Genomic DNA, 57,671 nt, shown 5'->3' with positions numbered 1-57,671 from the left:
ACACAGGTGGCTGACGCAACACTACACGTGAATGGTGGCGAGCTGCACGCCACATCCGAAGCGGAAGATATGTATGCGGCCATTGACGGACTGATCGATAAGCTCACCCGTCAGCTGACCAAACACAAAGATAAACTGAAAAAACACTAACCTTCACGCTAGCGACGCGCGCCTGGCGCGCAGAGCCGACAGGATGGGGCGGATAATCCGCCCCGTTTTGTCATCTGAGCAGGCGCCGTTTGTCACACGCGTCAATACGCGCTGGCGGTGAATGGCCTGGTGAACACGCAAGTGAAACGATAATGAACAACGATCTCACACTGGAATTGAGCACAGTGCTTTCGCCAGACTGCACCCGCAGCGGCGTCCACTGCCAGAGCAAAAAACGTGCGCTGGAAATTATCAGCGAACTGGCCGCTAAGCAGCTCAACCTGCCGCACCAGACGCTTTTCGAAGCGATCCTGACCCGCGAACGCATGGGCAGTACCGGTATTGGAAACGGGATAGCCATCCCGCACGGCAAGCTGGAAGAGGATACGCTGCGCGCGGTTGGGGTCTTTATCAGCCTCGAACAGCCGATTGCGTTTGATGCCGTCGACAACCAGCCGGTCGATCTGTTGTTTGCCTTACTGGTCCCGGCTGACCAGTGCAAAACACATCTCCACACCCTGTCACTGGTGGCAAAGCGTCTGGCAGATAAAACGGTTTGCCGTCGTCTGCGCGCAGCGCAGAGTGATGAAGAGCTCTATGCCATTATTACGGAAGTCCAGTCGGAGCAGTAACGCGTCTTTACCGGCCGGGTGCCGGTTTTAAAACGGGAGAGAAGGTCATGGTGCTGATGATCGTTAGCGGTCGTTCAGGCTCGGGGAAGTCAGTGGCGCTCCGTGCGCTGGAAGATATGGGGTTCTACTGCGTTGATAACCTGCCGGTCGTGCTGCTGCCTGAGTTAGCTAACTCGCTGGCAGAGCGCAATATTTCGGCGGCGGTCAGCATCGACGTGCGTAATATGCCTGAATCCCCGGAAATTTTTGAAACCGCACTGAATAATCTGCCTGACACATTTTCCCCTCAGCTGCTGTTTCTCGACGCCGATCGCAACACCCTGATACGTCGTTACAGCGATACGCGCCGTCTGCATCCCCTCTCCAGCAAAAACCTCTCACTGGAGAGTGCGATTGATGAAGAGAGCGATCTGCTGGAGCCACTTCGTTCGCGTGCCGATCTGATCATCGACACCTCAGAGATGTCGGTGCATGAGCTGGCCGAGATGCTGCGTACCCGCCTGCTGGGCAAGCGTGAACGTGAGCTGACCATGGTGTTTGAGTCGTTTGGCTTCAAGCATGGCATCCCGATTGACGCTGACTATGTATTTGACGTGCGCTTTCTGCCCAACCCCCACTGGGATCCCAAACTGCGCCCGATGACCGGCCTCGATCGCCCTGTGGCGGCCTTCCTTGATCGCCACACTGAAGTGCATAATTTTATCTACCAGACGCGCAGCTACCTTGAACTCTGGCTGCCGATGCTGGAGACCAATAACCGTAGCTATCTTACCGTGGCGATTGGCTGCACCGGCGGTAAACACCGCTCAGTCTATATTGCAGAACAGCTGGCAGATTACTTCCGTTCACGGGGTAAGAATGTGCAGTCACGCCATCGTACGCTGGAAAAGCGCAAATCATGACCGTCAGACAAACTGTAGAAATCAAAAATAAGCTGGGTATGCATGCACGTCCGGCGATGAAGTTATTTGAGCTGGTGCAGAGCTTTGATGCCGAAGTACTACTGCGCAATGAAGCGGGCACTGAAGCCGAAGCCAGCAGCGTGATTGCGCTGCTGATGCTCGACTCGGCAAAAGGCGGCCACATTGAGATTGAGGCCAGCGGCCCGGAGGAGATCCCGGCGCTGGCAGCGGTCATTGAGTTATTTGAAGCGGGTTTCGATGAAGATTAACGCTTAGTCGAGCTGATTACGCTGCAGGAAGCCTTCTCCGCCAAGCTGGCGCATCTGACGCAGTATCCACTGCTGCCGCTCTCTGACGTAGCCTGAGGGTGCAGCAGCACGATAACGTATCGGATTAGGCAGCACCGCTGCCAGTAAGGCAGCATCTGCTGCGGTCAGCCGGCTGGCAGGCTTATGGAAGTAGCGCTGAGAAGCCGCCTCAACGCCAAAGATGCCGGGCCCGAACTCCGCAATATTGAGATAGACGGTTAAAATACGCCGCTTCGTCCAGACCGTTTCAATTCCTACCGTCAGACCCGCTTCCAGACCTTTACGCACCCAGCTGCGGCCATCCCAGAGGAACAGATTCTTCGCCGTCTGTTGAGACAGCGTGGACGCCCCACGCATCCGACTATCGCTGTTATCCAGTACAGACTCAATCGCCGCCACATCGAAGCCCCAATGGGTGGGAAACTTTTGATCTTCTGAAGCGATAACGGCCAGCCCCATCCAGGGCGAAATCTCGTCATGGCCGACCCAGTCTGAATGGGCGACATAACTAAAATCTCCGCGTAACCAGGCTCCAATCTGTCGTTCAGCCATCACCGCTGAGAACGGTACGGGTAAGAACGAAAAGAGTAAAATGCCCGCCAGCCATATTCCCAGCCACACCAGTACGATACGACCAACAATACGTCTGATACGCTGCCCGACGCTTCCTTTATGCTTGTTCATGCAATCTTCCCACACTTGTTTCAGACGTTAATCAATCACTCATGTAATCACTGCTAAAAAAGCAGCTTTTTTACGATTATCGCTGAAAACTGACTGGCTGTTTCCAGACTTTATTCAATCATTTTGCATCAACATGCTGCAACAGTTCGAAATAGTTCAAGTACTTCCGCAAAAAAGGAATCGGTTCCATTCATTGCCACTGCTTAGCCTCTTTCCAGATAAACACTTAATAATGAGTAATAAGCACCCGCACAAATCATTTACCATGCTTAACTGTTATTTTTTTCTTAATCCTGCTGAGCCCAAAGGTTAATCAGAATTATCGTTATAACGTATAAATAAACAGCGCTTAATGGCGTCACAGGTTGCCAGAACGGCACTATTTCCTTTCGGCAATAACCCTGAAGGCAGAACGGCAGAAGCACAAAGTTTTAGATTCTTTTTTATCATTCCAAATCGTTTTGGATAATTCGTGTCATTTCAGGCAGCGCGCTTGCAATATCAGCGCGTTAGCCTCACTTAAAAGGCAAATGTTAACGCGGGCTCACTTTGGTGCTGTTCAGCCTCTGCTTCCCTGCCCGGCAGCGTTAAAACTACACGAAAAAGCGTAAAAATGATTAAAATAACAGCAACACCGCACAGAAATTAATTCCTTACTTGACTGTGTTGCCAAATTAATGTTTTCTGTATTTAAACGCTGCTCAATATCACAAATTTTAATGAATCTTGTCGCATGAGAAGATGAATTTGCTAAGGTGATGACAGTGTTAACCAATACCCTGCGGCTGCATTAATTATTCAAATCATAGCGGCCGCAATGATTTCCCTGGTGTTGGCGCAGTATTTCGCGCACCCCGGCCTCGGCTGGGGTCATTTTTTCCGGGGTATCACTTATCCTGCTCTGCCACCCAGTCGCGTAATACCTGCACATCGTGTCGCCATTCATGCTTCAGCTCATCAATCCATTCACCCACATTGTCCCACCACGCCGGTAACTCCGGACTCTGGATCTGTTTCGCCAGCATCTGCAAACGCTGCAGCCCGACCGAACCCGCCGCCCCTTTGATTTTGTGCCCCTCTTCAGCAATGCCTTTCTGATCGCGCGCCATCAGATTCGATTCCAGCACCGCAAGGTAGTCCGGCATCATCTTTTCAAACATCGTCAGGCTTTGGGTAATCAGGCTGGGGCCAACCAGCTCGATATACTGTTCGAGCATCGCGACATCTAGTAGCATCCGGGTTTTGTCATCGCTGACATCAGCGATCTCCTCTTCCGGTTCTGCCTGATAATCCCAGTACTTTTTAATCATCGCAGTGAGTGCCGGCACTGCCAGCGGTTTGCTAAGCACGTCATCCATTCCCGCATCGAAGTACTCTTTTTTGTCTTTGAGGACATTGGCGGTAAGAGCAACCAGCGGGGGCAGATGCGTACCCTGGTACTGCTGGCGAATCGCACGTGAGACATCCAGCCCGGTCATATCGGGCAGCTGAATGTCCAGCAGCACCAGGTCAAACTCCAGCGGGTCAAACATCGCCAGCGCCTCGCTGCCGGTCATGGCGACCTCCACACTGCAGCCCAGCTTCTCCAGTACCGAGCGCGCCACGATCACATTAAGCTCAATATCTTCAACCAGCAGCACGTGCAGCGCAGGCAGTGGCAGGCTGTCGTCCACGCCTTCATCCTCCACCTCTTCAGCAATGCGTGGCGCTTTGATCTCTACGGTGAAGCATGCCCCCTGTCCCGGCGCACTGTGCACGCGGATATCACCGCCCATCGCCTGCGCCAGGCGGCGTGATACTGCCAGCCCGATGCCGGTACCGGTTGCGGGTTTACCGCCATGCTGATCTTTGACCTGATAGTACATAGCGAAGATCTTGTCCTGCTCCTCCTGACGGATACCCATGCCGGAGTCCTGCACCTCAAAGCGCAGCGTCTCGTCCTGCTCATAGGTTACCCGCACCACGATCTCGCCCTGCTGGGTGAACTTCACGGCGTTACCAATCAGGTTCCACAGAATCTGGCGCAGACGCGTTCCATCGGTCGAGATCATATGCGGCAGCGGCAGTTGCGGCGCGAGCACAAACTTCAGCCCTTTCGGCTGTGCCAGCAGACCGGAGAGGTTTTCTAAATCGGCCAGGAAACCGGTGAAGTCGAGCGGCTGATTATCCAGTTGCACTTTACGGCGCTCGATTTTGTCCACCTCAATCACATCATTGAAGATGTTGCCCAGCGTGATAGCGGAGACGTGGATAGTTTTCAGGTATTTCAGCTGTTCCTGATTAAGGTCGGTGTCAAGCAGGATGCGGCTCAGGCCGACAATGCCATTAAGCGGCGTACGAAGCTCGTGGCTGATCGTAGAGATAAAGGTGGTCTTCTCCCGGCTGGCGTTCTCTAACGCGTCCTGATAGCGCTTACGTTCGGTTATATCGCGGCCAAAGCCCATCAATCCGCTGCGCTTACCCACACGGTCGTAGTAAGGCACTTTACGGATCTCGAAGCAGGCTTTGCGTCCGTCGGGATATTGCAGCCACTGTTCATAGGTCAGCGAGACGTTGTGGCGGAACACCTTCTCGTCCGTTTCCAGCACCTTAGTGGCCGCTTCGTCATCATAGATATCGCGCGGCGTCAGGCCAATCAGCTGCTTTTCGCTTTTGCCGGTCAGCAGCTCCATCGCGCGGTTGCAGCCGGAGAACTGTTTATCGATGTTGCGATAGAACACCAGGTCAGGCGAGGCATCCAGGAAGGAGCGCAGGAAGGAGGATTGCTGTTCCAGCTCAATCTGTGCCTGCTCACGACGCGTTACCTCTTCACGCAGCTTATCCATCACCTGTTCGCGTGCCAGCTCCGCCTTTTTACGATCGCTGATCTCCTGATTCAGCTGCGTAATGGTCTCTTTCATCTGCTGATTGAGTTCCAGATCGCGGGTACGCATCTCTTCCAGCTTATCCACCAGCCGTGCCAGTCGTTGCCGTGACTCCTCCAGCTGATCGACCACCACCGAGAGAAAATAGACCGCCCAGGGCGTGATCAACAGCCCGAAGAAGACCGAACGCACCACGTCAATACTCTCGACATGGCCCCGCAGTACCATCGTGACCGCCATCTGGACAATCATCGCCAGCACCACCAGCGCAGACGCCAGCAGCAGCGAGAACCTCACCAGTCCAAGCTTCACCATTAAATCAACGTAGTACTGCGCCAACAGACGAATTTGTTTCATAACAACTCCCTGGAAGAGAAACAGCCTCATAATAGCGCAGTTACCCCACTGCCGTCGCAGCACGTCGCGTGGAGATAAGGGATCAAATGCGCTTTTATGGTGCAGCAGCCTCGCCGATCGGCGACGTTAAGGACAAAGCGGTTAAAACCCTTGACTGACTGTGCCAAATGAATAATCTGTAAGGCCGCCAGCGAATCATCGATTCCTCTGTACGGCCTTTTTTCAATATCCTGGCAGCGTCCTGTTGCGCAGGCACACCCTTTTATATGCATACCCATTCATCTTTAATGCTGTTTTAAGCATGCCCATGCTGATTAATTTTTCTTATAACCAACCGTGGTTTCATTCAAATAGCCGGACATAAGAAAAACAGATACATGCTATGCATCATGGGTGCTGAACAGCATTTAATGCTGCCAAAGACCCTGTCACCAGCATGGTGCAGAGATCTGACGCCTGCACTACAGTGAGTCAGTTCACATTTATCGGCCTGTCTCCTGGCACCAGAGTGATACATTTTAAACCATAAAAATAATTAAATTCATAGCCTTAAGCAGATAAAACGCCTGATAATCCCGTCTGACCACCCTATTTGACCTGATTACGCTTTCCCGATAAGTTGGAAATCCGCTGAAAGCTTTCCAGACGGGCCATTGTCTCGGCATATCTATGCAACAAGAAGACTCCCGCGTGGTTTAAGTCATCTCCTTTAAGAGACCGGAAATCAAAGAGCAGCTCAATTAAGGACGTTTTACCGATGTCTGGAGAGAAATGCTCAGGGCTATGACGCGCGCTCGACAGAGCATGGCGATGAAAATGATAGCGCCCCCGTTGCGCTCAGACCCTGAAACAGTGCAGGTAATGTCAAAGCAGTTTAAGGAGACCCTCAATGTCCACTAAAAAACCTCAATCCTATGGCTTGTATGATCCGACAGCAGGCAGTGACAGCTGTGGTGTAGGTTTCATTACGCGTAAGGACGGCGAGCAGACCCACGAGATTCTGCAGATGGCGCACAGCGCCCTGTGTACGGTGCCTCACCGCGGCGGCATGTCAGCGGAAGGCGTTGGTGATGGCGCGGGGGTCAACGTTGATCTTTCGCTGCAATTCTTCCGCAAGATTACCGGCCAGCCGCTGGAAGCGGGACGCTTTGGTGTCGGTAACTTCTTTGTGCCGAAAGATGCTGAGCTGCGTGCGAATGCCGAACGTCTGGTGGATGAAACCCTCAGCAGCTTTGGTCTGCCGGTACTCATGAAACGTGACATGCCGCTCGACAGCAGCGTGACGCGTCCGGCAGCCGCGCAGTTCCAGTTACCGATTCTGCAGTGGATTTTCACTGCGCCACAGGATGTGGTGGATCAGAACGACTTCGAAAAACGCATCTACCGTGCCCTGTTAACCATTGAAGCCCGAGCTTTCACCGAAAGCGAATTTGGCGGCCTTTATCCGCTGTCGCTGTCGTCACGCACGCAGGTGTTCAAAGCCCGTCTGAATTCCAATGAAGTGATCCCTTACTTCAAAGATCTGACCGATCCTGATCATCAGGTGCGCGGGCTGTTTTTCCATACCCGCTTCTCCACTAACACCGATCCCCATACCACGATGGCGCAGCCGTTCCGCCTGATGGCGCACAACGGCGAACTGAACACTGACCGTAAAAACCGCATCGCTGAGTCCGCGCTGGCACTGGCCCGTGGCAAGACAATCGTGCGGCCTAAAGGCCAGTCCGACAGTTCGCGCCTGGATCAGAGCATCCACAGCCGTCTGATGGAAGATGACCTCGATCTGATCACCGCCGTGGTGTCGATGATGCCGCCCGCCTGGGAAAACGACAGCGCGCTGTCGCCAGAAGTGCGTGACATGCTGGAGTACTTCTCGCTGTATGAAGAGAAGAACGACGGCCCTGCTGCCTTAATCTTTGGTAATGGCGAAGTGATTGGCGCCCGTCTTGATCGTCTTGGTCTGCGTCCCCTGCGTTCAGTGGAAACCGCTGACTATATCGGTGCGATGTCAGAAGCGGGCCAGATCGCCTTCCCACCTGAAAGCGTGTTGCGTCGTGGGCGTATCGAAGCGGGCGGTATGCTCTATTTCGATCACCGTGAAAAACGCAGCTATACCACGCTGCAGGCGCTGGAAAAACTGGCCGCAGAGAAAGATTATCCGGCGTTGCTGCGTGAAGCGCGCGTCGGACTTGACGATCTGCCCGAGATCCCGGCAGAACAACAGGGTTCACCGCTGCGTTATCGTGGCGATCTGAAAACGTATCAGCGCTTTGTTGCCTACTACTACAACCAGGAAAGCTTCAAGTTCATGATGGATCCGATGCTGAATACCGGCGCAGAGAAGATCTCCGCGATGGGTTACGGCAACGCCATCAACGGCTTATCCGATCATGAAGGCGGCATGGCGCACTACTTCTCTCAGCGCTTTGCTCAGGTCACCAACCCGCCGCTGGACTCTATCCGCGAAGTGGATGGCATGACGCTGCGTGTCGCGCTGGGGGCGAAACCCCATCTGGGCCGCAGCAAAGGCCGTCAGATTGTGGTGCCGACCCCGATTCTCAGCCACCTTGATATGCTGCGTTTACGCGAGCAGACCATCGCACCTTATGCCCGCTTTGAGATGCTCTATGAGCCGGTGATCGGCAAAGATCTGCTGAGCACCACCGCGAACGCGAATGCCCTGGAAAAAGCGATTGATGACCTGGCGCAACAGGTGGTTGATTTTGCCCGTACCCAGGGTGGCATCGCCGTACTTACCGATCGCCATATCTCTTCAAAGCACGCCGCGATCCCGATGCTGCTGGTGGTTTCCGCCATCAACCAGCGCCTGATAAAGGAAGGGTTGCGTCTGGATGTTTCTCTGGTAGTTGAAAGCGGCCAGAGCATCTCCTCGCACCACATTGCCGCCACACTTGGCTTTGGGGCGTCGGCTATCTATCCGCTGGGCGTACAGATGCGCGCAGAGGAGAAATTTGGTGAAGGTGAAGAAGGTAATAAAGCCTTTAAGCGCTATGCCAAAGCGGCTGAAAAAGCACTGATGAAAACCATGGGCAAAGTGGGCCTCTGTACCGTTGAGAGCTACAGCAGCGGCGAGTTCTTTGAGCCTAACTTCCTCAACACCGATGACCCGGTGCTGAAAAAGTATTTCCCGAATATCAAAACGCCGGTGGGCGGCGCAGGCTTCGCGACCATCGCGCAGATGGCCGTTGACTGGCACCAGAGCGCACTGAAGATTCAGGGCGAATCTGAAGTTCCGTTGCTGGGTCTTTTCAAAGAGCGTGCAGAAGGCGCAGGTCACTCCTACGGCACCATCGCCGTGCGGACCTTTATCGATATGACCGAAGAGCCGATTCGCTTTGCTGACAAAGCGCGCGAAGAGGACAACTTCATCCGCCTGATGACGCTGGCTAAACTGGATAATGCGTTTGGCATCAAGCCAGAGACCTTTAAAGACAGCAGCTTTGAGCGCATCCCGGATGAGGTGATCAATAATTTCGCGATTACTGCTGATTACCGTCAGTTCTCAAGCCTGATGTATGAAGAGCGTAAACGTCGCCCGGCGGCCCTGCGCGACATCCTGACATTCCCGGCTGACCTGACCCACATCGACAGCGAAGCGGAGTTCCGTCGCAAGCTGGGACGCTACTCGCTGACCAACAACGGCTTTGCCATTCGTGGCATGGAGTGTGAAGCGGTAGATGGCAGCCTGAATCACTTTATGCTGCGTCTGACCGATGCGATTGAAGGACTGAAGCCTGAGAGCGAACGCCTGCAGAACCTGTCTCGCGCCCTGAAATCCCGCTTCGGTGACGATATTGAAAGCAGCGAAGTGGTGACTGGCGGTCTGAAAGTGACCGCTTACGGTAAAGCGGCCGATTATCTGTCACGTATCTTCACCACCCTGCCCTCACTGCCGCTGAGCGAAGTGCAGCCAGCCTGTGAAATTACCCGTACCTTTGCCTCCGGGGCGATGAGCCACGGTGCGCTGGTGGCTCCCGCTCATGAAGCGGTCGCGCACGGCACCAATATGGTCGGCGGCATGAGTAACTGTGGTGAAGGCGGCGAGCATTACTCCCGTCACGGCACCATCCGTGCCTCACGCATCAAACAGCTGGCTTCGGGCCGTTTTGGCGTCTGGGCTGCCTATCTGGCAGATCCGATGCTGGAAGAGCTGGAGATCAAAATTGGTCAGGGTGCGAAACCTGGCGAAGGCGGCCAGCTACCGGCGGCCAAAGTTACCGTCGAGATTGCTGCTGCGCGTGGCGGTACGCCTGGCGTCGAGCTGGTCTCACCGCCGCCGCACCACGACACCTATTCCATCGAAGATCTGGCGCAGCTGATCCACGACTGCAAAGCCGCGCGGGTGCGCGTTATCGTCAAGCTGGTCTCGTCTGAAGGGATCGGCACCATCGCGGTTGGCGTAGCCAAAGCCGGTGCAGACGTGATTAACGTTGCGGGTAACACCGGCGGTACCGGCGCTGCGTCGGTGACCAGCCTGAAATATACCGGACGCGTGGCCGAAATCGGCATCGCTGAAGTCCACCAGGCGCTGTGCGCTAATGGCCTGCGTGAGAAAGTGCTGCTGCGCTGTTCTGGCGCACAGCAGACCGGCAGCGACGTGGTGAAATCTGCGCTGCTGGGCGGCGACAGCTTTGAGTTCGGTACGACAGCGCTGATGATGCTGAAATGCGTGATGGCGAAGAACTGTAACGTTAAGTGCCCGGCTGGCTTAACCACGAATGCCGAAGCGTTTGATGGCGATCCGCGTCAGCTGGCGCAGTATTTCCTCAACGTGGCGCATGAAGTGCGTGAAATCCTGGCGCGTATGGGCCTGCGTTCCCTGCGTGAGGCACGCGGTCGCTCTGACCTGTTGCACCTGATGGATCACCCGCTGGAAGTGGGCAAGCTCGACTTACGCGCCATGCTTACCGTGGTGCCTGAGCTGAAAATCGACAAGCCGGTTTATCTGGAAAAAGATTTTGAGCTGGATGATGTCTGGATTGAGCAACTGAAGCTGTCGCTGGTGGATCAGGGAAATCCTGACGTCACTCTGGGCAACAACATCGTGCTGAATAACCGAAACAAAAGTGTCGGCGGCCAGCTGGCCATCGATATTGAGCGGATGCTGAACCATCAGCTGAGTTCTGAGCAGCTGCAGGCGATGCCTGCCGTAATGACCGACGATCGCGGTCGTCGCTATCTGGCCCCTGAGAGCGTAAAAATTTCCACCACCGGTTCTGCCGGTCAGTCGTTTGGCGCCTTCTGCAACGATGGCATGCAGCTGACTCACTACGGCACCTGTAACGACGGTGTCGGCAAAGGACAGTGTGGCGGCGAACTGATCGTGATGTCGCCTGGTGGCGGCGCGCAGGATGCCGATGGCAACGTGCTGATTGGTAACTTTGCACTGTTTGGCGCGACCGGCGGACGTCTGTTCGTGCAGGGCCAGGCCGGTGACCGTTTCGCGGTGCGTAACTCCGGTGCCACCGCTGTGGTTGAAGGCGTCGGTGACTTCTGCTGCGAATATATGACCAACGGCGCCATCCTTAACCTGGGCACCTTTGGTAAAGGATTTGGCAACGGCATGAGCGGCGGCTTCGCCTACCAGTACGACCCCTATGGATCGCTGGCCAGCCATGCTGCCGGTGATTCGGTGCAGTTCGGCTCGATTGCCGATCAGGATGAGATGGCCCAGGTGCACAAGCAGGCGGTACTGACCATGCTGAACTGGCATCTGGAGGCGACCAAATCACCGCGTGCCGCCTGGCTGCTGGAGAACTGGGAAACGGAGTGCCACCACTTTGTTTACGTGATGCCGCGTTCGCTGCTGCTCTATCAGGATGGCGGCGAGATTCTGAAAGCCAAGAGCCGCAAAGATCTGCTCGAAGAGCTGTCGACAGCGCTGGCAGGCCATCAGGTGGCGAAGTTTAAAGCCGCATGGCGTCAGGGTAAAACCATCGCCAACGGTGCCGTACCGGCTTATGGCGCGACCGATACGCTGGAAATGTTTGTCCTGCTCAACAACTACACCGTGCTGAGCTTTGCCCAGCAGCTGGCGCTGGGGAAATTACCGAAAGGCACCCCGGTTGAAGATGCGGCAGTTGAAAAAGCGGTCCGTAATCTGTTGATGACGGAAGACTTTTCGCTGATAAGCAAGCTGCAGCGTCATGCCCGTTCCGCCATCGAGAGCTATAGCGATGATGAACTGGCGAGTCTGATTGGTACCAAACGCATGTCAGATTACAAAGCGGCGCTGACGCAACGTAACATCCGCTCCATGGACAGTCTGGCAACCTACGGCTGGATCATGTATCAGGATGCCTGTAACCGGGAAGTGCTGGGTCACCTGCCTGACTTTGAAGAGCTGTTTGCACGTGCGGCATTGCCGGAAATCGCCGCTGCGGTGGGTAAACTCTCCTGACAGTGATACTGATCAGGCTGAACTGAATATTATTAATTGATCATTGCCCGGATTAATCGTTGTACCGGACAGATGCAGCACCGCTCTCCCCTGTCGCACACGCTGCGGCGCGGGAAAGCGGAACCGCTTTCACACCGGACAATGCCACTGATGACGGGCGAGAACGGGATTGAGTAAAAGTACCCATGAAAATTCCTTATATTCCAGAAGATGCACCTTTTAATGGCGATCAGAAGTACTGGCTGGCTGGCTTTCTTGCGGGTCTGCACTCCCGTTTGCTGGTATTAGAAGACAAGCAGCAACCCGCCGCGGGCACAGGCGCAGCCGCGACGACGCAACTGCACATTCTTTATGGCTCACAGACCGGCAATGCTGAAGCACTGGCGCAGACCGCAGCGAAGTCTGCGCGCGCTAAAGGTCTGGTGCCGGTGGTTCAGGCGCTGGGCGATGTCGATCTCGACGTGTTTGCCACCATGCGCCATGTACTGATCGTCACCTCGACCTATGGCGAAGGTGAAATGCCGGACAACGCGCAGCTGTTCTGGGACGCGATCTCTGCCAGTACCGCACCGCGTCTGGAGCAGATGCATTTCGCCGTGCTGGCGATTGGCGATACCGGCTACGATGGCTTCTGTCAGGCGGGTAAGTTCATTGATATGCGCCTTGAGCAGCTGGGCGCGAAACGCGTGGTTGATCGTATCGATTGTGATATCGATTTTGAGGAGCCTTCCAGCGAGTGGCTGAACAGCTCAATGCCACAGTTTGCCGCCAGCGCGGGCAGCAGCGGCACCGTGCTGGAAAGCGCGCCTGAAGCGCCAGTCATTCCAGGCAGCAACAAATCCAATCCATACGCCGCCGCGCTGATCACCAACAAGCGTTTGTCAGGCGAGCAGTCAGCCAAAGATATTCGTCATTTCGAGTTCGACCTGTCTGACAGCGGCCTGAAGTATGAAGCGGGCGATGCGCTGGGCGTGATTCCGGTCAACGAGCCGTCGCTGGTCAGCCTGCTGCTGACCCAGCTTAACGCAGACTACGAGACGCCGGTGCCCGGCTTTGATCGCAGCCTTGGCGACCTGCTGACCTATCAGTTTGAGATCTCAGAGCCGTCACGCAAGTTAATCGAATGGGTCGGGCAGAACACCACCAACCAGGAGCTGCGTCATGTGTTACAGCATGATGATAAAGATGCGCTGGGCGTGTGGCTGTGGGGCAAAGATACCCTTGACCTGCTGCAGCTTGAGCTGACGCTCACGCTGGCGGTACCCGAGTTTGTCGCGCTGCTGCGTCCGCTGCAGCATCGCGCTTACTCTATTTCATCCAGTTCTAAAGCCCATCCTGACCAGGTGCATCTGACCGTTGCCTCGGTGCGCTATCACAGTGGTGGCCGTAATCGCGGTGGCGTCTGCTCAACTTATCTGGCTGAGCGTGTGCGTCGCGGTGAGAAGCCCGCCATCTTTATCTCACCCAATAAATCGTTCCGCGTGCCTGCCAACAACAGCGCACCGCTGATCATGGTGGGACCGGGTACCGGCATCGCGCCATTCCGTGCCTTCCTGCAGGAGCGCCAGGCAACCGGCGCGCAGGGGAAAAACTGGCTGTTCTTCGGCGATCAGCATCAGGAACATGACTTTATCTATCAGGATGAATTACTTGCCTGGCGCGATAATGGCTTGCTGACGCGTCTGGATCTCGCCTTCTCACGCGATCAGGAGAAGAAGATCTACGTGCAGAGCCGGATGCTTGAACAGGGCGCTGAGCTGTATGCCTGGCTGCAGGAAGGGGCTTACTTCTATGTCTGTGGCGATGCATCGCGTATGGCGAAGGATGTAGATAATGCGCTGTATGAAGTGGTTCGCCAGTTTGGTGGCCTCTCCACCGAGCGTGCTGCTGACTATGTCGATCAGCTGAAGAAAGAGAAGCGCTACCTGCGCGACGTCTATTGATCGCGATGGTCTGCTGAAAAAATCCGGCTTGCGCAGGCAGCCGGATTTTTTTATGGCTGACAGGCAAAAAAATACCCGTCGGATGGACGGGTATTCACTGTTATGTCACTGCTATTTCACTACGCGCAGTGAAGGTCGTCCACCACGTGGCGGTGGATCGTCATCAGGCGGTGTCTCGTCATCGCTGGCATCGTCAGGACGATCACCATCAATCACCGACATCATGGTCTCTTCCTGACCCTCTGACGCCTCATGCGTGCCCAGCTCGTAAGCCGGTTCCGGTTCAAACATCGTCCCGGCACCGTTTTCACGCGCATAGATTGCCAGAATCGCCGCCATCGGCACGTTAACCTGGCGAGGAACGCCACCAAAGCGGGCGTTGAACGACACCTGATCGTTTGCCAGATCGAGGTTACCGACAGCACGTGGCGCAATGTTCAGGACAATCTGACCATCGCGCGCATACTCCAGCGGCACCTGCACACCCGGCAGATTAATGTCGACCACCAGATGCGGCGTCAGCTGGTTGTCGAGCAACCAGTCATAAAAGGCGCGCAGCAGATAGGGACGACGTGCAGTAAGTTGCGACATTTCCATACGTTAAGCCCGGGCTTGCAGCCGCATTTCACGTTCAGCTTCAGTTAATGAAGCGAGGAAGGAGTCACGCTCAAATACGCGATTCATGTAACCTTTCAGCTCTTTAGAACCTGAGCCGATCAAATCGATACCCATTGACGGCAGACGCCATAACAGCGGAGCCAGATAGCAATCAACCAGGCTGAACTCTTCGCTCATGAAATAAGGCGTACGGCCAAACAGTGGCGCGATAGCCAGCAGCTCTTCACGCAGTTGCTTGCGTGCCGCTTCCGCTTCCTGACCGCTGCTGTTCTCTACTTTCCTCATCAGGCTATACCAGTCCTGCTCGATGCGGTGCATCATCAGGCGGCTATCACCACGGGCAACCGGATAAACCGGCATCAGTGGCGGATGCGGGAAGCGCTCATCTAAATATTCCATGATGATGCGTGATTCATACAGCGTCAGCTCACGATCTACCAGCGTCGGTACCGTGCGATACGGATTGAGGTCAATCAGATCCTGCGGCAGGTTATCCATTTCGACCTGCTCGATCTCTACGCTGACACCCTTCTCCGCCAGGACGATACGTACCTGATGGCTGAAAATGTCAGTAGGACCAGAAAACAGCGTCATTACCGAACGTTTGTTGGCAGCGACAGCCATGAAAACCTCCAAGTTTGTTCACAAAAAGATACTGCGAATAGCCAACCACACGGCGACTCACTTGCTTATCGAACTCGCACGCAACCTGGTTAGCCGCGCCGTAGATACTGACGCCCCGACATTGGGGAGGCGCATAACGCACCGGCCTGCGGGCGCAAAGTGACACACAGTTTACCAGATTTTAGGCTGCTTGTGGGCGTGGAATGAATTTTTGCAGGTAAATTGAGCGCGGCGTTACGGTTTTCGCGGGGCGTTAATGGGAAGACAGAAAATAAAAAACCCGCCGAAGCGGGTTTTTTGAGCCAATTGCCGCAGCCGGAGCTGCAAACAATTAACGCTTGGAGAACTGAGGACGACGACGTGCTTTACGCAGGCCGACTTTCTTACGTTCAACCTGACGCGCATCACGCGTTACGAAGCCAGCTTTACGCAGCTCGCCACGCAGTGATTCGTCGTATTCCATCAGAGCGCGGGTGATACCGTGACGGATCGCACCAGCCTGACCAGAAATACCGCCACCTTTAACAGTGACATAGAGATCGAATTTACCAACCAGGTCCAGCAGCTCAAGCGGCTGACGAACTACCATGCGGGCAGTTTCGCGACCGAAGTACTGTTCCAGAGAACGTTGGTTAATTACGATATTACCGCTACCCGGCTTAATGAATACGCGAGCGGTAGAGCTTTTGCGGCGACCAGTGCCGTAGTTTTGAGTTTCAGCCATTGCCTTTAATCCCGATTAAATGTCAAGAACTTGCGGTTGCTGTGCCGCATGGGTGTGCTCGTTGCCTGCGTAAACTTTCAGTTTACGGTACATAGCACGACCCAGCGGGCCCTTCGGCAGCATGCCTTTAACCGCGATCTCAATCACACGCTCAGGACGGCGAGCAATCATCTCTTCAAAGGTCGCCTGTTTGATACCACCGATGTGGCCAGTGTGGTGATAGTAGATCTTGTCAGTACGCTTGTTGCCGGTTACAGCAACTTTTTCTGCGTTCAGAACGATGATGTAATCACCCGTATCAACGTGCGGAGTGTATTCCGCTTTATGCTTACCACGCAGACGGCGCGCCAGTTCAGTCGCCAGGCGACCCAAAGTTTTGCCCGTTGCGTCAACTACAAACCAGTCACGTTGGACGGTTTCTGGTTTAGCTGTAAAAGTTTTCATCGAAAAGCTTACCCAAATTAAGTTACACGTTGGTGAAATCCCAAACGCTTAAGTAAACGAATGAGGCTCACACGACCATTTTGACCAGCAAGCCACCCCTTCGGATAGAGTTACTGGAACACAGAGGATTTGGGAAAAAAATCCTTTGCTGTAACGTGGGGTCGCAAGATTATAGAGAAGTCGGTTACAAAAATCGAACCCTATTTCGGTATTTATCCCGATTATTCTCACGGCAGGTGCGGTAAGCGCAGATACTCTTCGCTCTGCATCTCCTGAAGTCGCGATAAACAGCGCTGGTATTCAAACTTCAGCCGCGTACCCTGATAAATCTCGGTCAGTGACGTTTCTGCCGCGACCACCAGCTTCACATGCCGTTCATAGAACTCATCGACCAGTGCCAGGAAACGCCGTGCCTGATCTTCGGTTTTGTAGATCATCACCGGCACGTCATACAGCAGCACACTGTGAAAACGGCGCGACAGCGCAATATAGTCATGCTGGCTGCGCCCTTCGCCACACAGGGTGGTGAAATTAATCGCCAGCACGCCCTCGCTGACGCCCAGCGTCGGCATCTGGCGGTGATTAATTTCCAGTACCGGCGCATCTTCAGGCTGGCTGCCCGACAGCGCTTTAAACATCCGCGCCATTTCAGCGTGCGTCTCTTTGTTCAGCGGAGAGTTCCACAGGTGCGCGGAGGTCAGCGTGCGTAACCGGTAGTCGATACCGGCATCCACATTCATCACATCACAATGACGTTTGATCTGCTCGATGGCAGGCAGGAAGCGCGCGCGCTGCAGACCATTGCGATAGAGATCATCAGGCGGAATGTTCGAGGTGGCCACCAGCGCAATACCGCGTTCAAACAGCGCTTCCATCAGCGTGCCCAGCAGCATCGCATCGGTGATATCGGAGACAAAAAATTCATCAAAACAGAGGATGTCCGTTTCCGCTTTGAATTTGTCCGCAATAATCAGTAACGGATCGCTCTGCCCCTGAAGCTGCGTCAGCTCTTCATGCACCCGCAGCATAAAGCGGTGGAAGTGCAGACGCAGTTTGCGATCGCCAGGAATAGACTGAAAAAAGAGATCCATGACCCAGGTTTTACCGCGACCGACACCGCCCCACATATAGAGTCCACGTACCGGTTGTGGCGTCTCGATTTTCTCTTTACCGATCAATTTTGACAGGCGACCCAGCAGGCCGGATGTGGCAGGCGCGGCGGATTGTTGCCGGGCAACCAGCGCCTGCTGCAGCGCGTCTAAACGGGTAATCGCTTCACGTTGTACGTCATCGGGCCTGAATTCGCCCTGCGACAGCGCCTGCTCATAGCGTGCAAGCGGAGTTGAGGTTTGCATTGTTGTTTCAAAGTCCCTGAATGGTGTCTGATTCATACCACGGTTGCTGAAAAAAAGGCCGTTCTACACTAAGCCATGCTGCTCCAGAGTTCCACATCCATTAGATTAACGGGTATAGTGACTATTATTGAAATGGTGCAATGCCCTACGGAACAATGGAAATAACACGGGAGTCATTATGACCTGGGAATACGGGCTAATTGGTTTAGTGGTAGGTATTATTGTCGGCGCAGTCGCCATGCGTTTTGGCAACAAAAAGCTGCGTGAGCAGCGCAGCATGCAGTACGAGCTGGAAAAATCGAAAGCGGAGCTGGCGGATTATCGCGAAGAGCTGACCAACCACTTCGCGCAGAGCGCGGAGCTGCTGGACAACATGGCGCGTGATTATCGTCAGCTCTATCAGCACATGGCAAAAGGCTCAAATGACCTGCTGCCGAATCTGCCTGGCCAGAAAAATCCGTTTGCCTATCAGCTGACTGAAGCCGAAGCGGACAACGATCAGGTGCCGGTGCAGATGCCGCGCGACTATTCTGAAGGCGCATCCGGTTTACTGCGTGGCGAGCGCCCTGCCCGCGACTAATCTTTTTGGGGCGCAGCCTGTCTGCGCCCGCTGTTTTTGCGAACCCTGACCGCAAACGACTGTCACACTTATTAATTCCTCCCACCTTTTGCAGCGAGAGCGTTGTAGCAATGAAAAAACAAGCACGCCTGTTTAGCGCATTAGCCCTGAGTATTGGGATGAGCCTTGCCGCCGCGCCAGACGCGATGGCAACGCTGCCAGCACAAATTGCGGGCCAGCCGCTGCCGAGTCTGGCACCGATGCTGGAGAAAGTGTTACCTGCCGTGGTCAGTGTGCATGTGGAAGGCACTGATTCGGGTGCACAGGCTCAGGATATTCCTGAACCGCTGAAGCGTTTTTTTGGTCAGATGCCTGGCGGAAATAGTCAGCCACAGCCGTTTGAAGGTTTAGGGTCTGGCGTGATCATCGATGCCGCGAAAGGCTACGTGCTCACCAACAATCACGTGGTCAACGGTGCGGATAAAATCAACGTACAGCTTGGCGACGGCAGTGAATATGAAGCCAAGCTGATTGGCCATGATGAGCAGACCGATATCGCGCTGATTCAGATTCAGGGCGCAAAAAACCTTACGCAGGTGAAAGTCGCGGACTCTGACCAGCTGAAAGTGGGTGATTTCGCGGTAGCTATCGGTAACCCGTTCGGTCTGGGACAGACGGCCACCTCCGGTATTATCTCCGCACTGGGCCGCAGCGGCCTGAACCTGGAAGGGCTGGAAAACTTTATTCAGACCGATGCCGCGATCAACCGTGGCAACTCAGGCGGTGCGCTGGTCAACCTTAACGGCGAACTCATCGGTATCAACACCGCGATTCTCGCCTCCAGCGGCGGTAACATCGGTATCGGCTTTGCTATCCCGAGTGATATGGCGATGAACCTCGCGCAGCAGCTGATTAAATTTGGTGAAGTGAAGCGCGGTCAGCTCGGCATCAAAGGCACTGAAATGACAGCCGATATGGCTAAAGCGTTCAATGTCGATGCGCAGCGCGGCGCCTTTGTCTCTGAAGTCCTGCCGCAATCTGCTGCGCAGAAAGCGGGCGTGAAGTCAGGCGATATCATTACGTCGATCAACGATAAGCCGATTACCAGCTTCGCTGAGCTGCGCGTCAAAGTGGGAACCACGCCGCCAGGTGAACAGGTTAAGCTTGGCCTGCTGCGTGAAGGTAAGCCGTTAACGGTTACCGTTACGCTGGAGCAGAGCGCACAGACCACCGCCAGCGCACAGCTGATGTCACCCGCGCTTCAGGGCGCAACCCTGAGTGATGGACAGACTAAAACCGGTGATAAAGGCGTGAAGGTCGATACCATCGAAAAAGGCACACCGGCTGAACAGGTTGGTCTGCAGAAAGATGATGTGATTATCGGCGTTAACCGCAACCGGGTTCAGACCATTGCTGAAATGCGTAAAATACTGGAAGGGAAACCGCCGGTACTGGCACTGAATGTGGTGCGCGGCGATGAAAGTATCTATCTGTTGTTGAGATAAACCTCGCATTACGGCGGACACAAGCGCGTGTGTGTCCGCCGCTCTCATGCTATTCTCCCCTGCGATCTCCCCTGGCGTAATTTAACACCATGTTTCTTAAACTTTTGCGTGCCGTGGTGCTGGGCCTGATTGTGGCGGGTATTTTGCTCGCAGCACTGCCTGCACTGCGTATGGGCAGCGACGCCCTCTATAACCACGAAAATATTACAGACGAAACGCCCTTTAGCTTCAATCAAGGGGTGCGCCGCGCCGTGCCTGCCGTTGTGAACGTTTACAACCGTAGCGCCCACGGCAACAACAACCGTGGCATCACGACCCTGGGTTCAGGGGTCATCATGAATGCAAAAGGCTACATCCTTACCAATAAGCATGTGATCAATAATGCCGATCAAATTATCGTGGCGCTTCAGGATGGCCGCTTCTTTGAAGCGACGCTGGTGGGTTCCGATGGCATGACCGATCTGGCGGTACTGAAGATTACGGCCTCCGGCCTGCCCGTTATCCCCATCAATCCAAATCGCCAGGCGCATATCGGGGATGTGGTGATGGCGATCGGCAACCCCTATAACCTCGGTCAGACGGTCACGCAGGGCATTATCAGCGCCACGGGCCGGGTTGGCTTAAGTTCATCAGGCCGACAGAACTTCCTGCAGACCGATGCGTCAATTAATCAGGGTAACTCCGGCGGCGCGCTGATTAACTCGCTTGGCGAGCTGATGGGCATTAACACCCTGACCTTCGATAAAAGTAGCGATGGTGAAACCCCGGAAGGGATTGGTTTCGCCATTCCAACCGTTTTAGCCTCGAAAATCATGGATAAGCTGATTCGTGATGGTCGGGTGATCCGCGGCTATATCGGCATTACCGGGCGTGAGCTGCCGCCGCTGCATGGACAGGGCAGCAATCTGGATCGGGTTCAGGGCATTATTGTCAGCGTGGTCACGCCAGATGGGCCAGCGGATAAAGCCGGGATTCAGGCCAACGATGTGCTGCTCAGCGTTAATGGCAAGCCGGCCATCTCCGCGCAGGAGACCATGGATCAGGTGGCAGAAATTCGCCCGGGCTCAGTGATTGATGTGCAGGTACTGCGAAACGATCAGAAACTGACGCTGCCGGTCACCATTCAGGAGTTTCCTGACAGCAGCAGTTAGCTGAAACCTGTGCCAGGTCAGGGATGGCCCGGCTGATCGCAAAGAAGGCCGCCATCCATGGCGGTCGGCCTCGCCATCCTGGCTCGGACGCTTTGCTCTTCATCCGGGCCAACCCTTCCCCTCTAATCCGCCATCGTTTGTGATTAACCGATTAGCAGCGATCCACCGGAAACGCGATGACATCGCTCAATGACTCCGCTTTCAATGCCAGCATGATCAGGCGATCAATACCCAGTGCGACCCCGGAACAGGCTGGCATGCCATGCGCCAGCGCATCCAGCAGATACGTATCAATAGGATGCACAGGCAGGCCGCGCGCCGCACGGCGACGGTTATCCTGCTCAAAACGCTGACGCTGCTCACGGCTGTCGGTCAGTTCACGGAAACCGTTCGCCAGCTCAATGCCTTTGTAATAGACCTCAAAGCGTTCGGCCACACGGTGATCTTCGGTGCTGATCTCCGCCAGGGCTGCCTGGCTGGCCGGGAAATGATAAACGAAGCAGGGTTTATCCTGACCAATCTTCGGTTCCACACCCAGCATAAACAGCAGCATCAGTAAGGTATCGCGATCTTCTTCTGCACGCGCCAGCTCACCTTCACCCAGCTTCTCTGCCGCTTCACGCAACTGCGCTTTATCCGCTGACAGCGGATCCAGCTCAAGATGGCGGATAAACGCCTGCTGATAGGAGAGCGACTCAGCGCTGTCACACTCCAGCACCTGCTGCATCAGATCGTCGACTTCGTTCATCAGACGGTACATGTCGTAATGCGGCCGGTACCACTCCAGCATGGTGAATTCCGGGTTGTGGTGACGTCCCGCCTCTTCATTGCGGAAGCTGCGCGCCATCTGATAGATCGGGCCACTGCCCGCCGCCAGCAGGCGTTTCATATGATATTCCGGGCTGGTCATCAGCCAGAGATCGCGCCCCTGTGCCGCGCCAGGCCCGACAAAACGCGTCTGGAATGGCACCAGATGGATATCGGTAATGGTTGCCTGGCTCATCGCCGGCGTATCCACTTCCAGCACGCCGCGATCGGCAAAGAAACGACGCACTTCTGCTAAAATAGCGGCGCGTTTTAACAAATTGGCGATGGATGCGCTTGGTTGCCAGCTTGCCGTTTCGCTCATGGTGATGACTCCTGATACAAATTAGGGGGGGGAAGTCTACCTGCAATGCCTGCGGCAAACAATCTCGTGCCCGTACTGCCAAAAACAGCGTTTCGGCTTCTATACTTAAGCGGTTAAATCACAAAGGAATCCCACTATGTCTCCATGGAAAACAGTTGTTGCCAGCCTGAGTGCTTTTCTCTCTGTCGCCTGCAGCACTACGCCGCCAAAGAACGTCACGGTCGTAGATAACTTTGACAGCCAGCGCTATCTCGGTCAGTGGTATGAGATTGCCCGCCTTAACCACCCTTTTGAGCGCGGACTTGAACAGGTAACGGCAAACTACAGCCCGCGTGAAGATGGCGGCCTGAAGGTAATCAACCGTGGCTATAACGTCAAAAAGCAGCGCTGGCAGGAGAGCGTCGGCAAAGCCTACTTCACCGGGGAACCCACGCAGGCTTCTCTGAAAGTCTCTTTCTTCGGCCCCTTCTATGGCGGCTATAACGTGATTGCTCTCGATCCGGACTACCGCTATGCACTGGTATGTGGACCGAATCGCCACTATCTCTGGATACTGTCACGCACACCCCAGCTGGAGCCGGGCGTAAAAGAGAAGCTGGTTGATCAGGCGCGTCGGGATGGTTTCCCGGTTGAAGAGTTAATCTGGGTAAAACAGAAATAGTGCAGAATCTGACAAGCCGGTACGAAAAGCATTTCGTACCGGTTGGAATAACAGGTTACTTCGTGCTGTTCTGAATCGCCTGGCCGCCCGCTTCGACATCTTCACCTACGCCACGCGTTGTATTACAAGCTGTGAGCAGGGAAGAGAGCACCAGTACAGAGAAGATCGCAGCAATACTTTTCTTTAACATAACAATGTCCTTTTTGATGGATGTAAAGTACAGCGCTTTAAGCATAGCCGGATTTCCGGCAGTTGCTGCTGGCGAGACTTTAAAAAGGACAATCAGTTAAGGTCATTTTGCTGCTCGCGAAATGGCACCACCTAAGTGAGAGACATCTTCGCCAAAACCGTGGAATGTGTTGCAGGCGCTTAACGCAGAGGAGACCAGCAACGCGAACGCGATTAATTTTGCCAGCTTGATCATTTTTTTCTCTCAGACAAGAAAAAGGCGCACCAGAAGATGCGCCTGCGAATCTTATTTCACGCGTGACACGTATTCGCCAGAGCGGGTGTCAACTTTCACCACTTCGCCCTCTTGCACGAACAGTGGCACTTTCACCACGGCACCGGTAGAGAGCTTAGCTGGCTTGCCGCCAGTCCCTGCGGTATCACCTTTCAGGCCTGGATCGGTTTCGATAACTTCAGCTTCGATAAAGTTCGGCGGCTGAACGGCGATCGGACGACCGTTCCACAGCGTAACGATACATTCAGCGTTATCCTGCAGCCATTTCGCTGCATCGTTTACCGTCTTCTCTTCAACCTGGAACTGCTCAAAGCTTTCCGGATGCATGAAGTGGTAGAACTCACCGTCGTTGTACAGGTAGTTCAGGTTGGTATCTACTACGTCAGCGCCTTCGGCGGAGTCGGTAGATTTAAAAGTTTTCTCAACGCGAGAACCCGTCAGCAGGCGACGCATTTTAACGCGCGCGAATGCCTGACCTTTACCCGGTTTAACGAACTCACTGGATTCGATGGCATACGGCTCGCCTTCGAACATGATTTTAAGACCGGGACGGAAATCGTTGCTAGAATAAGTCGCCATGAAGGCCCTCTACGAAAATTGACACTGGTACTAAGCCAAAAAAATGGCACACATTGTAACCCTAAAAACACCTTCCAGAGAAGATTGGTTGCAGCAACTTGCGGATGTTGTCACCGAACCTGATGAATTACTGCGGATTTTAGCCCTTGATCAGCACACTGAGCTGGCTGAAGGTGCGGATGCGCGGCGTCTTTTCGCCTTACGTGTACCGCATGCGTTCATCCGCCGGATGAAAAAAGGCGATGCGCACGACCCGCTGCTGCTTCAGGTACTGACCCGCCGCCAGGAATTCACTGATGCGCCAGGTTATAGCACCGATCCGCTCGATGAACAAAGCAACGTTGTACCTGGATTGCTGCATAAATACCGAAACCGGGCTTTATTGTTGGTAAAAGGCGGCTGCGCCGTCAACTGTCGCTACTGCTTCCGTCGTCATTTCCCCTATCAGGATAATCCCGGCAACAAGCGTAGCTGGCAGGCTGCACTGGACTATATCGCCGATCATCCCGAGCTGGATGAGATCATTTTCTCCGGCGGTGACCCGCTTATGGCGAAAGATCATGAGCTCGCCTGGCTTATCGCCGCGCTGGAACAGATCCCCCATCTGAAACGTCTGCGCATCCACAGCCGCTTACCGGTGGTGATACCGGCGCGCATTACCGATCAGCTCTGTCAGATGTTAAGCGAGACGCGTCTGCAGGTGGTAATGGTGACGCACATCAACCATGCGCAGGAGATTGATGATGAGCTGCGTGAGGCGATGAGTAGCCTGAAGCGTGCTGGAGTGACTCTGCTGAATCAGAGCGTGCTATTGCGTGGCGTCAACGATAATGCGCAGACGCTGGCCACCCTGAGCAATGCACTATTTGATGCCGGCATCCTGCCCTACTATCTGCACGTGCTGGATAAGGTACAGGGTGCAGCGCATTTCTTTGTGTCAGATGACGAGGCCCGCCAGCTGGTGCGTGCACTTCTGTCACAGGTCTCCGGCTATCTGGTGCCAAAGCTGGCGCGTGAAATTGGCGGAGAGCCAAGTAAAACACCGTTAGATTTACAGTTACGTCAGGAATAAAAACGGCCAGCAAAAGGCTGGCCGGTTCAATATGGCAGACTGCCTGATTCACATTATGGGCACTTGTAGACCTGGCCGGTCATTTTGCTGTCGAGTGGCGCAAACGCGGACAACAGGTTCTGCGTCGGACTGGTTGCTCCATAAATCACGTTACCGCCCATCTCCGCTGCGCGATTGCGCAGGTCGTTAGCTGCGCCACGCAGTGCGCTGGTTTCGCCGCCTGCACCGCTCAGCCAGTTGCTCTGTGAGCCGGTAATATTGCCCAGAAGCTGACAGGTAGTGCCAGGCTGCTGATCGGTAAACGTCACGCGCTGTCCTGCTGAAGAGAGTTGCGTAGAGCTGCTGCAGCCCGCCAGCAATAACGCGCCAGCCGTCAGTCCGAGCAAGAGGTTAATCCGCATTGTAATCCCCATTTATTATCATCAGAGTCGGGTGGCAGCGTAGCAGAAAAAGGATTTTTCTTTCTGCACATTCATTGCCCTTATCCCGTTATATCGTCTCAATATTTCACGCCGCTTGCAGGCTGGCAAGCGTGCCGATGCTGGTGAATAAAATGAAGCCAGTCGATCAGTCGGCGCAGCCGCAGACAGCGTGACATATCAAGAGGAAAGACGAACGATTGCGCCTTACTTATACTATTTTCCCACCCAAAAGAAAAACCCCCGACCGTTTCCGATCGGGGGTGATGTCAGAGCGTGATGCCCTTAACCGGTGTAGCCATTACGTCGTGCATTTTCGATGCAATCGGCTTTGTTAACGTAGCCCTGACTGGCGGCGCCGGTAATATTGCCGTTGGGCGCCGTTCTTCTCCAGCGCCACTTGTGTGCTTCGTCCTTATAAAATTCCCATTTATCGTGCATTTTTATTTTCCTTAATCTGCTGTTTATCCCTTTCAGAGCGCGCTATTTCGCGCCGGGATCCACGTTAGAGCATCCCGCCCTGACTAAACCATGATGCAGAACATAAAAAAAGTTAATGGGTTTTTCCTGCTGCTGCCAGCATTCAGACGCTGAAAAAGAAAAATCCCCGACCGTTTCCGATCGGGGGCTCTTTGATGACTTAAGCAGTCAACGGCAATTACATCATGCCGCCCATACCGCCCATGCCACCCATACCGCCAGCGCCGCCGCCTAAATCAGGTGCGTCGCCTTTTGGCAGGTCAGTGACCATACATTCGGTTGTGATCATCAGACCCGCAACAGAGGCCGCGTACTGCAGAGCAGAACGGGTCACTTTGGTTGGGTCCAGGATACCGAAGTCGATCATGTTGCCGTACTCTTCAGTCTGCGCGTTGTAACCGTAGTTACCGTCGCCCGCTTTCACGTTGTTAGCGACAACAGATGGCTCTTCACCGGCGTTAGAAACGATCTGACGCAGTGGAGATTCCATCGCGCGCAGCGCAACTTTGATACCGACGTTCTGATCTTCGTTCTGACCACGCAGATCAACCAGCTGTGCTGCCACGCGAACCAGCGCCACACCACCACCAGCAACCACACCTTCTTCTACAGCAGCACGGGTTGCGTGCAGCGCATCTTCAACGCGGGCTTTCTTCTCTTTCATTTCAACTTCAGTTGCTGCGCCTACTTTCAGAACGGCTACGCCGCCTGCCAGTTTCGCTACGCGCTCCTGCAGTTTTTCTTTGTCGTAGTCAGAGGTTGCTTCTTCGATCTGCTGACGAATCTGGGTTACACGGCCCTGAATTGTCGCCTCTTCACCCACACCGTCGATGATGGTGGTGGTATCTTTGTTGATCACAACGCGTTTTGCCTGGCCCAGATCTTCCAGAGCCGCTTTCTCCAGCTCCATACCGATCTCTTCAGAGATTACGGTACCACCGGTCAGGATAGCGATATCCTGCAGCATAGCTTTACGACGGTCGCCGAAGCCTGGTGCTTTAACCGCAGCCACTTTCACGATGCCACGCATGGTGTTAACCACCAGTGTTGCCAGCGCTTCGCCTTCAACATCTTCCGCGATGATCAGCAGTGGTTTACCGGCTTTCGCAACGGCTTCCAGCACTGGCAGCATTTCACGGATGTTAGAGATTTTCTTGTCAGCCAGCAGGATGAACGGAGATTCCAGTTCAATCGCACCGGTTTCTGGCTTGTTGATGAAGTAAGGTGACAGGTAGCCGCGATCAAACTGCATACCTTCAACCACATCCAGCTCATCCTGCAGGCCGGTGCCTTCTTCAACGGTGATCACGCCTTCTTTACCCACTTTCTCCATCGCCTGAGCAATCAGCTGGCCCACGGTTTCATCGGAGTTAGCAGAGATAGTACCTACCTGCGCAATCGCTTTAGAGTCTGAGCAAGGAACAGACAGCGCTTTCAGTTTCTCAACCGCAGCGATAACAGCCTGGTCAATACCGCGCTTCAGGTCCATCGGGTTCATACCCGCTGCGACCGCTTTCAGGCCTTCGGTGATGATAGACTGTGCCAGTACGGTTGCAGTGGTGGTACCGTCACCCGCAGCGTCGTTCGCTTTAGAGGCAACTTCTTTCACCATCTGCGCGCCCATGTTCTCGAACTTGTCTTCCAGCTCGATTTCACGTGCGACAGAAACACCATCTTTAGTGATGGTCGGTGCACCAAAAGATTTATCCAGAACTACGTTACGGCCTTTAGGACCCAGGGTAACTTTTACTGCGTCTGCCAGTACGTTCACGCCACGCAGCATTTTTACGCGTGCGTCATTACCGAATTTTACGTCTTTAGCTGCCATCTTTAAATATCCCTTAAATTCGTTTCGTTCAGTGAATTACGCGTAAAAATTACGCTTCAACAACGGCCAGAATGTCGCTCTCAGAGATGATAAGCACCTCTTCGTTGTCGATTTTCTCGGTTTTCGCGCCGTAACCTTCGCTGAAGATCACGATGTCGCCAACCTTCACGTCCAGCGGCTTAATGTCGCCACTCTCAAGGATGCGGCCATTGCCGACAGCCAGTACTTCACCACGGGTGGATTTACCGGCTGCGGAACCGGTCAGCACGATGCCGCCAGCTGATTTAGCTTCAACTTCTTTACGCTTGACGATAACGCGATCGTGCAATGGACGAATTTTCATTTGATAGCTCTCCTTTGAGAAGTCCAATCATTCAGTTTTGGGGTTGAACACCGGGCTGCATGGCTTCCGGCCTCGTGACCAGAGAGATAGGGCCGCTGCCACCCACTTTCAAGGGGGCGGACAACAAATTTTTTACCCGCGAGTGATAAGTGATGGCTTTTTGAACAGATAATGGGGCAAATAAAAAACGCAACCCGAAGGTTGCGCCAGTGTGCTGACAAACTCATAACAGGATGACCCTGGCAGCAACGACTAAGCTCAGGGCGCAGGAAACAGGATCAGAAGAGGAAAGCGTCCCGCGCCACGGATGGCGCGGGCCGAGCAGTCATGGATGACGATTTTGCGACTTTCCGATCTGACCCTGTTCCCTGTGCGGCTCCGGTCTCACAGTTGACCGGGTCAGTTTTTTCAACAATCTCACGCAACCCGGAGGTTGCGCTTTCAGAGGTGACAGTTGCGGTTAACGATCCTTGTGATCGTCATGATGCTCAAGGCGATCGCTGTCTTTACGCTCGAACTCGCCATCCATGGTGTAGCCGCTGTCTGGTCCGGCTCCCGGTCCCCGCCAGACGCGCAGATGAGGCATCAGCTTCAGCGTCAGATGCTTCTGCACCGGTGGCAGCAGCAGCAGCAGGCCCAGCAGGTCGGTAAAGAAACCAGGCAGCAGCAGCAGGAAACCGGCGATGATCAGCGACACGCTTTTGATCATCTCGTTGGCCGGGCTTTCATTACGTGCCAGCTTCTCCTGCATCAGCATAAAGTTTTTCATGCCCTGATTTTTGACCAGCGAGACGCCGATACACGAGGTGAAGACCACCAGCAGCATGGTAAGCAGCACGCCCATGACGTGTGCAACCTGAATGAAGAGGGAAATCTCAATCCAGGCCAGAACGAAAAAGACTAATAACGGTATCCAGCGCACCGTACTCTCCTGTAAGTAGGGGCTGAACGGCAGCGTGCCGGTCAGCAGAAAGCGTTCATCCTGAGGATGATAAGAAAAGAGATGGGCACCCGCGCCGCCATTTTCAACCGATCCTGTCAAATTTATCCTGCGGGGTTAATTTTGTAACCAACTTCACATATCGTTAACCAGGCTGCAGCATTAAGTGATCTGCATGCGTGCTTTTCATATGCATCAGAATATGATCGCACACGCCCCTATGAAGACGGATAATATGTCGGCACGGGTACACCACGACAAAATAAACACATCCTTTGTGATGGTTAGCGGCAACAACAAGAAGGTTATCATGGCGAACAACATTCGTATCGAAGAAGACCTGTTAGGTATGCGCGAAGTTCCGGCGGATGCCTATTATGGCGTTCATACTCTGCGTGCGATTGAGAATTTTTATATCAGCAACAGCAAAATCAGCGACATACCTGAATTTGTCCGCGGCATGGTGATGGTAAAAAAAGCGGCGGCGATGGCCAACAAAGAGCTGCAGACCATTCCGCGCAACATTGCCGATACCATCATTAAGGCCTGCGACGAAGTGCTCAATAATGGCCGCTGCATGGACCAGTTCCCCGTGGATGTTTATCAGGGCGGTGCCGGGACCTCGGTTAACATGAACACCAATGAAGTGCTGGCGAACATCGGCCTTGAGCTGATGGGCCACCAGAAAGGGGAATATCAGTACCTCAACCCCAACGATCATGTGAACAAATGCCAGTCCACCAACGACGCCTACCCAACCGGTTTCCGCATCGCGGTCTACAGCTCGCTGCTGAAACTGCTTGATGGCATCAGCCAGCTGGCCGAAGGCTTTCAGCACAAAGCCGATGAGTTCCAGACCATCCTGAAAATGGGCCGCACCCAGTTGCAGGATGCCGTGCCGATGACTCTCGGGCAGGAATTTCACGCCTTCAGCGTACTGCTGAATGAAGAGACCAAAAGCATTCTGCGCACCGCGGAACTGCTGCTGGAAGTGAACCTGGGCGCGACCGCCATCGGCACCCGCCTCAATACGCCGGAAGGTTATCAGCACCTGGCGGTACAGCGTCTGGCGGAAGTCAGCAACCTGCCGGTGGTGCCGGCGGAAGATCTGATTGAAGCGACCTCTGACTGTGGCGCCTATGTGATGGTCCATTCATCGCTGAAACGTCTGGCGGTGAAGCTCTCTAAAATCTGTAACGACCTGCGCCTGCTCTCCTCTGGCCCGCGTGCTGGCCTCAATGAAATCAACCTGCCAGAGCTGCAGGCGGGTTCCTCTATCATGCCCGCCAAGGTCAATCCGGTTGTACCGGAGGTGGTAAACCAGGTCTGCTTCAAAGTGATTGGCAACGACATCACCGTGACAATGGCCTCTGAAGCGGGCCAGTTGCAGCTCAACGTGATGGAGCCGGTGATTGGCCAGGCGCTGTTTGAGTCGATCAGCATTCTGACTAACGCCTGCTACAACCTGCTGGAGAAGTGCATCAACGGCATTACCGCCAACCGCGCGGTGTGCGAAGCCTATGTCTTCAACTCGATTGGTATCGTGACTTACCTCAACCCTTACATCGGCCACCACAACGGCGACATCGTCGGCAAAATTTGTGCGGAAACCGGTAAAAGCGTACGTGAGGTGGTGCTGGAGCGCGGCCTGCTGACGGAAAGTGAGCTGGACGATATCTTCTCGGTGCAGAACCTGATGTACCCGGTTTATAAAGCCAAACGTTATACTGATGAAAACGAACAGTAAGGTTTAACCGACGCTGGTTAACAAAAGGCACACCGCGATCAACACGGTGTGCCTTTTTTTTTGTTAAACAGCACACCCGGCTATTACCGGTTTATCTTTCAGGAGTCATTCATGTTTGTGGTTGAGCTGCTTATCGTCTTGATGGCGATCTGGTTGGGCGCACGTCTTGGCGGCATTGGTATCGGGTTCGCAGGCGGAATGGGCGTGCTGATCCTGACGCTGGGATTTGGCATAGCACCCGGCGCTATTCCGTTCGATGTGATTGAAATCATCATGGCGGTGATCGCCGCCATAGCCGCCATGCAGGTGGCGGGCGGGATGGATTATCTGGTGAGCCTGGCGGAACGCCTGCTGCGCCGTCATCCACGCCACGTTACGCTGCTGGCACCGCTGGTGACCTACCTGATGACGCTACTGGCCGGTACCGGACATACCGCGTTCTCAACATTACCGGTGATTGCCGAAGTGGCGAAAGAGCAAGGCGTTCGCCCTTCCCGGCCGCTGTCGATTGCGGTAGTGGCTTCGCAGATCGCGATTACCGCGTCACCCATTTCAGCCGCGGTGGTCTTCTTCGCTACCCTGCTTGAGCCGCGCGGCGTCAGCTATATCACGCTGCTGGCGATTGCCATCCCCTCAACCATGGTGGGCCTCTTCCTGGCGGCTCTGGTGACTAACTTCTTAGGCCGTGAGCTAAAGGATGATGAGGTTTATCAGGCGCGTCTCGCCAAAGGCGAAGTCACGCTGCGTGGCGCCAGCCTCTATCAGGCAAAACCGGGCGCGAAAAAATCGGTGCTGCTGTTTCTGACGGGCATTGTGGCCGTGGTGCTTTATGCCACCGCGACCAGCGCCAGCGTCGGGCTGATCGTCAATCCGCCACTGCCACGCAATGAAGCAATTGTGGTGTTTATGCTGACCATCGCCACGCTGATCAGCCTGACCTGCAAACTCGACACCAGCGAAATTCTCAGCGCCAGCACCTTTAAGTCCGGCATGAGCGCCTGTATCTGCGTGATGGGCGTCGCCTGGCTGGGCGATACCTTTGTGAAGGCACATCTGGCGGAGATTCAGATGCTGGCGGGCGACACGCTGAAAACCTATCCGTGGATGCTGGCGCTGGTGCTGTTTTTCGCCTCGATGCTGCTCTACTCGCAGGCTGCGACCACCAAAGCGCTGATGCCCGCCGCGCTGCTGCTGGGCGTTACGCCGCTTACTGCCATCGCTTCCTTCGCGGCGGTTTCGGCGCTGTTTGTGCTACCGACCTACCCGACCCTGCTGGCCGCCGTAGAGATGGATGACACGGGTTCGACCCGGATTGGCAAGTATGTGTTTAACCACGCCTTTATCATTCCCGGAGTGATCGCCATTGCACTGTCGGTGCTCTCTGGCTTCGTCTTTGGTGGATTGCTGCTTTAGCGCACTCCTCGTGTTACGGATGGAGCGTGCTATCATCGGCGCTCTTTAAAACAGGAGTCACAGGATGAATGCTGTCGTTATCCTCTGCACCGCGCCCGATCAGGCCACGGCGGAGCACCTTGCTGGCTTAGCGCTGGAAGCCAGGCTGGCGGCCTGCGTCACACTGCTGCCGGGCGCCACCTCCTGGTATCTCTGGCAGGGAAAAATGGAGCAGAGTAGCGAAGTCCAGATGCTGCTGAAATGCGACCGCGATCATCAGCAGGCGCTGTGTGATCTGCTCAAAGAAGCTCACCCTTACGATGTGCCCGAACTGCTGGCGCTGCCGGTTCAATATGGAGACAGTGAATACTTGTCATGGCTGCACGCATCTCTCGCTTAATTACGCTTCTGCTGACGCTGTTTATCTGCCTGCAGGCGCACGCTTCACTCTTTTCAAATCCGGCGACCAGTCGCTTTGTGCCGGTTGATCAAGCCTTTACTTTTGACTTCGAGCAGAAGGGCTCGCAGCTCAACCTGCACTGGAAAGTGAAATCGGGTTATTACCTTTATCGCCAGCAGATCCACATCACACCGCAGAACGCGGCCATCGCGCCGTTAACGCTGCCGGCAGGTCAGCCGCATGAAGATGAATTCTTCGGCAAAAGTGAAATCTATCCGCAGGATCTGACGCTGCCGGTGACGCTGCAACAGGCGGCCAGCGGCGCCACGCTCAGTGTGACTTATCAGGGCTGTGCCGCAGCCGGATTCTGTTATCCGCCAGAGACGCGCAGCGTGCCGGTAAGTGCGGTGACCGCCAGCAGCGCACCGCCGCCGGTCAGCGCTCAGCCCGCGCCCGCCAGCCCGCTGCCTTTCTCGCCGCTCTGGGCGCTACTGATTGGTATCGGTGTCGCGTTTACGCCCTGCGTACTGCCGATGTATCCGCTGATCTCCGGCATTATCCTTGGCGGACAGCGCCACTATTCGCTGGGCCGGCTGTTCGCGCTGGCGATGGTCTATGTGCAGGGGATGGCGCTGACCTACACACTGCTGGGACTGGTCGTCGCGGCAGCGGGTCTGCGCTTCCAGGCCGCGTTGCAGCATCCTTATGTGCTGTTCACGCTCTCACTGCTGTTTATTGTGCTGGCGCTGTCGATGTTCGGCCTGTTTACGCTGCAACTGCCCGCCAGCCTGCAAACCCGCCTGACCCTGTGGAGTAATCGTCAGCAGGGTGGCTCGCTGCCCGGCGTCTTCCTGATGGGCGCGCTGGCGGGTTTGATCTGCTCGCCCTGCACCACGGCGCCGCTCAGCGCCATTCTGCTTTACATCGCGCAGAGCGGAAATCTGTGGGCCGGTGCCGGGACGCTGTGGCTTTATGCGGTCGGAATGGGATTACCGCTGATCGCCGTGACCCTGTTTGGTAACCGGCTGCTGCCGAAAAGCGGCCCGTGGATGCAAACCGTTAAAGAGGGCTTTGGCTTTGTCATCCTGGCGCTGCCGGTCTTCCTGCTGGAGCGGGTGCTGGGCGATGCGTGGGGATTGCGACTCTGGAGCCTGCTCGGCGTCGCGTTCTTTGGCTGGGCGTTCAGCGTCAGCCTGCGCGCCAGCAGCGGTAAGTGGCGCATCGTGCAGATTATCATGCTGGCCGCAGCGCTGATCAGCGCACGCCCGTTGCAGGACTGGGCCTTTGGTGGCCCGGCGGCGCAGCAGCAGGCTGTGGCACCGCTGCCGTTCCATACCATCCAGACGCCGCAGCAGCTCGAAAGCGCGCTGCAGCAGGCCCGTGGCCGCATCACCATGGTCGATCTCTACGCTGACTGGTGCGTCGCCTGTAAAGAGTTTGAAAAATATACCTTTAGTGATAGCACCGTGCGCGATAGCCTGAGTCAGGTACAGCTGCTCCAGGCCAACGTCACCGCCAACAACGCCAGTGACAACGCGCTGTTGCAGCATCTTCAGGTGCTGGGCTTACCGACGATTTTGTTCTTTGATGCGCAGGGCCGCGAAATCGCCGGATCGCGCATCACCGGGTTTCTCAATGCCGCCGACTTCCGGGCGCATTTGCAGAAACTTACCCCGTAAACAACACTGGAGTCAGGGCATTGCCCGGTGCATTACCGGGCCTGCATACCAGAGGAGAGTCACTTGCAGCGTGAACAGATACTCGAGCATGCATTGAATGTGCTTGAACAGAACGGCCTCGCCGCCACCCTCTCATTGGAAACCCTGGCGGGTTCCGAATTAACCCGTGACCAGCTTCAGCAGTTCTGGCCCGATCGTGACGCCCTGCTCTACGATGCGCTGCGCTATCACGGGCAGCAGATTGAAACCTGGCGGCGCCAGATCCTGCTGGATGAATCGCTGTCGCCCGACCAGAAGCTGATGGCACGCTATGAGGTCCTGAGTGAGCAGGTCAGCAAAGGACGCTTTCCGGGCTGCCTGTTTATCGCCGCCTGTAGCTTCTACCCGCAGCCCGATCAGCCCATCCATCAACTGGCCGAACAGCAGAAACGCGGCTCATGGCAGTTCACCCACGACATTCTGGTGGAGCAGGCGCTGGATAACCCCAGCATGGTGGCCGATCAGATGGAGCTGATTCTTGAAGGCTGCCTCAGCAAGCTGCTGGTGAAGCGCAATGTGCAGGATGTCGCCACCGCACAGCGGCTGGCGGAGGATGTTTACAGCATCGCGCTGTGCCGTAAAAATGGCGCACTGGCCTGAGGTTTTACCCGCTTTGACTGAAAATCAGGCAATCAGTCACGTTTTCCGGGGTTTTTTAGTGAAAGCCGTTGACGACCCGCGGCCTTTACGGTTTAATGCGCCCCGTTGCCCGAATAGCTCAGTCGGTAGAGCAGGGGATTGAAAATCCCCGTGTCCCTGGTTCGATTCCGGGTTCGGGCACCAAAATTTAAAGAACCCGCCTCTGGCGGGTTTTTGCTTTTGTGGAGCGAACCCGTTATCGAAGGTTCGATACACTCGCCACATCCTGTGCCTCGCCCTGCGGGTCGCGCGAAGCCGCGCGATGCAAAAATGCTCCCGGCATTTTCGGGTTCGGGCACCCTATTTAAAATGAACGGACCTCCACGGAAATCCGTTTTTTTTGCGTCATGTTTATGTCACCTCTACCCTGTTTCGCGCCCTCTTCCGCACAGGTACGCCATTCTGCCGTTGTCCAGCGTCAGGCATGACAGCGACAATCTCTGAACTGCCCCTCAATTCTTCCCCCTCTGCTCGCTTCTCTGAACTTATCAGCTCTGTCAGCGGCCATCCTGGCCTGGATCAGGCGATCACGCTATCTGTCATAGACATTGAGCCTGCTGATTACTCTTTGTCCGGGCCAGCCCCATTTTATCCGATAGTCCGGAATGGTTTTTTTAAATCATTGCAAACGATCTTTTCTGATCTTTATCAAAGCATATGTTGTGGGCAGCAGAGATAACTTACATCTCTTTCATTGCGATAGACGCACACATAATATACGCCTCAAATGAGAATGAAATCATTCTCCACCCTGATAAATATTATTGCATTTATAAATTTCATTATTTTTAGTAAAAATAAAATAACTTATTAACATGGATATCCAATATACAATACTTATTCTTCAATACTTCGCCTGTATAATAAAAAATCACAGGTTATTTTTTCTTAAAAAAATTATAATGCCCCCATCTTATTATTAAGAGGAGGGCATCACCCCGCATACAGCACAACGCCATAAAAAATAATAAAGAAAAAAATAAATTATATATAAAACCTCAACTGCGATATTTTCGTAAATTTACAATAAAAATATTTCTTATATTTATTGTCAGTCGTTATTTACAAAACACAACAAAGCAAACTCAATAATAAAGGTGATCACATGAAATTGGAATTTAATAAAAAAGCCCTTCTGGTATTTGGTGTTTCAGCGCTGTTCCCGGTGGGCTCAGCTATGGCGGCAACAACCAGCGGTGGTTCTGTCAATTTTAACGGAAGCGTTGTGACATCAGCCTGCGCCATCAGCGCCAACAGCGCAAACATTGATGTTGATATGGGTGAAGTGCGTACGGCTACGCTGGCCGCTGCAGGCAGTGAAGCAAGCGTGGCTAAAACGTTTTCTATCGCCCTTGAGGATTGCGCAATTGCGGATACCTCAGCATCGACAGAAGAGACACCTATTGCGGCCACCACTGTCGCAGTGACCTTCTCCGGTACGCCAGACAGTAATGATGCCAACAGCCTGGCAGCAGGTGTAAACGGCGGCGCTGCATCAGCGCAGAATGTGGCCATTCGTCTTTATGACGAGCAGGGCAACATCATGAAACTGGGCGAGGCAGCCACAGCGATTCCACTGCGTAAAGGTGCTAACTCTCTGAACTTCAGCGCTAAATATTATTCGCCAACCGGTGGTGCGACTGCGGGCGATGCCAGTGCAGTTGCCACTTACACCGTAACCTACTCGTAATCATCATGCCCGGTTTAACGACCGGGCATGAATAGACGTTCAGGAGAAAAATAATGCGTTCTTTAAGCTGGGTTTGTCTGGCTGCCACATTGTTTTCATCGGCGGTACACGCTGGTGGAGTGGGGTTAGGGGCGACACGTATGGTCTACTCCGCTGATGCAAAACAATCAACATTGCAGGTCAGAAATACGCACGCACAGGCCTCGTTTTTAATTCAATCCTGGATGGAAAATGCCAGCGGGGAGCGCACGCAGGATTTCGTTATTACGCCGCCGCTTTATGTTTTAAAACCAGCAACGGAAAGCGTGGTGAAGATCATCTCTAATGGTCGATCTCTGCCGCAGGATCGTGAATCGCTGTACTGGATAACGGTTAAGGCTATTCCTCAGCAAACAAAAAATAGTGCAGGTAACTCGCTGCAGTTCGCCTCTGCGAATCGTATTAAGGTATTTTACCGTCCCGCTTCACTTCCGGGTAATGCTAACGAAGCATGGAAAAAAATCACCGGTAAATACAGCGCGGGCAAAGTTGTGCTGCGCAACCCAACGCCCTGGTTCATCACAACGATCAATCTCAACGTTGATGGTAAGGCGGTTAAGCCTGTGATGTTGCCACCTGAATCAAGTACCACGCTGGAGGAGAAGTTCAGCCGGGCTACATCGCTGACTTTTCAGACCATCAATGACTACGGTGCATGGACACCTGTAACCCGCGTCCCGTTGAACCGTAAATAAACTCATTGAGGAATGCTCGCGTGAAAATGAAAATCGTTTGTGCGGTGGTGGCTTTCCATGCCATGCGGTATACCGCAGCCGCGGAGAGCGATTTACACTTTAACCCCGCCTTCCTTAATGGCGAGAGCGCGTCAGTGGCTGATTTATCCTGGGTTAATACAGGCAGTGCCTTACCGCCAGGCGAATATAATATCAACGTCTATATCAACAAGAATTATGCCTTCACGGGCAACGTCATCTTTGCGGTGGATAAATCCAGCGGGCAGGAGGTCACTGCAGCCTGTCTGACGGCCAGCCAGCTTGATGCGCTTGGCGTCGACATGGCACAGGCAGAGGGTGTCAGCCTGCCGCTGGCAAAACAGTGCTATTTCCTCAGCACACTGTTTCCCGGCAGCAGCGCGGACTATGAGCCGCAAACCCTCACGCTCAACATCACTGTACCGCAGAGCAGGATGCGTAATCTGCCACGCGGCTACGTCAGTCCGGAAAACTGGGAACATGGCATTCATGCCGGGTGGCTGAACTATGTCATTAACGGCTCGAATAATACCTATAAAGGTGAAAACAAAACCCGCGATCAACAGCTGTTTGCCAGTCTGAACAGCGGCATAAACATTGGCGCATGGCGACTGCGCGACTATACCACCTGGACCAAAGACACGAATGAGCTGAACCATGTACAGACCTGGTTGCAGCGCGATGTTCCGGCGCTGGGCGCACAGCTTTATGCCGGAGAAACTTACACCTCATCTCAGGTGTTTGACTCCGTCGGTGTCCGCGGGCTGGCGCTTAAAACGGATGACAACATGCTGCCTGCAAGCCTGAGCGGTTACGCGCCCGAAGTTCGGGGGATTGCGCGCAGCAATGCTATCGTCACCGTACGACAGAACGGCAATGTTATTTATCAAACCAGCGTATCGCCCGGGCCATTTGTGCTCAGCGATCTCTATCCCACGTCTTCGGGGGGTGATCTCTCTGTCACTATCAGGGAGAGCGATGGCTACGAAACTCAGTTCAATGTGCCTTTCGCCAGCGTGCCTAATCTGGTCCGCAGCGGCCAGGTTAAATATGCCCTCAGTGCGGGTAAATTCCAGCCGGTCAATAATCAGGCTGCGCCGACATTTGCCCAGGGTGAACTCTTTTATGGCTGGCGATATGGACTGACCTTTTATGGTGGCGCTCAGCTTTCCGAGCGTTATCGCGGGGTTGCAGTGGGCATCGGTCAGAACCTGGGCCGCCTGGGAGCCTATTCACTGGATGTTACCCATGCCCGGAGCCAGCTTGCAGATGATAAGCGCTATACGGGCGACTCCGTACGCCTGCGCTACAGCAAACTGCTCAACGACATCGGGACACGCGTAAATTTCTATTCGCTGCGTTACTCCACGCAAGGGTTCTATAACCTCAGCGATACGGCTTATAAAAGAATGAGCGGTGGCAGACCAGAACAGGTCGTGGAAGCGGACGGCACTGTCACCACCCGCTATGAAAATCTCTACGACCTTCGGATGTCACGCAAGGCCAGAAACCAGCTGCAGCTCTCGCAGCCGATGGACGAATATGGCTCTCTGTCGCTCTCCTGGGATCAGCAAACCTACTGGCATACGTCGAAAACGACACAGGGGATTCAGTTTGCATGGAATACGACATTCCGAACTGCCTCGCTGGGCGTGAGCTTCCAGCGCAGTACCAGTCTGTATGATGACAGTAAAGATAACATTCTGGCCTTGTCGCTCTCGATACCCTTTGGCGATCCCAAAAATTCGACACGCGCACGTTTTTCCACCACTCAGGGGAAATCAGCAGGAACAACCTACAGCGGTGGCGTCAGTGGTTATGTGCCTGGAAAAGACGAGCTTTATTACAGCGTAAATCAGCGCTACAACGCACAGAAACAGTATGGCGGCGATGCTGCACTGCAATATAAAGACCATCGGGGCCAGTACAACCTGGGTTACAGCTACGGGCGTGATGCCCGGAATCTCAGCTATGGCATCAGCGGTGGTGCCGTTTTACACGAAGATGGTTTGACGCTGAGCCAGCCGCTGGGCAATACCAATATTCTGATCAAAGCACCCGGAGCCAGCGAGGTTGCGGTTCTTAATCACCGCAGCATTAAAACCGACAGCCGGGGTTATGCCGTCATCCCCTACGCCACGCCCTACCGCGTTAATCGGGTCGGCCTCGACGCCACGACCGCAGGCAGTGATGTGGAACTCGATAATGCCATCATCAGCAAAACACCAACCGACGGCGCGCTGGTGCGAGCCACTATCACTACGCAACAGGGTGCAAAAGCGATGTTTGTCTTACGCCAGAACGGCAAGGAATTACCTTTTGGTACCGTCGTCGCGTTAGCAGACAGCGAGGTCAGCAGCATTGTGGGTGATGGTGGCAGCATCTATTTATCGGGTCTGCCGTTGAAAGGTACGCTTAACGCGGTCTGGGGAAAAGATAACGCGGCCCGTTGTTCTGTTCGCTATCAGCTCAATAAGCAGGATTTTAACGCCCGCACGGGCCTCTATTCTCTGGAGGGAGCATGTCAGTAACAACCCGCCTGGTATGCATCGTACTTCTGTTCGCCTGCACATGGCCGGTGCGGGGTTACGATGTGCTGGTTTCGGTAAAGGGTAATCTGATCGCCAATACGTGCGTCGTTGCCGCCGACTCGCTGGAGAAAAATGTCTCCCTTGGCGACATCGGTACCAGACAATTAAGTAAAGCGGGTGCGGTAAGCAATATTAAATCTCCGTTCACGCTCACGCTGGAAGCGTGTGGCCCCACCTTTTCTGGCGTAAAGATCCGCTTTAGCGGCACGCCGGATGATATTGATCCGCAACTGATTAAAGTGGCAGAGGGCGGAGCGACAGGCGTGGCAGTGCAAATCCTCGACAAAGATGGCGCGCTTGTCCCACTCGATACCCAGACAACCGCCTATGGTGTGAAGGGGAGTGACAGCGTGCAGATGAATTTTTATGCCCGATTAATCGCCACAACTGCCGAGGTTAATGCTGGCAACGTTTCAGCCATCGCCACCTGGACTACGGAGTATCAATGATGCGTAATTTACTGTTGCTTGCCTGTTTTCTTGCCTCGGCCAGCGCGCTGGCTATGGACTGGAAATCAGACATTACGCTCTCACCCCAGCCAATGGAATATTCCGGACCAGCAGACTCCGTGATGCCCGGTGACATTATTGGTTCAACCTGGAGTGCGACAGTGGACGTACAGGAAGTGTTCTGGTGCGGATGGGTATGGGTCTGTGAAAAGGGTACGCTTGAGCCCTCTCCATCGGCTATATCCAGCGGCATGGCGGTCACCGTTGATGGTGTAAATTACACAATTTTCGAAACGGGTATACCGGGTATTGGCTACATCATCGGGCTAAAAGATTTTAACGGATCGGAGTATATGCCGTTACAAACGGGCATCACGCAGAGCTATCCGGCTCCAGGCACGAGTGGCCGTGCCACAAATCTGGGCTGGTCAGCGAAAGTGACCTTTATTAAAACGGGAACCGCGTTGAAATCGGGCCTGTACACAACGCCAGCCATCCATGCGGCTATTCTGACGGCCTACAATAATGAAACGAAAACAGCGCAGGTCATTATCAACCCCACCACCATCACGGTGGCCGCCAGCGGCTGTACGGTCAACACCAAAAGTGCGAACGTCGATCTGGGCACGCTGGATATCCGCACACTTTCAACCGTGGGCAGCACCTCACCTTCGGGGACGTTCAACGTCACGCTCACCTGTGATCAGAACATCGCGGTGAATGCGGTCATGACCGACCAGACAACCCCGTCAAACAGTTCATCGGTTGTGACGCTGACGGGCGACTCTACCGCGTCGGGCGTGGGCGTACAGTTTTTCTATAACGGTATAGGTCCCCTGAGCATGGGCCCGGACAGTACGGCTGATGGCACGCTCAATCAGTTCTTTATCCAGACAACCTCATCGGCAAACCAGGTATTGTCACTGCCCTTCCAGGCGCAGTATATCCGTACGGGCGATCTGGTACCCGGAACGGCTAATGCACTGGCGAGTATTACGTTTTCCTATCAGTAATAGATCCACCTTCTGAGCAGACCGACCAGGCAAGGCTGGCTCTCTGAGCCAGAGCCAGCCCGTTTATGACCTGGTCATCGGTGATAGCCGTTCTCACTGAGCAGCAGGCGCGTCCCCCTCTTCCCCGCTAAAGACTCGCTTCAGCACGCCACCCACACCGCACCGGCATCCGCCGATTTCACGCACTGCGCGACCCAGCGCACGCCCATTAATCCGGCATGCACGTCGGGATACCAGAAATCCTGCAGAAAGTCGGTGTCGCGGCGATCGGTGGCATCCATCGCCAGCGCGAAGCGACGATAAAGATTGGACCAGGCTTCAAATAAACCCTCTGTATGCCCTCCGCCAATGCGGTCCTCTTCCAGTGCGCGCGGGCTTAGATAACCCATGCCGCGCTCCAGAATGCGCACCGGCTCGCCCTGCACCTCATAGCGCAACTGGTTCGGCTGCTCATCCCACCACTCCAGGCTGGCTTTCGATCCGACGACCCGAATCTTCTGCCCGTGCATCGATCCGGCATTCACCGCCGACGCCCATAACGTGCCGACCGCGCCGTTGTCATACTCCATCATCACAAAGGCGTTGTCCTCCAGCGGCGCACGCGACGCGACAAAGCTCTGACGCGAACAGAGCAGACGCGTCACTTTCAGCTGTGGCAACATCGTTTCTGCGATAAACAGCGGATGCGTCGCCAGGTCGCCTAACACATAACTCGGGCCGACAAAGCGCGGATCGACCCGCCAGCGTGTGCTTTCACTCTGCAACTCCACCGCCTCATTATGGAAGCCGTGAGCAAACTGCATGTTAACGATGCAGATCTCACCCAGAGCCCCTTCGGCGATCATCTCCCTGGCCTGATGAACCAGCTGATGCCCGGCATAACCGTAGGTGACACCAACAACCTTCTGCTTCTCCCGGCTCAGCTGCTCCAGCTCATCCGCCTCTTCGACCGTAAAACAGAGGGGCTTCTCGCACACCACATGCAGCCCGGCATTAAGCGCCGCCCGGCAAATGGCGAAATGAGTATTATTAGGCGTGGCGACAGACACCGCCTCAATGCCATCTTCACGCGCGGCTTCCCCGGCGAACAGGCTGGCATAATCGGGATAACAGCGGTCCGGTGCCACACCCAGCGCCTGACCAAACTCACGCCCGCGTGCGGCATCAATATCAAACGCCCCCGCCAGCAGCACAAAGTTTCCGTCTCGCTGTGCCGCAGAGCGATGGATATACCCAATCTGGCTGGTGCCGCCGCCGCCGATCATGCCCCAGCGCAGTGAGCGATTAGCCGCTTTTTTACCGTTAATCATGCTGTTGTCCTCAGAATCCTGTTGATCGGAGATAGTCCAGGCTGGCTTTAACATCCCGCAGGCTGGTGTCGGCATGGCGCGGATCACGCTCCTGTTCGATGGTGATCCAGCCCTGATAGTTACGCTCAGTCAGCAGCGTGCGCACCGCCGGATAGTCGATTGCGCCCTGCCCCAGCGGACACATCACCCCCTGCGCGCAGGCAGTGAAAAAGTCGAGTCCGCGAGAGAGGGCGTCTCGCCAGACCCGCTGGTTAACGTCTTTGAAGTGGAGGTAATCGATGCGGGTCCAGTACTGTTGCAGTGAAGCGACCGGATCCATCCCGGCGTAATAGAGATGGCCGGTATCCAGACATAAACCAGCCACCTGATGCGGAATATCACTGACCAGCCGCGCAAGCTCATCGGCAAACTCAATGCAGCCGCCCGCATGCGGATGGATCACCGGTCGCACGCCATACTCCTGCCAGGCAATCTCACTGAGAATGGTGATGTGTCGCATCATGCGCTGCCAGTCGTCAGCGGAGAGCCGTGGCGCTTTTTCTGACTGACCAGCATATTTCGCCCGCTCCGGATTCCCGAAGTCGATGATCACCAGATAAGGCGCGCTGGCACCGGGCGTTCTGGCGGCGGTTGGCACACTGGCCAGCGTACGACACAGGTTGTGGGTCAGCGTGATCAGTTCAGGGAAATGCGCTTCACTGACCAAATCATCAAAAATCGTACCCGCCACCAGCGAAAGCTGATGCGCATTAAGCTGCCGGGTCAGTTCGGCTGCATCGGATGGCAGATAGCCCCAGGGGCCAAGTTCGATACTGGGATAGCCAGCCTGAGCGGCCTCGGTCAGGACTTTCTGCCACGGCGGCAGCCAGGGATTAGCGGGATCGTCCACGCCCCAGCTACAGGGCGCATTAGCAATGTGAAAGGTCATGATATCTGCCTGTGCAGTGAAAACTGCTGGCAGTATCAAATGAAAATTTCATCTCAGACAACAATGAAAGTTTCATTTTTTGATAGAGATCGCGTTTAAATATCCCACAAAATGATAGATTTTTATCAAATAGGCGCTAACCTTTTCTTTTTACAGGTTTTCACGCGTCACGATTTCAAAGGGTACGGTCACCTGTGCAAAATGGTCGCGCTGCTCCATCCGACTGTTGAGACAGGTGGCTATCACCGCCGCAGCCATGACATCAAGACGATGACGCAGCATCAGCGTGATGGTGCCATCAATCAGCGCCAGCTCATCGCCGGGCAACGGACCGTGGCACAGCAGATCGATCTGCCTGCGTCCGCTGTCACGCAGCGCCTGCACCACGCCCTCTATGCCGCCGCAGGGCGCATAAATCATCACCAGATCATCATGGGTCTCCAGCAACTGACGGGTTGCCTGATAGCCGCCGTCACCCGACTCATAAGTCTTTAACGGTTCCAGTACCCGCTGGGTGATACCTGACTCGCGCAGGTAAGAGCGGAAACTGATCTCGCTGCTCTCCTGGCAGGTAAAGCGATGATCGCCCAGCAGCACCCCGACGCATCCCGGCTGACGCAGCAGATGCTGTGCCATCCACGCCGCTGTGCGCCCCGCTTTCTGATTATCAATGCCGACAAACCCCGCATGCTCGCAGGGCGAAAAATCAGAAAACAGCGCGTAAACCCGTACGCCCAGTCGTGACACATCCTGAATCGCGTGACGAATTAGCGGATGATCCAGCGCCACCAGCGCAATCACATCACTGCGCTGTGCCAGCAGACGCAGCGAGTGCGCCACCGCCTCCACTTCGTGAATATCATGCCAGCAAAACTCAGGTTCGCTGCCCTGTGGCTGCTGCGCTTTAAGCTGCTGTTTCAGCATCTCGCCCAGTTGCTGATAAAACGAATAGCGGGCAGGCAGCAGGATAAAACTCACGCGAACTGTTGCTGCGGCAAGGGGTGATGTTGTCCGGATGTGTGCCTGCGTGAGGTGATAGCCCAGCTCGCGGGCCGCAGCCAGCACTTTCTGCTCGGTCACGCTGCGCACCGGCGCGCGGCCATTCAGCACCCGATCCACGGTGGCCACGCCCACGCCCGCCGCCTGCGCAATGGCGGTCATCGTCACTTTTGACATTATCCTTCTCCCTGTTTCTGCTCTCTGTAGCGCTGACTGACGGCTACGCCTTGATATTCTGTTATCTGAGACATTAACACTCTATCGCGACCTGGCCATTTCCTCTCATTTATTTGATAGAAAGTCAGCGCCAATCTTGATCGTCCTCGCAAAATGAAACATTCATTTCTTTCTGTATTCTCTTTAAAACGCCCATTTGCTAAAACGGATAAAAATCCTGCGCCGATCGGGTTGATGGGATCACATCATTAAAAGGTTAGAGCGTCGACGGCGGGCTTTCTATAGTGGAGTCCTGAGCAGCACCTGCCTGCACGTACAAAAGGAAAAGTTATGTTCCCTTCAACGCTTCCGCTTCCACGCCTGCCCGCTGCCAGCCAGATACCAAAGTTGCGCTGGGGCATTATCGGGCCGGGCTGGATCGCCGACCATTTTGCCAATGCACTGCGCAAGCACACCCACCAGCAGATCACCGCGGTGGCTGCGCGTGACCCGGCAAAAGCGAAGGCCTTTGCCGACAAATGGTCAATCAGCCATGCCACGGGCAGTATCGACGTGCTGCTGGCGCGGGAGGATGTTGATGCGGTTTATATCGCTACGCCCCACAACCACCATTTTCCCGATGGTCTGCGCGCCATTGCCGCCGGAAAGCATCTGCTGATTGAAAAGCCGCTGGCGCTGAATGCTCAACAGGCGACTCAGCTTAAACAGGCCGCCGCTGCCGCGAACCTGCTCTGTATGGAGGCGATGTGGTGCAACTTCACACCGAAATATGACGTTATTCGTCAGCTGCTAGAGGATGGCGTGCTCGGCGATGTTCACACCCTGATTGCCGATCATGGCGAGTTTTTTACCCCGGATCACCGCATCTTTAACGCCGATCTGGCGGGCGGCCCGATGCTGGATCTGGGCAGCTATCTGGTGGCACTTAGCGTGTTTATTGGCGGCGGTGCGCCTGACACGATCGTCGCCCGGGGCCAGCCCGTCCCGGATGGGCGTGTAAACGGTCAGACGTCGATGCTGTTTACCCATCAGCACGGCATGCAGTCGGTGCTGAATACCACCCTGTTCAGCAACACGCCAGGCGGCGCGGTGATCGCCGGACGCGAGGCCACGCTGGAACTTTCAGGCCAGTTCTATGCGCCCGGTAACTTCACCCTGACCTCCAGCGATCGGCGTCATCGCCTGCAGTGGCAGGAGCCTGCCAGTCGCTATGAACAGCTCTGTCATGAAATTAACCACTTCGCCTGGTGTATCGGCCAGAACCGGATCGATTCGCCCATCCATTCGCTTGACCAGGCGATTACCACCCTGGCCGCGATGGACAACGTCAGGCAGCAGATTGGCGTGACCTTCAATGAAGAACAGCAACCTTAATGTGCCCGGAGCAGAAAGATGAAAATCGCTTTTGATGTGGATGTGATTAAAGATTTAGGCATCACCCGTATGGTTCATCAGGTGGCCGACTGGGGATACAAATATATCGAACAGTCGCCGCATCCGCAGATCAACCCGTTTTATAAGCATCCTAGAGCCAGCCGTGAAATCATCACCGAGTATAAGAATGCGTTAAGCGCCACCGGACTGGAGATCTCCTCGTTTATCGTGGTCTATCGCTGGTCCGGCCCGGATGAGCTGCGTCGTCAGGCGGCGGTGAAGAACTGGAAGCGGATGATTGAGATCGCGGTTGAGATGGGTGTGCAGGTGATTAACACCGAACTCTCCGGCACGCCTAACGAGCCGGAAATCTGTGAAGAGATGTTCTATCGTTCCATGGAAGAGCTGCTGCCGATCATCGAACGTGAAGGCATCCGCGTCGAAATCCAGGCGCATCCGTGGGATTTCTGCGAAGAGAATAACGAAACGGTGGATATCGTGAAGTCGTTCCGCAGCGATAACGTGAAGTATATCTACAGCGCGCCACACACTTTCTTTTATGACAAAGGCAAAGGCGATGTGAAGCCGATGCTGGAGTATGCCGGTGACGATCTGTCGCACATGCTGATCGCCGATACCATGAACCATACTAAGCACTGTCGCTACATCGTTAACCCGCCAGGGGTGGATGCCACCATTCACCAGCATGTCGGCGTGGGCGAAGGCGAAGTGGACTTCGACACCCTGTTCAAAACGCTGCGCGACACCGGCTTTGCCACCCGCAGTTATAAAGTCGGCGGTGAACCGATCATCGCGGCGTCTCTGTTTGGCTACCCGGAAAAAATGAAGGTTCAGGCGGTAGAAACCCGCGAACTGATTGAGCGTGAACTGCTGTAACCCTGTCTGCCGTGCTGTCGCTGCTGACTGCACGGCCACCTCCGCTCAGGACAACGAACCACCCGCCTGACACACTTTCATTCACTTTTCCTCTGTGCCGCTGCCCGCCTGACATCAGCCCCTGCAGCACGCCCTTGCGCAGCCAGCAGAGTTAAACCCCCTTTGCAGCACCTGCTACACTCCAGACCAATACCACACCATAAGGCGAACTTTCATTATGTCGGAAAATGCATATCAGCCCGCAAAAGTCTGGACCTGGGACCCTGAAGCCAAAGGTAACGGCGCTAAAACTAATCGTCCGTTCGCTGGTCCCACCCATGAAAAAGCGTTGCCGGTCGGCAAGCATCCTTTACAGCTCTATTCGCTTGGCACGCCTAACGGCCAGAAAGTGACCATCCTGCTGGAAGAACTGCTGGCGCTTAACGTCAACGATGCGGAATATGATGCCTGGCTGATCCGTATCGGCGAAGGCGATCAGTTCTCCAGCGGTTTTGTCGACATAAACCCGAACTCGAAAATCCCGGCGCTGAGCGACCACTCAGCAACGCCGCCGATTCGGGTATTTGAATCGGGCAATATCCTGCTCTATCTGGCGGAAAAGTATGGCTACTTCCTGCCAAAAGATATCGCTGGCCGCACCGAAACCCTGAACTGGCTCTTCTGGCTGCAGGGCTCAGCGCCTTACCTCGGCGGTGGTTTCGGTCATTTCTATCACTACGCGCCAGAAAAAATTGAGTACGCCATTAACCGCTTCACGCTGGAAGCGAAGCGTCAGCTCGACGTGCTGGATCGTCAGCTGGCAGATAACCGCTATCTGGCCGGTGATGACTACACCATCGCTGATATCGCCACCTGGCCGTGGTACGGCAACATGGTGCTGAATGACCAGTATGGCGGTGCCGAATTCCTGGATGTGCAGTCCTATAAAAATGTGGTGCGCTGGGCGAAAGAGATCGCGCTGCGACCTGCTGTGATTCGTGGCCGCAAGGTCAACCGTGTCATGGGCGACCCGGCCGATCAGCTGCATGAGCGTCATGATGCCGCTGATTTCGATACCGAAACCCAGGATAAAAAAGCTTAAGGAAAGACCTGTGAGTGCATATGTTGTATTTATTCGTGATAACACCCTGAACCAGGACGAAATGGCGATCTATGCCGAGAAAGCGGGCGAGGCTCGCGGCGATCATCAGATCAATCCTCTCGCCTTTTATGGCGAACTGGAAACGCTGGAAGGACAGGAAGCGGAAGGCGTGGTGATTCTGGAATTCGCGAGCCGCGAAGCCGCGCATGCCTGGTATGACAGCCCGGAGTATCAGGCTGCCAAAGCGCACCGTCTGAAAGGCGCTAACTACCGCGTGGTGCTGGTAGAAGGTGTGGCTAAGTAAGGATTCAGGCGGCAGCGATGCCGCCTTTTTTTATTGCAGCGTGATACGCGCCACGCCATCCAGTCCCTGACTGCTGCGATCGTCATTGAAGCTCTGCTTCAGGGTGACGAACAGGGTCTGCCCGTCCGGTGAGACCAGCAGACTGTTGGGATGGCTATCAAATGACCAGCTGTTTTTCACCTCATAGGTGGTGCCATCCAGCTGCAGCACCTTCTTCGATTCGCGCTGGCTGATATAAATCTCATTGCGCTTGCCATTAAACTTAATCCCCAGTGAATCACCCAGATTCAGACGCTTAATGACCTTGCCGCTGCGCTCATCAAACACCAGCGTATTTTTCGCTTTTGAATTATCCGTCACAAACAGGCGACCGGTTGCCGGATCCTCGGCCATATTCAGGAACAGATACTCCTGCCCGTCACCCGCCGTCAGGCGCTGCTCGATTCTGGCACTGCGCGGATTGATCACCAGGATTTCCCCGCTGCCGTTCGCCGCATAAATCCGGTCGCTGACCGGCGAGAAGATGATGCCTGTGACCCACTTCCCGGCATTTTTTATCCGGGTTTTCAGCGTCAGGGTTTTGGCATCAACCACCCAGATCACGCCCGGATCGCCCACGCCGCCGACATAGAGCAGCCCGTCATGCAGAAAGATTTCACGCGTGCCATAAGGCATGCCTTTCTCGTTTTTCTCGTCAAACATCAGGCGCTTCAGCACCTTACCGTTATCAGGATCGATCTTAGAGATACCGCCATCCAGCGTGTTGGTGGCGTAAAGTGCGCTGCCGTCAGGCGCGCTGATCAGACCAAAGTTTTTCAGGTCGAAGTGCCCCGCGCCGGTGCTCTGCAGCGTAGAAGCATCAAGACGGTAGATCATGCCGCCGCTGATATCTTTGAATCCCTGCGCGCTGGCGACATAGAGGGCGTTTTTTGCTGGCAGATAGGCCATTTCATACAAACCTTCACCCAGCTCGCGCTGAATCAGGTTATCGGGGCTGGAGGGCTGCATCACCACCGGCGCACTGGCATCCACTTTTTTCGCCGGCATCTGGCACGCCGTCAGGCTGAAGGTGGTCACCATCGCCAGTGTAAGTGCCGCTGTACGCGGACTGAACAACGCTTTCATACTTAACTCCCCTATCTGCCTGCTGCTCCCGGCTGGCCACAACGCAGAGGACAGACAGGAAATAAAAAGAATAAGAATCATACGCAGCCGCTAAAACGCTGTAAACGCAGCGGCACGCTGACCCAACCGAATCAGCTTAATGCGGTATATTTATTGTCCGCAGGCGCCTGACCGCGCCAGAAGCTGCCTTTAAACTCCTGACTAATCAACTAATTGCAGATTGCTCTGCAGAAACGCCACAAATGCGATAATACGCGCCGGAAGCTGACGCTGCGCCTGCCAGACCGCAAAAATATCGCCATCCGGTGCCTGCCAGTCGGGTAACACCGGCAGCAGTTCGCCCGTCGCCAGACTGTGCTGCGCGTCCCACCAGGAACGCAGCAAGATGCCATGCCCATCCATCGCCAGCCGCATCGCCACTTCGCCATCGTTGGTGATCAGACTGCCGCGCACTTTCTGATTGATGCTCTGTTCGCCGCTGGTCAGTCGCCACAGGGTAAAATCGCTGTCGTGCTGGCGCAGTAAAATGCAGTTGTGTTGTGCCAGATCGCGCACTGTCTCCGGCAGACCGTGCCGGGCGGCATAGGCGGGTGAGCAGCAGAGAATGCGCGGATTGGTACGCAGTTTGCGCGCCACCAGCCGTGAGTCGGGCGGTTCCCCGACGCGGATATCAATATCCATGTGGGCATCAAGAAAATTAAGTGGCTGGCTGCTGAGCTGCAGCGACAGCGAGAGTTCCGGGTGCAGCGCGGCAAAAGCCGAAACGCAGGACGCAATATGCCGACGGCCAAAACCAAATGAGGCGTTGATGTTAAGTGTGCCGCGCAGCTGGGCGGTCTCGCCGCTGACCGCCTCTTCCAGCGCCGCCAGCTGATCCAGCAACGGACGCGCGCCCGCCAGATAGCGGCGGCCTTCCGGCGTCAGCTCCAGTCGTCGCGTGGTGCGGCGCAGGAGTTGCACACCAAGCCGCTGCTCCAGCTGGCTCAGACGTTTGCTGACCGCCGCCAGTGACAGTCCCAGTTCGCGCGCTGCCGCAGTCAGGCTATCCAGCGCAGCCAGGCGAACAAAGAAGGCTAAATCATCGGTGGAGGTGCGGGATTCTCTACTTTTATTCAACACTGGATTGCCTTTCAGGCTCATTATTTCCCCGTAAGCGACAGTTATACTGCGTACACAATTCGAACATCAACCGGAAAGGTACCCTGTGACTGACAAAATTCACTCTGTTGCCGTGATCCCTGGCGACGGCATCGGCAAAGAAGTGATGCCGGAAGGCGTCCGTGTAATGAATGCGGCCGCAGAGAAATTTAACATTCCGCTGCGCTGGGAGTGGTTCGATTACGCCAGTGCAGACTACTGGCAGCAGCATGGCAAAATGTTGCCTGACGACTGGTTTCCACAGCTGAAAGCCTTTGATGCAATCTATTTTGGCGCAGTCGGCTGGCCCGATGTGGTGCCCGACCACGTTTCACTGTGGGGCTCGCTGCTGCAGTTCCGCCGGGAGTTCGATCAATATGTGAATCTGCGTCCGGTGCGACTGATGCCAGGTGTTAAAGCGCCGCTGGCGAATCGTCAGCCCGGCGATATCGACTTCTATGTGGTACGCGAAAACACCGAGGGTGAATACTCCAGCGTCGGCGGCACCATGTTCCCCGGCACCGAACGTGAAGTGGTGATTCAGGAGACGGTGATGACGCGCACTGGCGTCGATCGCATCCTGAAGTTTGCCTATCAGCTGGCGCAGAGTCGACCGAAGAAACACCTGACCTCCGCCACCAAATCGAACGGCATTGCTATCACCATGCCCTACTGGGATAGCCGCGTTGAAGCCATGGCCGGTCAGTTCCCCGATGTTCGCGTCGACAAGTATCACATCGATATTCTTACCGCCAACTTCGTGCTGCATCCGGACTGGTTTGATGTGGTGGTCGCCAGCAATCTGTTTGGCGATATCCTCTCCGATCTCGGCCCGGCCTGTACCGGCACTATCGGCATCGCCCCTTCGGCCAATATCAACCCGGAAGGCCTGTTCCCCAGCCTGTTTGAGCCGGTTCACGGTTCTGCGCCCGATATCGCCGGTAAAGGCGTCGCCAATCCCATCGGACAGATCTGGTGTGGCGCGATGATGCTGGAGCACCTCGGCTACAAAGCGGCAGGTGATGCGGTGTTAGACGCGATTGAACGCACGCTGGCAGCGGGTGAGCACCTGACGCGCGATCTCGGCGGCAGCGCCAGCACCGAACAGCTCGGTATGGCCATCGCCGCCGCGCTGTGATTTAGTCCGGCAACTGCACCACGCACTCGGGATGCCAGCCTGGCGGTAACGGTTCCGGCCGTACTATCGCCAGGCTGTGCAGCTGCAGATTCTCCACCCCGCGTGCGAACAGGCCCGACAGCCCGCCGGGATAGCGCTCTACGCCAAAAGCTTCGCCGGTTTTCGGGTCCAGTTTGTAGGCGTTATCCAGCCCCATGCCGGTCGGGGATTCCGGGTTACAGGGCGGCCGTACGTCATAGTGTCCCTGTGCAACCGGTGCCACGGTCTGCCGCATCTGCAGCTGGCTGATGACCACATCGCGTATCCAGCCCGGTTCTGCCGCATGCAGGTTAATCGCCCCTTCCGCCACACCCGTAACGTTACTGAACTGTACCTGCTCTACGATGCCGGGCGTAATGGCAGGATCGCGCCTGCGCACCGAAATATGCAGCGGATCGGCTTTTCCCCAGTGGCAGGGCGGCGCATGGTGACAGGCAAAAGTCAGATTACTGAACAGCAGACGCCGCATCGCGCCGCCGTCACGCGACAGAATGCCGATGCCACGGTTGGAATCAAAAATGGTGCAGCCGGTCACCGTGACATCTTCCACATCATCCCAGGTTTCAGTGCCGATTTTAAAGGCGCAGCTGTAGCTACGCAGCAGGCAGTTGGTGATCATAATCTGCCGCGCCGGACGCCGCAGCGCGGCCGGTTTGTGGGTAGTTTTGATGCAGATGGCATCATCGGCGGCACTGAGATAGCTGTTGCTGACAAACACCGCTTCGCAACTGTCGATATCGAGCGCATCGGTATTCGGCATGGTCATGGCATTGTCGATGGTGAGGTGGTCGATATGCACATGGCGACAGCTCACCAGATGCACTGTCCACATCGGCGCCTGCACGATGGTAAAGGCGGTCAGCGTTACCTGCTCGCAATCTTCAAACACAATGATCCGCGGCCGGTCCGCGCGCGGCAGGCGATAGCCCTGCTCGTCACGCTCAGCGGCAAACCAGGCTTCACCGTCACCATCTATACGGCCGGTGCCGCTGATGGTGATATTGCGCTGGCCCAGCGCATAGAGCAGCACATTGTGTGACTTCTCAGCACAGCTCAGCGCCTGTACCGCCTGGTAATCAGCCAGCCGCTGACTGGCGATCAGCACCGCGCCCGCTTCAAGATGGAGTTCAAAATCAGAGGGCAGATTCAGGCAGCCGCTGCGATAACGCCCGGCAGGCAGAGTCAGACGGCCACCGCCCGCCGCCGCAATCTGATCCATAGCGCGTTGCAGCACGGCCGTGTCCGGGGTTTCGCCATCGGCGACAGGGTGAAAATCAGCAAGGGAAAGGTGCATCATGCGTCTCCCGCAGGATTGAGGAGGAGGAATTGCAGCACGATACGGCGCGGCAAACCTTTGTCTGGCCGCCAGTGCGCCGTTTCGTGCGGGCTATCACAGATTACTTCACGGCCCCTTCGGTGACGCCGCTGATGAACTTGCGCTGGAAAATCAGGAACACCGCGATCAGCGGCATAATCACAATCATCGCGCCCGCCATCAGCACCGGAATGTCGATGGTGTTTTTGTTCTGGAAAAACATCATGCCAATTGGCAGCGTACGTAACTCATCCTTGTTGACCAGAATCAGCGGGATCAGGAACTCATTCCAGGTCCAGATAAACAGCAGCAGCCCCAGCGTTGAAAGGGTCGGCCAGATAGCGGGCACCAGAATGCCCCACAGAATTTTGACCCGCGATGCCCCATCCATTACCGCCGCTTCCACCAGCTCTTTCGGCACCTGCTGAAAAGCGCTGGCGATCATCAGCGTGGTAAAGGGCAGAGATAGGGCGATTTGCGGCAGGATCAGCGCCAGATAGGTGTTGGTCAGCCCCATCCAGCGCAGCTCGTGATAGAGCGGAATGATAAAGGCTTCACTGGGCAACACCATCCCCAGCGCCAGCATCGCTCCGATGACTTTTTTACCGGGGATCTTCAGCCACGCGAAACCGAACCCGGCCAGAATGCCCAGCAGCACGCTGAACAGCACCACCGGAATCACCACCAGCACCGAGTTGAGGAAGTAGACGTTGAAGTGTCCCTGCTGCCACGCGGTCAGGTAGTTTTTGAAATTCAGCGAGGCAGGCAGCGTGAAGATCCCCTGAAACAGCTCCATCTGGGTTTTGAACGACGTCATCAGCGCCATCAGGAACGGCAGAATCGTCATCAGCGCCACGATCCAGATCAGCGCGCGTGAAATCACCGGCGTGCTTCGCATCAGTAACGCTCCTTTAAGGCCAGATGGATCAGATAGTTAATCCCTAAAACAATGACCATGCTGAACACCGCTACCGACGAGGCGTAGCCAAAGTAGTGCAGATCAAAGCCCTGCTTATACATAAAGATGTTGGTGACCATGGTGGAGGTGCCCGGGCCGCCCTGCGTCATCACATAGACCAGGTCAAAGGCTTTCAGGCTGGCGATCACCGTCAGCAGCAGTGCAATCCGCAGTTCGGGCCGCAGGCCAGGCAGCGTAATGCGCATAAACTTCTGGCGACGCGACGAGCCATCGAGATCGGCCGCTTCCAGCAGTGAGGGATCCATGCGCTGCAGGCCCGCCATAAACAGCACCAGACAGAAGCCGAAGAAGTACCAGGTGGCGACCAGACCCACGGCGGGCAGCGCCCAGGTAAAATCACCCAGCCAGGAGAGTGCCAGCTGGGGCAATCCGATTGCGCGTAATATCTGGTCGATCGGACCAAACGCCGGGTTATAGAGCCAGCGCCACACCACGCCCAGCACCGCCATCGGCATGATGTAGGGCAGGAAAAAGAGAATGCGCAGCACGCTGCGTTCGCTGTTGTTGCGCGTGTCATACAGAAAGCTGCAGAGCAGCAGGCCGACGCCAATCGGCAACAGGGTATAGAACAGCATCAGGATGGCGTTATTGCCCAGCGCAATCCAGAACACCGGATCGCTGAACATCCGCAGATAGTTGCTGACGCCGCTAAACACCGGCAGCGAGGTGCCGTCCCATTCGGTAAAACTGATGCCCAGCGAGGCCAGTAGCGGGAACAGCAGAAACACCGCATAGACCAGCACCGCAGGCAGAACATAGAGAAAATTACGCCAGCCACTTAAATTCAACATAACTCTACTCGTGGTTCAGAACGGGGCTCAGGCCCGGCTGTTCGCCGGGCCTCCGGCTTAATGCTTCAGCGTTTTCAGGTAACGCTGATAGTTGTTGTCAAAATTAACTACCATCTGATCGGGTGTCTGACGGCCCGCCAGCAGCAGCTGGACGTTCTGATTCAGCTCGGCGTTCATGGTGGGTGTCGCCCAGTCCACATAGTGACCTAAACCGTCATAATCATTGAGCGTCAGCCAGACCTGATACGCCTCGGCCAGCAGCGGATTGTCCGCCGGCATTTTCGCCGCTTTGTTGGTGCTGGCAGGCAGGAAGCCCACCTTCAGCCAGCGGTTCGCCATGGCATCAGAGACCATATAGTTGATGAACTTCGCCGCACCTTCCTGCTGGTCTTTGCCTTTGGCAGTGCTGGTGATGGAGAACGCCAGATCGGTACCGCCCACCATCAGCGGCTGCTTCACGCCTTCACCGGCAGGCATCGCGGCAAAGTGAATATCTTTGTTGTCTTTAAACTGGCCGAGATACCAGGTGCCGCTGACCAGGAACGCGGCCTGGCCGTTCTGGAACAGCGTCGCCGCATCGTCGTGACCGATGCCCTGGAAGCCAGGGAAGAAGTACCCTTTGTCGGTCCAGCTCTTCATCATAGAGGCGGCATTGACCAGCTTGCTGTCTTTGAAGGTGCCGCCCACATCGTAAATCAGATTATCCAGCGTCTTGCGGTCGTGGCTCTCAATCTGCGCCTGCCACAGGGTGCTGAGCAGCTGCTGGCCCATGTTGCCATCCAGCAGGCCGAGCATCATCGGCGCGGTGCCCTGCTGCTTCAGTTTCGCCATTGCGATTTCCAGTTCAGCCAGCGTTTTCGGCACGGCAATGCCCGCTTTATCCAGCAGCGCTTTGTTGTAATAGAGTCCAACCATCTCGCCCAGGCTGGCGACGCCGTAGAGTTTGCCGCTGCCGAACTCGCCGCTGTCTGACCAGCGGTTACGTTTCAGAATCGAGTCCGGGAAGCGTGTGGTCCAGCCGTTGCTGGCGGCGTAGCTGTCGAGCGGCAGCAGCAGCTTATCTTTAACCAGCGAGCCCATATCGCCGCCGCCCTGGTTGACCTGAGCGATCTGCGGGCCATCACCGGCAGTCAGCGCCAGCTTCAAAGGAATACGGGTATCTTCAAAGGAGTGAACCGAGCGGTTAATCACAATGCCGGGATTCTGCTGGGAAAACTCTTTAATCCCTTCATCCACCGCGGCAGTCTGCTCCGGGTAGTTGTAGATATCCCACTCATTCAGGGTAACGGCGGCGTGGGCGGCATGCGAGACGCTGCCCGCCAGCAGGCCCGCTGCCAGCAGCCGACCCACATTGCGAATTCGGAACGAACGAACGGAGGAAACAGACATTATGCTCACCTTCTTCAGACCAGGATCGGCATCCTTTCATCTCACCGCCTGACATCCTGCAGGCTGCAGCCGCACACAAACGCACTCACTCATACTTACTTTAATAAAAAAATAAAGTCAAACAGCCTGCGCGGGGAATTGCAACGCTGTGAGCACGCGCAAATAAACAGCGGCATGGCGTGAAATTCAGCACACTGCGCTGGCATTTACGCGATTAACCGTGGCGGTGCGTCGCCAGCCACTTTTTCTGTAGCAGGAGATACCAGTGCAATCATTGCAAAATAACCTCCTGATAAAACATACGAAAATCCTATCACGCTCACACTTTCCCCCTTTCACTGGCCGTGAATCTGCTGCCAGCCGCCGCAATCCGGGCGTGTTGGCGATCACAGTTGTGCATCCCGATGCCGGTAAACATTGCCGAAGCGCCCGTGTTAGTGAGATAAGGTAATTATTCTATCTTGAAAACTAAGTCCACTTTCATTAACGTAACTTTCATCTGCGGATCTGTTCAATCCCTGACCGATTCACTCACTCACGAGAATTCACCATGGCGAATCAAGGTGTCATTCGTCCGGCCACCCCGGCGGACTACCCGGCGCTCTACCGCATCTGCCTGGAAACAGCCGATGCAGGTGGCGATGCCCGCGCGCTCTATTCCGATCCTGACTATCCCGGCCAGCGTTTTGCTGTGCCTTATGCGCGTTTCGCGCCTGACTTTGCTTTTGTGCTGGAGCGGGACGGTGAGGTGCAGGGTTACGTGGTGGCCGCGCCCGATACCCGCGCGTTTGAAGCGCAGCTACAGGCCGAATGGTGGCCGCAGCTGCAGGAGAAATATCGTGATCGCAGCGCCAGCGCGCCGCTCGACAGCAAAGTGCTCGACTCAATACGCCATCCCGACCAGGCCGCTGACACGCTGGTGACGCAGTGGCCCGCTCATCTGCATATCAACCTGCTGCCGGCGGCACAGAAAGGCGGCTGGGGTCGCCGGATGATTGAGCATGAACTGGCGGCACTGCGCACTGCCGGTGTCAGCGGTGTCCATCTTGGCGTCAGCCTGCAGAATGAGCAGGTCTGCGCCTTTTATCAGCGCATGGGGTTCACCCCAATCCTGCGCAGCAATGCCATCTACATGGGCCAGT

The 57,671-nt window shown here is 55.2% G+C and carries 52 protein-coding genes and 1 tRNA gene (2 of these 53 cut by a window edge); 28 read left to right on the top strand and 25 right to left on the bottom strand.

Translation table 11 applies throughout. The features are described from left to right. The 4 genes from hpf to npr form a co-directional block, all read left to right on the top strand. A protein-coding gene (hpf, locus tag FOV68_RS15360; RefSeq protein WP_010251913.1) for a ribosome hibernation promoting factor crosses the window boundary here: on the top strand, positions 1-150 show its 3' portion. 138 nt of this gene lie to the left of the window's left edge; 150 of the gene's 288 nt are visible here — the last part of the coding sequence; its start codon lies beyond the left edge, outside the window; its stop codon occupies positions 148-150. 152 nt (positions 151-302) lie between these two features. Further along, positions 303-782 (top strand): PTS IIA-like nitrogen regulatory protein PtsN, encoded by a 480-nt coding sequence (ptsN, locus tag FOV68_RS15355; RefSeq protein ID WP_010251916.1) that lies wholly within the window; start codon positions 303-305, stop codon positions 780-782. Between the two features lie 47 nt (positions 783-829). Then, the gene (rapZ, locus tag FOV68_RS15350) at positions 830-1,684 is read left to right on the top strand and encodes an RNase adapter RapZ (protein ID WP_010251920.1); all 855 of its coding nucleotides are present in this window, start codon (positions 830-832) and stop codon (positions 1,682-1,684) included. Beyond that, positions 1,681-1,953, top strand: coding sequence for a PTS phosphocarrier protein NPr (npr, locus tag FOV68_RS15345; RefSeq protein ID WP_010251923.1), 273 nt, complete (start codon positions 1,681-1,683; stop codon positions 1,951-1,953). The genes rapZ and npr overlap by 4 nt, the downstream gene beginning before the upstream one ends. 3 nt (positions 1,954-1,956) lie before the next feature. Here the strand turns inward: npr and mtgA are convergent, their stop codons facing one another. Both mtgA and arcB read right to left on the bottom strand, forming a co-directional pair. Beyond that, positions 1,957-2,676: a monofunctional biosynthetic peptidoglycan transglycosylase gene (gene mtgA, locus FOV68_RS15340; protein WP_010251926.1), complete on the bottom strand. Its 720-nt coding sequence runs from the start codon at positions 2,674-2,676 to the stop codon at positions 1,957-1,959. A gap of 887 nt (positions 2,677-3,563) precedes the next feature. After that, positions 3,564-5,897, bottom strand: a complete 2,334-nt coding sequence (arcB, locus tag FOV68_RS15335; protein ID WP_143991158.1) for an aerobic respiration two-component sensor histidine kinase ArcB — start codon at positions 5,895-5,897, stop codon at positions 3,564-3,566. A gap of 889 nt (positions 5,898-6,786) precedes the next feature. Here arcB and FOV68_RS15330 point away from each other — a divergent pair. Both FOV68_RS15330 and FOV68_RS15325 read left to right on the top strand, forming a co-directional pair. Beyond that, positions 6,787-12,318 (top strand): glutamate synthase-related protein, encoded by a 5,532-nt coding sequence (locus tag FOV68_RS15330; RefSeq protein WP_143991157.1) that lies wholly within the window; start codon positions 6,787-6,789, stop codon positions 12,316-12,318. Positions 12,319-12,503: 185 nt separating this feature from the next. Next, entirely contained in the window at positions 12,504-14,261 is a 1,758-nt protein-coding gene (locus FOV68_RS15325) for a sulfite reductase subunit alpha (RefSeq protein WP_143991156.1), read from the top strand. Between the two features lie 111 nt (positions 14,262-14,372). Here the strand turns inward: FOV68_RS15325 and sspB are convergent, their stop codons facing one another. The 5 genes from sspB to zapE form a co-directional block, all read right to left on the bottom strand. Then, positions 14,373-14,858: a ClpXP protease specificity-enhancing factor gene (gene sspB / locus FOV68_RS15320; RefSeq protein ID WP_010251939.1), complete on the bottom strand. Its 486-nt coding sequence runs from the start codon at positions 14,856-14,858 to the stop codon at positions 14,373-14,375. Between the two features lie 3 nt (positions 14,859-14,861). Next, positions 14,862-15,503: a stringent starvation protein SspA gene (gene sspA / locus FOV68_RS15315; protein ID WP_009092481.1), complete on the bottom strand. Its 642-nt coding sequence runs from the start codon at positions 15,501-15,503 to the stop codon at positions 14,862-14,864. A gap of 331 nt (positions 15,504-15,834) precedes the next feature. Then, positions 15,835-16,227, bottom strand: a complete 393-nt coding sequence (gene rpsI, locus FOV68_RS15310) for a 30S ribosomal protein S9 (protein WP_008925401.1) — start codon at positions 16,225-16,227, stop codon at positions 15,835-15,837. Between the two features lie 15 nt (positions 16,228-16,242). Then, positions 16,243-16,671: a 50S ribosomal protein L13 gene (gene rplM / locus FOV68_RS15305; protein WP_008925400.1), complete on the bottom strand. Its 429-nt coding sequence runs from the start codon at positions 16,669-16,671 to the stop codon at positions 16,243-16,245. A 227-nt stretch (positions 16,672-16,898) separates the two neighbouring features. Continuing rightward, positions 16,899-18,026, bottom strand: coding sequence for a cell division protein ZapE (zapE, locus tag FOV68_RS15300; protein ID WP_031592001.1), 1,128 nt, complete (start codon positions 18,024-18,026; stop codon positions 16,899-16,901). Positions 18,027-18,204: 178 nt separating this feature from the next. On the opposite strand from zapE, the gene zapG reads away from it, so the two are divergent. From zapG to degS, 3 genes are all read left to right on the top strand, one after another. Then, entirely contained in the window at positions 18,205-18,606 is a 402-nt protein-coding gene (zapG, locus tag FOV68_RS15295) for a Z-ring associated protein ZapG (protein ID WP_003848291.1), read from the top strand. A gap of 110 nt (positions 18,607-18,716) precedes the next feature. Continuing rightward, complete coding sequence (gene degQ / locus FOV68_RS15290; RefSeq protein WP_031591997.1) at positions 18,717-20,090, top strand: serine endoprotease DegQ; 1,374 nt, start codon at positions 18,717-18,719, stop codon at positions 20,088-20,090. An 89-nt stretch (positions 20,091-20,179) separates the two neighbouring features. Beyond that, the gene (gene degS, locus FOV68_RS15285) at positions 20,180-21,241 is read left to right on the top strand and encodes an outer membrane-stress sensor serine endopeptidase DegS (protein ID WP_010251964.1); all 1,062 of its coding nucleotides are present in this window, start codon (positions 20,180-20,182) and stop codon (positions 21,239-21,241) included. Between the two features lie 151 nt (positions 21,242-21,392). Here degS and epmA read toward each other — a convergent pair whose 3' ends face one another. Beyond that, on the bottom strand, positions 21,393-22,370 hold the full coding sequence (epmA, locus tag FOV68_RS15280) for an elongation factor P--(R)-beta-lysine ligase (RefSeq protein WP_003848297.1): 978 nt from the start codon (positions 22,368-22,370) through the stop codon (positions 21,393-21,395). A gap of 136 nt (positions 22,371-22,506) precedes the next feature. Between epmA and FOV68_RS15275 the strand changes: the two genes are divergently transcribed. Beyond that, entirely contained in the window at positions 22,507-23,031 is a 525-nt protein-coding gene (locus tag FOV68_RS15275; protein ID WP_143991155.1) for a lipocalin family protein, read from the top strand. Positions 23,032-23,086: 55 nt separating this feature from the next. Here FOV68_RS15275 and FOV68_RS15270 read toward each other — a convergent pair whose 3' ends face one another. The 3 genes from FOV68_RS15270 to efp all read right to left on the bottom strand — a co-directional run bounded on the left by FOV68_RS15270 (position 23,087) and on the right by efp (position 24,073). Beyond that, complete coding sequence (locus FOV68_RS15270) at positions 23,087-23,221, bottom strand: entericidin A/B family lipoprotein (protein ID WP_003848302.1); 135 nt, start codon at positions 23,219-23,221, stop codon at positions 23,087-23,089. Positions 23,222-23,323: 102 nt separating this feature from the next. Next, entirely contained in the window at positions 23,324-23,455 is a 132-nt protein-coding gene (locus tag FOV68_RS15265) for an entericidin A/B family lipoprotein (RefSeq protein WP_003848306.1), read from the bottom strand. A gap of 51 nt (positions 23,456-23,506) precedes the next feature. Further along, positions 23,507-24,073, bottom strand: a complete 567-nt coding sequence (gene efp, locus FOV68_RS15260) for an elongation factor P (RefSeq protein WP_008925396.1) — start codon at positions 24,071-24,073, stop codon at positions 23,507-23,509. A 43-nt stretch (positions 24,074-24,116) separates the two neighbouring features. On the opposite strand from efp, the gene epmB reads away from it, so the two are divergent. After that, entirely contained in the window at positions 24,117-25,145 is a 1,029-nt protein-coding gene (gene epmB / locus FOV68_RS15255) for an EF-P beta-lysylation protein EpmB (protein WP_010672016.1), read from the top strand. Between the two features lie 53 nt (positions 25,146-25,198). On the opposite strand, the gene FOV68_RS15250 is transcribed toward epmB, so the two are convergent. From FOV68_RS15250 to FOV68_RS15230, 5 genes are all read right to left on the bottom strand, one after another. After that, the gene (locus tag FOV68_RS15250; protein ID WP_143991154.1) at positions 25,199-25,546 is read right to left on the bottom strand and encodes a DUF4156 domain-containing protein; all 348 of its coding nucleotides are present in this window, start codon (positions 25,544-25,546) and stop codon (positions 25,199-25,201) included. A gap of 303 nt (positions 25,547-25,849) precedes the next feature. Further along, on the bottom strand, positions 25,850-26,005 hold the full coding sequence (locus FOV68_RS15245) for a DUF1508 domain-containing protein (RefSeq protein ID WP_010251985.1): 156 nt from the start codon (positions 26,003-26,005) through the stop codon (positions 25,850-25,852). A gap of 217 nt (positions 26,006-26,222) precedes the next feature. Next, positions 26,223-27,872, bottom strand: a complete 1,650-nt coding sequence (gene groL, locus FOV68_RS15240; protein ID WP_010251987.1) for a chaperonin GroEL — start codon at positions 27,870-27,872, stop codon at positions 26,223-26,225. 49 nt (positions 27,873-27,921) lie between these two features. After that, the gene (locus tag FOV68_RS15235) at positions 27,922-28,215 is read right to left on the bottom strand and encodes a co-chaperone GroES (RefSeq protein ID WP_010251990.1); all 294 of its coding nucleotides are present in this window, start codon (positions 28,213-28,215) and stop codon (positions 27,922-27,924) included. A gap of 460 nt (positions 28,216-28,675) precedes the next feature. After that, positions 28,676-29,137: an FxsA family protein gene (locus tag FOV68_RS15230; protein WP_010251992.1), complete on the bottom strand. Its 462-nt coding sequence runs from the start codon at positions 29,135-29,137 to the stop codon at positions 28,676-28,678. Positions 29,138-29,465: 328 nt separating this feature from the next. Between FOV68_RS15230 and aspA the strand changes: the two genes are divergently transcribed. The 11 genes from aspA (at position 29,466) to FOV68_RS15175 (ending at position 41,546) form a co-directional block, all read left to right on the top strand. Further along, complete coding sequence (gene aspA, locus FOV68_RS15225; RefSeq protein WP_010251996.1) at positions 29,466-30,902, top strand: aspartate ammonia-lyase; 1,437 nt, start codon at positions 29,466-29,468, stop codon at positions 30,900-30,902. A 111-nt stretch (positions 30,903-31,013) separates the two neighbouring features. Then, positions 31,014-32,315, top strand: a complete 1,302-nt coding sequence (locus FOV68_RS15220) for an anaerobic C4-dicarboxylate transporter (RefSeq protein WP_064704940.1) — start codon at positions 31,014-31,016, stop codon at positions 32,313-32,315. Positions 32,316-32,379: 64 nt separating this feature from the next. Next, on the top strand, positions 32,380-32,694 hold the full coding sequence (gene cutA / locus FOV68_RS15215; RefSeq protein WP_031591988.1) for a divalent cation tolerance protein CutA: 315 nt from the start codon (positions 32,380-32,382) through the stop codon (positions 32,692-32,694). After that, the gene (locus tag FOV68_RS15210; protein ID WP_143991153.1) at positions 32,670-34,373 is read left to right on the top strand and encodes a protein-disulfide reductase DsbD; all 1,704 of its coding nucleotides are present in this window, start codon (positions 32,670-32,672) and stop codon (positions 34,371-34,373) included. Before cutA ends, FOV68_RS15210 begins: the two co-directional genes overlap by 25 nt. A gap of 63 nt (positions 34,374-34,436) precedes the next feature. Next, entirely contained in the window at positions 34,437-35,012 is a 576-nt protein-coding gene (locus FOV68_RS15205; RefSeq protein ID WP_064704942.1) for a transcriptional regulator, read from the top strand. Between the two features lie 107 nt (positions 35,013-35,119). Further along, positions 35,120-35,195 (top strand) — tRNA-Phe (locus tag FOV68_RS15200). 961 nt (positions 35,196-36,156) lie between these two features. Further along, complete coding sequence (locus FOV68_RS15195; RefSeq protein WP_143991152.1) at positions 36,157-36,741, top strand: fimbrial protein; 585 nt, start codon at positions 36,157-36,159, stop codon at positions 36,739-36,741. A 53-nt stretch (positions 36,742-36,794) separates the two neighbouring features. Continuing rightward, positions 36,795-37,475, top strand: coding sequence for a molecular chaperone (locus FOV68_RS15190; RefSeq protein ID WP_143991151.1), 681 nt, complete (start codon positions 36,795-36,797; stop codon positions 37,473-37,475). Between the two features lie 20 nt (positions 37,476-37,495). After that, positions 37,496-40,024 carry a fimbria/pilus outer membrane usher protein gene (locus FOV68_RS15185; protein ID WP_143991150.1) on the top strand — a complete coding sequence of 843 codons (2,529 nt, stop codon included), beginning with the start codon at positions 37,496-37,498 and terminating at the stop codon, positions 40,022-40,024. Then, positions 40,015-40,533: a fimbrial protein gene (locus FOV68_RS15180; protein WP_143991149.1), complete on the top strand. Its 519-nt coding sequence runs from the start codon at positions 40,015-40,017 to the stop codon at positions 40,531-40,533. Before FOV68_RS15185 ends, FOV68_RS15180 begins: the two co-directional genes overlap by 10 nt. Beyond that, positions 40,530-41,546: a fimbrial protein gene (locus FOV68_RS15175; protein WP_031593629.1), complete on the top strand. Its 1,017-nt coding sequence runs from the start codon at positions 40,530-40,532 to the stop codon at positions 41,544-41,546. The genes FOV68_RS15180 and FOV68_RS15175 overlap by 4 nt, the downstream gene beginning before the upstream one ends. Positions 41,547-41,686: 140 nt before the next feature. Here FOV68_RS15175 and FOV68_RS15170 read toward each other — a convergent pair whose 3' ends face one another. From FOV68_RS15170 to FOV68_RS15160, 3 genes are all read right to left on the bottom strand, one after another. Next, the gene (locus FOV68_RS15170; protein ID WP_143991148.1) at positions 41,687-42,856 is read right to left on the bottom strand and encodes a Gfo/Idh/MocA family protein; all 1,170 of its coding nucleotides are present in this window, start codon (positions 42,854-42,856) and stop codon (positions 41,687-41,689) included. 10 nt (positions 42,857-42,866) lie between these two features. After that, complete coding sequence (locus tag FOV68_RS15165; RefSeq protein WP_143991147.1) at positions 42,867-43,784, bottom strand: TIM barrel protein; 918 nt, start codon at positions 43,782-43,784, stop codon at positions 42,867-42,869. A 150-nt stretch (positions 43,785-43,934) separates the two neighbouring features. After that, positions 43,935-44,960: a LacI family DNA-binding transcriptional regulator gene (locus FOV68_RS15160; RefSeq protein ID WP_039386989.1), complete on the bottom strand. Its 1,026-nt coding sequence runs from the start codon at positions 44,958-44,960 to the stop codon at positions 43,935-43,937. Between the two features lie 330 nt (positions 44,961-45,290). On the opposite strand from FOV68_RS15160, the gene FOV68_RS15155 reads away from it, so the two are divergent. From FOV68_RS15155 to FOV68_RS15140, 4 genes are all read left to right on the top strand, one after another. After that, a complete protein-coding gene (locus FOV68_RS15155; RefSeq protein ID WP_039386990.1) occupies positions 45,291-46,334 on the top strand; it encodes a Gfo/Idh/MocA family protein in 1,044 nt (347 codons plus the stop codon). Positions 46,335-46,352: 18 nt separating this feature from the next. Next, a complete protein-coding gene (locus FOV68_RS15150) occupies positions 46,353-47,231 on the top strand; it encodes a sugar phosphate isomerase/epimerase family protein (RefSeq protein WP_143991146.1) in 879 nt (292 codons plus the stop codon). Between the two features lie 217 nt (positions 47,232-47,448). After that, the gene (yghU, locus tag FOV68_RS15145) at positions 47,449-48,312 is read left to right on the top strand and encodes a glutathione-dependent disulfide-bond oxidoreductase (protein ID WP_031593621.1); all 864 of its coding nucleotides are present in this window, start codon (positions 47,449-47,451) and stop codon (positions 48,310-48,312) included. A 10-nt stretch (positions 48,313-48,322) separates the two neighbouring features. Further along, positions 48,323-48,616 carry a DUF1330 domain-containing protein gene (locus FOV68_RS15140; RefSeq protein ID WP_010252030.1) on the top strand — a complete coding sequence of 98 codons (294 nt, stop codon included), beginning with the start codon at positions 48,323-48,325 and terminating at the stop codon, positions 48,614-48,616. Positions 48,617-48,646: 30 nt separating this feature from the next. Here FOV68_RS15140 and FOV68_RS15135 read toward each other — a convergent pair whose 3' ends face one another. Both FOV68_RS15135 and FOV68_RS15130 read right to left on the bottom strand, forming a co-directional pair. After that, on the bottom strand, positions 48,647-49,741 hold the full coding sequence (locus FOV68_RS15135) for a YncE family protein (protein ID WP_143991145.1): 1,095 nt from the start codon (positions 49,739-49,741) through the stop codon (positions 48,647-48,649). A 201-nt stretch (positions 49,742-49,942) separates the two neighbouring features. Then, complete coding sequence (locus FOV68_RS15130) at positions 49,943-50,881, bottom strand: LysR family transcriptional regulator (RefSeq protein ID WP_031593619.1); 939 nt, start codon at positions 50,879-50,881, stop codon at positions 49,943-49,945. Positions 50,882-50,945: 64 nt separating this feature from the next. Between FOV68_RS15130 and FOV68_RS15125 the strand changes: the two genes are divergently transcribed. Further along, a complete protein-coding gene (locus FOV68_RS15125; protein ID WP_033787519.1) occupies positions 50,946-52,016 on the top strand; it encodes a tartrate dehydrogenase in 1,071 nt (356 codons plus the stop codon). Between the two features lies 1 nt (position 52,017). Here FOV68_RS15125 and FOV68_RS15120 read toward each other — a convergent pair whose 3' ends face one another. The 4 genes from FOV68_RS15120 to FOV68_RS15105 form a co-directional block, all read right to left on the bottom strand. Continuing rightward, positions 52,018-53,349, bottom strand: coding sequence for a glycoside hydrolase family 28 protein (locus FOV68_RS15120; protein WP_143991205.1), 1,332 nt, complete (start codon positions 53,347-53,349; stop codon positions 52,018-52,020). A gap of 103 nt (positions 53,350-53,452) precedes the next feature. Then, positions 53,453-54,268 (bottom strand): carbohydrate ABC transporter permease, encoded by an 816-nt coding sequence (locus FOV68_RS15115; protein ID WP_143991144.1) that lies wholly within the window; start codon positions 54,266-54,268, stop codon positions 53,453-53,455. Then, positions 54,268-55,140, bottom strand: a complete 873-nt coding sequence (locus FOV68_RS15110; protein ID WP_010252041.1) for a carbohydrate ABC transporter permease — start codon at positions 55,138-55,140, stop codon at positions 54,268-54,270. The genes FOV68_RS15115 and FOV68_RS15110 overlap by 1 nt, the downstream gene beginning before the upstream one ends. Before the next feature lie 57 nt (positions 55,141-55,197). After that, positions 55,198-56,529 carry an extracellular solute-binding protein gene (locus FOV68_RS15105; RefSeq protein ID WP_143991143.1) on the bottom strand — a complete coding sequence of 444 codons (1,332 nt, stop codon included), beginning with the start codon at positions 56,527-56,529 and terminating at the stop codon, positions 55,198-55,200. A gap of 550 nt (positions 56,530-57,079) precedes the next feature. On the opposite strand from FOV68_RS15105, the gene FOV68_RS15100 reads away from it, so the two are divergent. Then, positions 57,080-57,671, top strand: the 5' portion of a protein-coding gene (locus FOV68_RS15100) for a GNAT family N-acetyltransferase (protein WP_031593614.1). It continues 8 nt past the right edge of the window; the window shows 592 of its 600 coding nt (coding positions 1-592); it begins with the start codon at positions 57,080-57,082; the stop codon falls past the right edge of the window.

Source organism: Pantoea sp. paga, from assembly GCF_007558755.1.
Taxonomy (GTDB): domain Bacteria; phylum Pseudomonadota; class Gammaproteobacteria; order Enterobacterales; family Enterobacteriaceae; genus Pantoea; species Pantoea agglomerans.
Note: the sequence above shows the minus strand (reverse complement) of the source record. Positions and strands in the feature narration are given on the sequence as shown.

Excerpts from the sequence above, each read along its gene's own strand:
- ptsN (WP_010251916.1), top strand. The coding sequence starts at position 303 with ATGAACAACGATCTCACACTGGAATTGAGCACAGTGCTTTCGCCAGAC.
- rapZ (WP_010251920.1), top strand. The coding sequence starts at position 830 with ATGGTGCTGATGATCGTTAGCGGTCGTTCAGGCTCGGGGAAGTCAGTG.
- npr (WP_010251923.1), top strand. The coding sequence starts at position 1,681 with ATGACCGTCAGACAAACTGTAGAAATCAAAAATAAGCTGGGTATGCAT.
- mtgA (WP_010251926.1), bottom strand. The coding sequence starts at position 2,676 with ATGAACAAGCATAAAGGAAGCGTCGGGCAGCGTATCAGACGTATTGTT.
- arcB (WP_143991158.1), bottom strand. The coding sequence starts at position 5,897 with ATGAAACAAATTCGTCTGTTGGCGCAGTACTACGTTGATTTAATGGTG.
- FOV68_RS15330 (WP_143991157.1), top strand. The coding sequence starts at position 6,787 with ATGTCCACTAAAAAACCTCAATCCTATGGCTTGTATGATCCGACAGCA.
- FOV68_RS15325 (WP_143991156.1), top strand. The coding sequence starts at position 12,504 with ATGAAAATTCCTTATATTCCAGAAGATGCACCTTTTAATGGCGATCAG.
- sspB (WP_010251939.1), bottom strand. The coding sequence starts at position 14,858 with ATGGAAATGTCGCAACTTACTGCACGTCGTCCCTATCTGCTGCGCGCC.
- sspA (WP_009092481.1), bottom strand. The coding sequence starts at position 15,503 with ATGGCTGTCGCTGCCAACAAACGTTCGGTAATGACGCTGTTTTCTGGT.
- rpsI (WP_008925401.1), bottom strand. The coding sequence starts at position 16,227 with ATGGCTGAAACTCAAAACTACGGCACTGGTCGCCGCAAAAGCTCTACC.
- rplM (WP_008925400.1), bottom strand. The coding sequence starts at position 16,671 with ATGAAAACTTTTACAGCTAAACCAGAAACCGTCCAACGTGACTGGTTT.
- zapE (WP_031592001.1), bottom strand. The coding sequence starts at position 18,026 with ATGCAAACCTCAACTCCGCTTGCACGCTATGAGCAGGCGCTGTCGCAG.
- zapG (WP_003848291.1), top strand. The coding sequence starts at position 18,205 with ATGACCTGGGAATACGGGCTAATTGGTTTAGTGGTAGGTATTATTGTC.
- degQ (WP_031591997.1), top strand. The coding sequence starts at position 18,717 with ATGAAAAAACAAGCACGCCTGTTTAGCGCATTAGCCCTGAGTATTGGG.
- degS (WP_010251964.1), top strand. The coding sequence starts at position 20,180 with ATGTTTCTTAAACTTTTGCGTGCCGTGGTGCTGGGCCTGATTGTGGCG.
- epmA (WP_003848297.1), bottom strand. The coding sequence starts at position 22,370 with ATGAGCGAAACGGCAAGCTGGCAACCAAGCGCATCCATCGCCAATTTG.
- FOV68_RS15275 (WP_143991155.1), top strand. The coding sequence starts at position 22,507 with ATGTCTCCATGGAAAACAGTTGTTGCCAGCCTGAGTGCTTTTCTCTCT.
- FOV68_RS15270 (WP_003848302.1), bottom strand. The coding sequence starts at position 23,221 with ATGTTAAAGAAAAGTATTGCTGCGATCTTCTCTGTACTGGTGCTCTCT.
- FOV68_RS15265 (WP_003848306.1), bottom strand. The coding sequence starts at position 23,455 with ATGATCAAGCTGGCAAAATTAATCGCGTTCGCGTTGCTGGTCTCCTCT.
- efp (WP_008925396.1), bottom strand. The coding sequence starts at position 24,073 with ATGGCGACTTATTCTAGCAACGATTTCCGTCCCGGTCTTAAAATCATG.
- epmB (WP_010672016.1), top strand. The coding sequence starts at position 24,117 with ATGGCACACATTGTAACCCTAAAAACACCTTCCAGAGAAGATTGGTTG.
- FOV68_RS15250 (WP_143991154.1), bottom strand. The coding sequence starts at position 25,546 with ATGCGGATTAACCTCTTGCTCGGACTGACGGCTGGCGCGTTATTGCTG.
- FOV68_RS15245 (WP_010251985.1), bottom strand. The coding sequence starts at position 26,005 with ATGCACGATAAATGGGAATTTTATAAGGACGAAGCACACAAGTGGCGC.
- groL (WP_010251987.1), bottom strand. The coding sequence starts at position 27,872 with ATGGCAGCTAAAGACGTAAAATTCGGTAATGACGCACGCGTAAAAATG.
- FOV68_RS15235 (WP_010251990.1), bottom strand. The coding sequence starts at position 28,215 with ATGAAAATTCGTCCATTGCACGATCGCGTTATCGTCAAGCGTAAAGAA.
- aspA (WP_010251996.1), top strand. The coding sequence starts at position 29,466 with ATGGCGAACAACATTCGTATCGAAGAAGACCTGTTAGGTATGCGCGAA.
- FOV68_RS15220 (WP_064704940.1), top strand. The coding sequence starts at position 31,014 with ATGTTTGTGGTTGAGCTGCTTATCGTCTTGATGGCGATCTGGTTGGGC.
- cutA (WP_031591988.1), top strand. The coding sequence starts at position 32,380 with ATGAATGCTGTCGTTATCCTCTGCACCGCGCCCGATCAGGCCACGGCG.
- FOV68_RS15210 (WP_143991153.1), top strand. The coding sequence starts at position 32,670 with ATGGCTGCACGCATCTCTCGCTTAATTACGCTTCTGCTGACGCTGTTT.
- FOV68_RS15195 (WP_143991152.1), top strand. The coding sequence starts at position 36,157 with ATGAAATTGGAATTTAATAAAAAAGCCCTTCTGGTATTTGGTGTTTCA.
- FOV68_RS15190 (WP_143991151.1), top strand. The coding sequence starts at position 36,795 with ATGCGTTCTTTAAGCTGGGTTTGTCTGGCTGCCACATTGTTTTCATCG.
- FOV68_RS15180 (WP_143991149.1), top strand. The coding sequence starts at position 40,015 with ATGTCAGTAACAACCCGCCTGGTATGCATCGTACTTCTGTTCGCCTGC.
- FOV68_RS15175 (WP_031593629.1), top strand. The coding sequence starts at position 40,530 with ATGATGCGTAATTTACTGTTGCTTGCCTGTTTTCTTGCCTCGGCCAGC.
- FOV68_RS15170 (WP_143991148.1), bottom strand. The coding sequence starts at position 42,856 with ATGATTAACGGTAAAAAAGCGGCTAATCGCTCACTGCGCTGGGGCATG.
- FOV68_RS15165 (WP_143991147.1), bottom strand. The coding sequence starts at position 43,784 with ATGACCTTTCACATTGCTAATGCGCCCTGTAGCTGGGGCGTGGACGAT.
- FOV68_RS15160 (WP_039386989.1), bottom strand. The coding sequence starts at position 44,960 with ATGTCAAAAGTGACGATGACCGCCATTGCGCAGGCGGCGGGCGTGGGC.
- FOV68_RS15155 (WP_039386990.1), top strand. The coding sequence starts at position 45,291 with ATGTTCCCTTCAACGCTTCCGCTTCCACGCCTGCCCGCTGCCAGCCAG.
- FOV68_RS15150 (WP_143991146.1), top strand. The coding sequence starts at position 46,353 with ATGAAAATCGCTTTTGATGTGGATGTGATTAAAGATTTAGGCATCACC.
- yghU (WP_031593621.1), top strand. The coding sequence starts at position 47,449 with ATGTCGGAAAATGCATATCAGCCCGCAAAAGTCTGGACCTGGGACCCT.
- FOV68_RS15135 (WP_143991145.1), bottom strand. The coding sequence starts at position 49,741 with ATGAAAGCGTTGTTCAGTCCGCGTACAGCGGCACTTACACTGGCGATG.
- FOV68_RS15130 (WP_031593619.1), bottom strand. The coding sequence starts at position 50,881 with ATGAGCCTGAAAGGCAATCCAGTGTTGAATAAAAGTAGAGAATCCCGC.
- FOV68_RS15120 (WP_143991205.1), bottom strand. The coding sequence starts at position 53,349 with ATGCACCTTTCCCTTGCTGATTTTCACCCTGTCGCCGATGGCGAAACC.
- FOV68_RS15115 (WP_143991144.1), bottom strand. The coding sequence starts at position 54,268 with ATGCGAAGCACGCCGGTGATTTCACGCGCGCTGATCTGGATCGTGGCG.
- FOV68_RS15110 (WP_010252041.1), bottom strand. The coding sequence starts at position 55,140 with ATGTTGAATTTAAGTGGCTGGCGTAATTTTCTCTATGTTCTGCCTGCG.
- FOV68_RS15105 (WP_143991143.1), bottom strand. The coding sequence starts at position 56,529 with ATGTCTGTTTCCTCCGTTCGTTCGTTCCGAATTCGCAATGTGGGTCGG.